We start from the raw sequence: 51,829 nt of genomic DNA, 5'->3' as shown, positions 1-51,829 counted from the left end.
TCTCCTGCTGGTACCTCTGAGATACATTGTAAATCTAAAATATCTCCTGGTGCTGTTCCTGTTGGTGCCGTGGTATCTTCTACTCTGATTGTTTGTACCAAATCAGTTATACTTCCACACTCATCTGTTAAAGTATAAGTTCTTGTGACAATATATGGTGAGCCTTTACATCCACTTCCACCATTGTTTGTGTCTTCAAAACTTACGGTTACTAATCCACCACAATTATCTGCCTTATCTGTAATTAATTCTATATCTCCTGCTGGCACCTCTGAAATACATTGTAAATCTAAAATATCTCCTGGTGCTGTTCCTGTTGGTGGTGTGGTGTCCTCTACCGTAATCGTTTGAAATGCTATAACAACATCACATGGAGTTGGTGTTGATGGATCCTTAACTCTTAATGCTACGTCATAACTTTCACATGTATCAAAATCATTCTGCACATTAACTCCTATAGCATCAATATTAAATGTATTTCCATCATAACTAAAATCCCATTCATAAGTCAAGTCATTACCTCCTGTAGGATCAATAGATATACTCGCGTCAAAAGCAAATGAATAACCACACGATGCATCAGCAGAGTATGTAAATTTTGGCTGTGGTGCACTAAAAACACAAACTTCTTGAGTTGTTATGTCAGTACACCCATATTTATCAGTAACTCGCAATGCTGTAGTTACAAAACCTGGTGTTGTATAGGTATAGTTACTAGTTACTCCAGTTGCATCTGTAGAAAAAATTCCTGTATATTCAAAATCCCATTCATATAGAACAATAGCGTCATTAAAATCTGGAGCCGTCATAAGTGTATAAGGTGGATCTGCATAGAAAGTAGAATTTGATCCATCAAGAGTTACTGTAGCGCCAGTACAAACGTGCCCTTGAGTAAACTTTGCTGTAGGAACTGAATTAATTCCTATTAAAGAAGGCACTTCAAATTCATCTTTTAGTGATGAATTTGGTGATCCTCCTGCTAAAGAAGCTCCTACTTCAATTGTTAGATTATTACAAGTACTTGTTGGATTACAAACATCAAAAATATCTGTAATTTTAATTCTAATTTCAAAAAACAACCCTAAGCTACCATTACAACTTTCTTCTCCTAATTTTGCCTCAAAACTAACTCCAGTATCCACAAACATGCTTCCATCCCATGTATAAAGCGTATTATCTGTTATAACAGGATTACTACCAGGGCTAATTGAGAAAAATGCAGCAACATCTGAACCTCCTTTAGAAGTGTCTCCAGTAGAAGAATTACAATCAGTATTAATAAAAAACGAAAAAGAAGAGTTTCCTGTTGCTTCTCTATCAAAAGCCATGTAAACATATTCGTTATCTTGATCAAACCAAAAATTTAATATATCTGCAGTTCCAGTTGGAGTATCATCACCATCAACAACATCTGGGGTTCCCCATTCATCTCCCGAAGGTGGAACGCAATTATTTCCATCAAAATTTACTATTTGTCCAAAACCAATAAAGGAATTAAATAATAAAAATGTAAATAAAATTCTTTTTAAATGAGTAATTTTTAATCCCATACCTTAATACTTTAAAATTATTTATGCTTTGGAAAAACCAAAACTTTCATAAGGGGTTTGGGGTAACAATAAGGGTATAAATATTCATAGTATGACTTTTTAAGTCGCACTTATGCACACAAGAAATCCATTAAAATTTAGTGGGAAATAAAATTAACAACAATTGGGAGTAGTGTTAATTTTGAGAGGTTAACGTTTTTATAGGTTTTAATAAACGGTTATACCAAATGTAACATATATTTTTAGTTTTAAAAAATGTAAATCTAAAAAAGGGGAATTTCCCCTAAGAAGTTACAGTTAAAAAAATATCTCGAAAATATTTTATAAAAAGTGTTTCTTAATAGGTAATTTTGCTACATGATACAAAACGATACTATTATTGCTTTGGCTACACCTGCAGGGGTTGGGGCTATTTCTGTGATTAGACTTTCTGGTGAAAATTCTATTACTCTTGTTGATACTTTCTTTAAGTCTGTAACTAATAAAAAATCTCTAAAAAGTCAAAAAACACATACTATTCATTTAGGACATATTGTACATAATGAAATTGTTTTAGATGAAGTTTTAGTATCTGTTTTTAAGAATCCTCGCTCTTATACTGGTGAAAATGTAGTTGAAATTTCTTGTCACGGCTCTAGTTTTATTCAACAAGAAATTATTCAATTATTCTTACAAAATGGTTGTAGAATGGCTGATAATGGTGAGTTTACCATGCGAGCATTTTTAAACGGAAAGATGGATTTAGCTCAAGCTGAAGCGGTTGCAGATGTAATAGCATCAAATTCGGCGGCTTCTCATCAAGTTGCTATTCAGCAAATGCGTGGCGGTATTACTAATGAATTAAAAGAACTACGAGCACAATTATTAGATTTTGCTGCTTTAATAGAATTGGAATTAGATTTTTCAGGTGAAGATGTTGAGTTTGCTGACAGAACAAAATTTAAAAAATTAGTTTCTAAAATCACATTAGTTTTAAAGCGTTTAATTGATTCTTTTGCTTTTGGAAACGCAATGAAAAATGGAATTCCAGTTGCTATTATAGGTGAGCCTAATGTTGGTAAATCTACATTATTAAACGCTCTATTAAATGAAGAAAAAGCAATTGTATCTGATATTGCAGGTACCACTCGTGATGCTATTGAAGATGAATTAATTATAGATGGTGTTGCATTTCGTTTTATAGATACTGCTGGAATAAGAGAAACAGAAGATATCGTTGAAAATATTGGAATTAAAAAGGCATACGAAAAAGCAGAAAATGCGCAATTAATCATCTTTTTAATTGATTCTAATAAATATTTACATTCTAAAGAGGATTTCTTAGAAGAAATTAAAATTATAAAAAATCGTTTTCCAAATAAACGTTTATTAGTAATAGCTAATAAGATTGATACTCTTTCTTGTCATGATTCTTCTATTTTACAGTCAGAAATAGAAAACCTTATTCTACTTTCTGCTAAACAAAAAACAGGAATTGACGAATTAAAGCAAGAATTAACATCTCTAGTAAATACCGGAGCTTTAAGTAATAATGAAACAATTGTTACCAATTCTCGTCATTTTGAAGCCTTAAACAATGCTTTAATGGCTATAACTTCTGTACAACAAGGAATTGATTTAGAAATTTCTACCGACTTATTTTCTATTGATATCAGAGAATGTCTGCGTCATTTAGGAAATATTACTGGTGAGTATGATGTTGATAAAGATATTTTGGGGCATATTTTTGGTAATTTTTGTATCGGCAAATAGATTTCTTTCCCTTTTGTTTTCTTTGATTATATTTTATTTAATTTTAATAAAAAAAATAGAAAAAACCTAACCAGGTAATCTGATTAGGTTATAGTAGATAAATAACATTTATATTTTAAAATTATAAATTCTTTCCAAACTTTTCTAGTTCATTTAATACTGAAAAAAGTTTTTTACCTAAAGGAGCAATTGTGTATTCGGTTTTTTTAGGGTACTCATTAAAATCCTTTTTCTTAATAACCTGAGCATCAATCATTTCTTTTAACTGCTGTGTTAAAGTTCTTTTTGAAGCTGTTGGTAAACCTTTTTGAATATCTTTTAATCTTAATTTTGTTTTGAAAAGTTCCTTCAATATTGCAGCTTTCCATTTACCAGAAATTATATTAAGCGCTTTCTCAATAGCTTGATTATTTTCAAATTTAACTTCTTGACCTTCTAACATTTCATTCTGCTTAAATTGAATAGCAATGATACATGAGCTATATAGGGTATGAATATCCAATAGTACAGAGGTTTTGACATTCTAAAATCCTTTAGTTAGTTTTAAAATGTTCTTCTAAAAATTGAAAAACTTTATCAAAGTGCTTTAATGGTTCTGTATGTCCACCTTCAATTGGAATATGCTCATAATAATTATTAAAATTATTAACTTTCAGCCTATTTATAATTTTATTAGACATTAATGTAGATGGCCATAATTCGTCTTGAGTAGCTGATATTAGTAATAAATTACCATTAATTTTTTCTACAGCAATACTTGCCTTATCTTCTGCTACTTTATTTTCAAGCATAATCTTATAAGCATTACTCATTTCTCTTTTTAAAACAGAAGGGACAGCTTTCCAAGGCATTGGAATAAAAGGAAGTTCTTTGTCTTTAAGGCTCCAAGAAGATGTTGAAGCATTTACTGTGGTTGATGGAAAATTAGCATGACTAGGTACAATAGCTATTACAGCATCTATATCATTATAATGACTTGCAAGGTTTAAGACTAATTCACCACCTTTAGACCCTCCTATGACTGCTATTTTTGTGTTATTTATTTTTGGATTGTTATTAGCAATATTAATAATAGAATCATGTATTGCATTTAATGATATTCTATCTAGATACTTAGGTGTATTTTCCATCCCAAAATAGCCCACTGCTAAAAAGGCATAACCTTCGTTAATAAATTTATCTCGTGTGCTTTTCCAATAATCACTAGCCCAAGCATTGCCTCATTCTCCTCCTCCAAAACCTACAATTAGAGGTTGATTTTCTGACTCTCCTAAATATAATTTGGATTGTATTTTTCCATGATACTCTGACAAAGAAGGTCTGTGAAATTCTAAAAATAAAAATAATCCTATGATTAAAACAACTATAACTGAGGTAATAATCTTAACTATTTTTTTTAACATAAGTCTCTTTTTAAATTATATTGCAATGTAAAGAGAGTCTCTGAAAATAAAAATTGACCTATATCAATTAATTAAGCTTGCTTTCTTATTCTGCTTAATGTTTCAGGAGTAATACCTAAATAAGAGGCAATCATTTTTAAGGGTATTCTGTGGTAGGTAGTCGTGTATGTTTTACAAAAGTGATCATATTTTTCTTTTGCAGATGTAAATCTCATAGAAGTAATACGCTCCATTAAAAGACCAAAAGAATTCCCCATATCCATGCGAGCATATTTCTCCATCGCAGGAAAATTTTCGAACAAATAAACTAAATCTTCCACAGCCAATATGACAACTTCACAGTCTTCAATAATATCTATGTAATAGTGATCTATTTTTTGCTGCATGAAACTTCTTGGGGAATTAATCCACTCACCAGAACTACAAAAAAATTCGCTAATCTCCTTTTCATCTTTTACAAAATATAGCCGAAGTATCCCTTTTTCTATAAAATAGCTATGTTGACAAATTTCATTAGCATCGTGAATAATAGTTCCTTTCTTAAAGGTTTTTATTTTTGTTCTATTAGTTAGCTCTAAACTTAACGCTTTTGTAAGAGAGGTATATTTGGATATGTTTTCAAATAATTTTGTCATTTTCAACTATTAAATAATTCTTACTGTAAATGGGAAATATAGTTTTATTCAGAGAAAAGAACAATAAAAACATAAGAATATTCTATTGTACTGTAGCTATAAGAGTATTAAACTTATAATAAAGTTTAATTTAAATGATACTAATATTTTGGTAAAAAAGAGTTGTAGAAACAAAAGCCACTACTTTATTTCTATTACATTTCTGTTTTCCTATATAATACTGTTTTCTTTATTTTATCATTAGGGAAATTGAATTGTTCTTTAAATTCTGGAAAGGATTTTTTCAATCTTTTTATTAGGGTTTCCCATCCTTTAGTACTTTCAATAATTTCATAACGCGATTTATTTTCTAATTCTATTAATAGCGTTAATATATCTTCTTCTAGATATATAAAAGGAATACCATATGCTTCAATTTTAATAATATCTCTTAAATACACATTCTTACAATGACTATCTATTTTTAGTGAAAAAAAATTATTATAACATGATATTTTTGATATTTGATCGAAGTGAACAGTCATACCTCTACAATAATTTTAGAAACTTTTTTGTAAATTAATACTCAAAAAAGATGTCTTTTAGTTTTTAATCTCATTTGTACAATAGCAATATAACTAACTATTAATCAATTTTGAATTTTTAACAAACTCTCTTTGGATATATTCATTTGATCTTCCTTTTGGAATAGACAAAGAGTGCCATTTATCATTTAAAATCATTTTTCCAATAAAAGTAATTTGTCCTATATGGTACGGATAATGTGCAATTTGTCGTGTAAGACTCTCTATTAATTTCACTTCCTTATTCCGTATCAAAATTGGTTTTTCAAAATTATCTTGATTTAAAGTATCTAATGCTTTAAAAAGACAATTCCATCCATTCTCCCATCTTTTAATTAATTCTGTATAACTCAAATTTTGCTTTTCAAATTCATCATCTCTATTTCTCCATTTCTTTTCTCCGTCACTTTCAAAAAAATCAGTCCATCTCGATAGCATATTTTCAGACAAATGAATCATTAAACATGCAATATCATTGCTCTCTTTATTAAACTTGAAATACAAATCTTGTTCTGATAACTGAGATATTGTTTTATCTGCTACTTCTTTATACGATCTAAATTGTTTTTTTATATTTCTTAAATATTCTTCTATCATATTACTATTTGTAATTATTTTTAATTAATTCTACCAATTTAGTACAGTTTTTTTCGATTGCTTTATTAACTAAATGAGTAAACTCTGGAAACTTCTTATGAGCTCTTATTTCCTCTGTATTAATAGTAAGTGTTCTAGAATGGTATTCTTTACCATCAATCTGAATATCTATTACAACTATTAGAGGGTCACCCTTACTTTCCTTTGGTATTTCTTTTAATAAATATCCTCCATAGAGATCATCTCCAGAACAACCTACAATAAGTTTCTTCTTTTTTTCACTAACTTCTAAAGTCCTTTTAATTGATTCTATTAAACTTCTTGCTGAGTTTAGATGTATTGTAAAGTTCTTTACAATTATCGTGTTACTTTCAAGGCTATAATTTATTTTTTCAGAAAAATGTCTTTCAAATATATTCATCCTAGTATCAATCAATTGTTTATCTCCAATTTGATATGAACCATATTTACAGCTTGAAATAAATAATGACATTATCTTTTTTTTAGTTTGTTTTTTAGGAATCTTATTAACAAAAACAATCTTCTTTTTATCTGAAATTTTATAATTAATAGATAATTTATAATCTTCAAACTTAGGTGTAAGTTTATGTAAGGTATTTGATTTCCATTTAGGGATTTTTTTCACTAATTCGACTGATGCGCTATCAATAGTTTTATGTACTCCTTTAAGCACTATAATATCATTAACATTACCGAATTTATCGATTGAAAAACTTACTTCAACATCTCCTTCTATTCTTGCTTTTTTTGCTTTTTCTGGATACAGAAAATTCTCACTTAAAAAAGCCTTTAATTCTTTTTCACCTCCAGGAAAAATAGATTCTATTTCCTTACCTATTAATTGTAAAGTATTTTTTTCTTGAATTTTCTTAATAGAATCTTGTACCTGAGCTAACATTGTTAATTTAACAACTGTTAGCATTAAAAAAAATATATTTTTCTTCATTTTTATTAAATACTTAATTCGATGTCATAAGATTAAACCCCAATAGTTTCCACTCCCCATTTTCTATAATGTACTTTTGCTCAAAAATAATTTTGTTGATTCCCCCTTGTCCATTTATTGGATAGTACCCATTTAACAATAAAAAACCTTCTTTTGTTATTTTAGATTTGTGTTCGATTAAGGTTAATGGGGCATTTACAAGTGTTATCAAATCTACATTAGCATTTATAATTCCGTTATAATTTGAGTTAAAATTCTCTAATGTATGTTGCGACTGCCATACTTTAGAAGTGCAGTCTCTAAACCTCTTCATATTCTTTTCATTAACAGATTGACCAAAAACTGCTAATGACGTTTTAAAAAGTTTTTCGACTTCATCTTTTGATGGCATTTTTATAGCTTTATTTGCAATTACCATAAACGGAAATGTAATAATGATTGAGTTATCCTTATTATTTTTATCCCATACTTTAGAAGTAAGTATATACTCTTTATTTTCTTTAAAATTAGTGCCTGTATAAATGTTTAACTCAACGGTTTCTAAGAACTCAAAAGAACCATTATTAGTAAACAAATCTGGTTCGTCCATAATTATATTATTCTCTTTGTCTTTGATGATCATTTCTGCACCAACACTTACTTTCCCTTCTTTTTTAGTTAAAAAATCTAATCCGAAAAGATTAAAATAAATATGAGAGAACTTTTCTATATTATTGTTTTGAAGAGGAATTGTATTGTCTTTTAAAATTTTAACTCCCTCTATAGATAACCCGTTGTAAGAATAAGATAACCCAGTTTTTAAATCTTTGTATGTACCTTGAGAAAAGTTACATGACGTAAAGACTAATAAAATGATACAGGTTATTGAAATTTGTTTTTTCATAATTAGTATATTTAATAATAAGTTTGATTTAATTGTGATATAAGTCGATTTGTTTTTCTAATAGAAAGCTCAAAAACTATGAGTGTAACGCCAAGTATTATTGTCATAATTATGTATAGTTGCTGCTCATAACCTGCTATAAAAGGAATATCTATTAAAACAGCATCTACAGTTTGGTCTCCTATTACAAAAACAAGGAAGTCCCAAATAAAATGAAACCCTACAACAGACCATATAGAGCCTGTATATCTATATAAATAGCATAACAAATATCCCATGAAAAATAGTCCTATAAACCAAACGCTATGAGTAATATCATAATAGTGTGAAAATGAAAATATTAGCGATGAAATAATAGCAGATATGTGAAAATTCACTTTATTTTTAAGTAATGTTATAAATAGAAGTCCTCTAAAAAAGAATTCTTCCCAACATGCAATAGCGAAACTAGTAAGTAATACCCCAATGATAGAATAAATTAAACTTTTTTCGATTAGTATAAATCTAAAATTACCTTCAGTAAAAAACTTAAAGGAAAGTAGAATAGAACACATAACTAAAAACCCCAATGTAATTCCTAATCCAATATTAAAGATATTTTTTTTAGTTCTAAATCCAAAATCACTTACTTCTAGTTTATTGATTTTTTTATTGGAGTATACTACTAAATAGTATATAAACAATGGAAACAAAATCCATAAAATATTTTTATATAATGTTAAATTATTTTCGTTACAGAATGTAATTAAAATTAAAAAAGTATAAAATACTAAAAGCCCTATTAAGGCTTCAAGTGTAATAACTCCAAAAATTCTGAAGGTTATTTTATTTTTTTGTTTCAATTTCTAATTCGTTTTGCTACAATTATCATAATAATCTAATAACATTATCAAATCTTCGTAAGTATTTTTATACTCACCATTAATCATTTTTTCTTTTAAATCATTACAGTCAGAAAAGATTTTAGCATACTTTTTACGTATACTTTTTTTCTTTTTTTTAGGATGCAACCAAAGAAAATGAGATTCAGCTTCATTATGCTTTTTAATTACATAAATTTTTCCATACACCGCTAAATGTGAATATAAAGAAACTGAATTGTTCTTATATTCTAATGCAACAAAACCGTGAATTTTAGGCATTTGCAATGTATGAAGAACTACTTTTTTATCTGATGAGCCCAATTCAACTTTAAAGATTTCTTCCGTAGGGTAAATAGCCCAAGTATTAGCATATTTATTACTTCCAGGGTCTTTAGTGAATTTTATACTTGTCATATTAGTACCATGTAAAGAACCATATCCATTAATAATACTATCGTTTGCTAAATAGATTTTTACAGGTGCAAAATATTTAGCTTCTACATCTATACCATAATAGGATTGTTCTTTTTTGTAAGCATTTTGCCCATATAATTTTGTAAAAAAAAAGATACTTAATAATAGTAGTGAAATATTTTTTTTCATCAATATTGTTTTATATTTTATAGGTCAACCCAAAATATAAATCGATACCGTCACCTTTTAATTTGTCGAAATCTGTATCATTTACAGGTTGTTTATTATCGTAAGTTGCATTGTAATACTTTATTCCAATAAGGGCACCAAGCTTTTTTGTCCCAACTAACTCATATTCTGTTAAAAATACAATTCCCGAAGCTTTTCTATAATTTAATATTTCTTTAAACCCTAGTTCTTCAGCATCAACTTTTAACCTTCCGCCTGTATAAAAACCATAGCCAATACCTAAGTTTAAAGTTTCATTCCCTTTAGAATCAAGTCCTATTAAATATTTAAAAGTCGGCTGGATAGAAATTCTATTAAAAGATGTAGATACGTTTGAAAGTTCTGGCCTAAGTGTACTTGAATTATAAGAAAATCCTGTACCAATTTCATATTTGTTATTAAAAATATATCTTAGGTTAATTCCTATTTTCAAGCCTCCTCCTGCACTTATTGATGAGGGTTTGTTATTTTCATCTACAAATAGATCGATACTATTAAAACCTACACCAACACCTAAATCTAGTCCGATTCTTAATTGATTTTTTAAAATTTTATTTGTATTTTTTTGTTGAGCTAATAAACATGTAGTTAGCATCAATATTATTAAAAAGGGAATTTGTTTTTGCATTAATTTTTTTTAACTTTATAAAAATTCATATAAGAATGCAAGTATATATTTTTATATGAAATAAAAAAATAAGGGGTAATTTTTGCTCTATCAAAATAATAACCTATTTCGCTGGAAAGTTTTTATCTAAAAAATCAAATACTAAATCAAAATGCTTTAATGGTTCTGAATGACTTCCTTTTATTGGAACATGATTATAATAATACTTAAAGTTATTTTCTTTTAATCTCTTTATAATTTTATTAGCCATCGTTGTTGTTGGTGCTACTTCATCTTCTGTTGCTGAAATAAGTAATATACTTCCTTTTATTTTCTCAACATTTATCAAAGCTTTTTTTTCTGCAACTGTATCTTTTAGCATAGCTGAAAAAGTTCCTCTCAAATCTCTTTTCTTTAAAAAAGGAATAGCAGCATTGTTTACTGGTATAAATGGAAGTTCTTTATTTTTAAATGTCCAAGAAGAAGTACTAAAATGATTAGTATTTCCAGGGAAAACGGCATGACTAGGAACTAATCCAATAATACAATTAATATCTTTAAAATAGCTCCCAACTAATAAAGCTAAATCAGCTCCTCTTGAACCTCCAATAATAGCTACTCTTTTTCTATCTATATTTTTATTTTTAGTAGCTTCTATAATTGAATTATAAATATCTTCAATTTCTATTTTTTCAAGTAGTTTAGGAGTGTTCTTTGAACCAAAATAACCAATTGCTAAAAACGCATACCCTTTTTCTAAAAATTTATTTCTAGTCTTTTCCCAATAATTACTAGCCCATGCATTGCCTCCTTCTGACCCTCCAAGACCAACTATCAATGGTTTACTGTTATTATTACTACTACCAACATATAAAATTGCTTCAGTATTTTTCGTTTTTAAAACTTCTTGTGCTGTTATCTTAAATGATAAAATAAAAATGAATGTAATAAAAAATGTTCTCATATTTTTTTTAATGTTTATATTTTTCGGTAAAGATGAGTAATAAATTAAGAAAAAGTACTTGACACAAATCAATTATTAATAAATAAAAAAGTAATAACTTTAAAAATATAATTAAACTTAATTATCTCAGATTAGTTTTTGGCTTTAAATCGACAAAATGAATATGAATTTATCATTACTATTTTTACCAGATATATCTGGTTTCACTAAATTTATTCAAACTACTGAGGCGGAACATAGTCAACATGTAATTGCAGAATTACTTGAAGTTTTAATTAATGCTAACACTGAAGGTTTACATTTAGCAGAAATTGAAGGTGATGCGTTATTTTTTTATAAGGAAAAAGAAATTCCTTCGTTAGAAAAATTATTAGCTCAAGTAGAGCAAATGTTTACGGCTTTTTATAGTCATTTAAAACTTTTAGAAAACAATAGAGTTTGTCCTTGTAATGCGTGTTCTACAGCACATAATTTACAATTAAAAATAATTGCCCATTGTGGAGATATACAGTTTATTAATGTGCAAAATAGTAGAAAACCTTTTGGAAAAGAAGTAATTGAAGTTCATAGGTTAATGAAAAACTCTGTAAATAGTGACAACTATGTTTTATTTAGTTCAGAATTAAGTGATATCATTCATTTATCAAATACCTATAAAACGAAGCTATATCATTTTAAGAGCGGTAGTAATACCTATGATGGCAAAGAGTTATCTTATTTATATTCAATTATTGATAAAAAGGAATTAAAGTTGAAGCCTTATCAACAAGCAAAAAAGATTGAATTTAAAAAAACATCAGCTTTTATAATTGAAAAAGAATTTCCCGTTGCCGCAAATGAACTATTAGAGTTTATCACAAATTTTAAGTACAGAAAATATTGGATTGCTGATGTAGATGATTTTGAGTTTAATATAAATGAAGTAAATAGGATTGGAACCGAACATATTTGTGTTATAAAAGATAAACACCTTAATTTTATTACGGTAACAAAAAAAGGGAAGCCAGGTCAATTAGTATATGGAGAGATGACTACTAGTCCTCCACCGGTTGATGCTTTATACCAATTTCATATTATTTCTCCACTTACTTCTAGTTCTTGTAAATTAGAAACAGAAGTTTATTTTGAAGCTAAATCACCTATTAAAAAATTATTGACTTTCTTATTTCTAAAAAAAGTTTTAAAAAAGAACACAACACATGCTATAATTAATCTATTTAATTTTGTAACAACTAAATATCATTAATCAAAATTCCAAAGATTATTTTTAATACTTTTTTACTATTTGCACAACTCTAATTATTATTTGACACAATTTTTTTTAATTAAAAAATATTAACCTCGTCTAAAAAGAAAACATGAAAGAACAACACCTAAATATTCCAGCTAAAGATGGTTATAATCTTTCAGCTATCTTAAGAGAACCAAAAACAAATAGAAAAGGAATTATACAGATTCATTGCGGAACAGGAATCCCTCAAAAATTATATTCTAATTTTGCTATTTACCTTACAAAAAAAGGATATACAACGTTGACCTTTGATTACAGAGGAATTGGGGATTCAAAACCAAAAAAACTAAAAGGATTTGATGCAACAATTCGAGATTGGGGGCAAAAAGACATGACTGGTGTTTTTAATTGGATACTCGACAATTACCCTAATGATAAGAAAATAATTATAGGTCACAGTATGGGAGGTCAAATGATCGGTTTAATGGAGAATAATGATAAAATTGACCATCTTTTTTTAATAGCATCCTCTACAGGATATTGGCAAGATATGAGCAAACCATATAAATGGATGTTGCCACCAATTTGGTTTTTATTTATTCCTGTTAGTACTTTCTTTTTAGGATATGCACGAACTAAAAAAATAAATCTAGGAGAAAACTTGCCAAAAGGAGTAGCTCTAGAATGGAGAAAATGGTGTATTAACCCTAAATATTTTGAGAATGAATTCGGAAAAACATTAGATCCATTATATTTTGATCAAATTAAAGTACCATTAAAATCAATACAAATAACAGACGATCCAATTGCAAATCATGTAACAACCAATAAATTATTGAAGTATTATAAAAATGCTAAAATATCTATTGATAAAATTTCACCTAGTGACTTTGATATGGAAAAAATTGGGCATTTTGGTTATTTTTCGCGTAAGTTCAAAAATACTCTTTGGAATAAACTTGTATTAGAAATGAACTAAAGTTGAATATTCTCTTTTACTTCTTCATTTAAGCTGTTTACAAAAAGTATTTGTTTCATGCTATAATAATCGAGTTAGATTTTATTACGCCTTATCTTCTCTATTTGTTTTTGATAATAAACTAACAATTAAATCATTCATTGGAGTGTTAACATTATAATGTTTTCCTAAGTCTGAAATAACTCCATTTTTCGCTCCAAGCTCAATTGGGTTACCATTTAGTCGATCTATCAACATTGAGCTGCTTTTTGTATCTGGGTATGTCATTAATTTTATTAGCATCTCATTTATAAAACTACTTTCTATTTTAGCGCCATCTGCTTGTGCTACTAACACTGCTTCTGTGATTATATTTCTATATAGATCTCTCATTTTTTTATCTTGAAAAACCCAACAAGTTTCTCCGCTTAAACAGAGAATGGCACCAAGCGTAGCACTTTCGCATAACTTTCTCCAGTTTGCAGTTTTAAAATCTTTTGTTTGATTGACCTCAATACTTTGTGCATCAAAAAGCAATTTAAAATTGTTTGCTATAGGGCTCTTATTAACTGTAAGTATAGGTTTGCGAATTACTTTATAAGAGCCTTCATTTTGAAGTTGAATAGGGCAATCTATCATGCATTCTAAAATATTTTTTTCTGCTGCAAAATCTAATAAAGGAGCTTTTAGATTAATACCATTTCTTATAACTGCTATTTGTGTTTTTGGGCTTATTAGCTTTTTAAACCAATACTTAGCTTTAGAATATTGGTGCTCTTTAAGACATATTATTAGCCAATCTAATTTTGGACTACCAGTAATTGATGTTTCTATATTTATAGGAATTTCACATTCACTATTCTCTGAAATTAATTTTAGGCAATCCTTTTTAGTTCTATTATAGTAAAACAAAACATGCGAATCACTTTTTTGTAGTTCATAGGAAATTACGGTGCCAATTGCACCTACGCCCAATATTCCTATTTTACTTTTTGGTTTCATGTTCTTAAAATACATAATAAGTGTTGTACAGCTTCCAAAATCCTATAAACTCATCATTATTTAGAACGAATAATTTTGGACACTAACTGTTTTTATATTTTTCCCAGTCCAATTCAACCGAAATTTCAAAATCTCCTTGTTTAATTATAGGTGTTTTAAGCACTAATTTGTTATCTACTATTTTAAAAATTCTAAAATGCTCTTTATCTTTCCAGTTAGGAAGAAGTGAAGTTATGACTTTTACATAAATTTTGTCGTCTACTAATCTCCAATATCCTGAATAAGAAAGATAGGTTTCTATTGCTTTTATTTTTTCACCTGGAGAAGACATTTGTAGTTATTCTATTGAAAAAGGGGCTTGATTATCTGCCATTATAGAAACAGGCATTAACTTTTCTTTACTAAATAATAGTATTCCTATAGGTTGTTCTCCATATGGGAAAATAGATTTATCAAGTGAATGATTTCTTACATTAAAAGTATTTAGTTTCCAAGCACCTATTAATTAGTCTTCGATTTTTTTCATTACATTTATCTGAATCCATGATTTTAATTTTTCCTTCCCATTTTTAAAGCTTTTAAGAAAAGGTCTATTATATCATCATTTGTTTATTTTCTTGTTTTCTGTACATAACATGATAAAAATGTAAATCATATAAATTAATAGTAATACAATACTACTCTCTTCAGGAAATAAATTTTAAAAATTAATTATACAAAACTGGGTTATTGCTGTAACCATCTATATTTAGTATAACTTCTTGTTCATTATTTGTACTTTTTAAATTACTAATATTAAATGAAATTTCTTTAGTAATTAATGCTTCACAATTTTCATTATTGTTTAAAAATAATCTTAGTCTTCTTTGTGGTGGTTTTGACTCCATAATACTACTTGAAATTAATTCTACTTCCATAGAATCATCATTACAACCAGCAGATGAAAAGTTTATTTTTAAACAATCATTTACAAGCTCAATTTTATTAATAACTAAATTATCATTTGTACTATTAATTAATAATTGATTGTTTATTATAGGCTCTTTATCACAAGTTATTATATTACTATCTTCTTTATTACAAGACAAAACAATGAACACTAAAATTAAAACTGTAAAAAAACATTTATAAAATGTCTTATTTTTTCTATTTTTTTCATAAGGTAAATATTCTTTTATATATTATTTAATTTTTATTGGTATACTAAAGTAATTGATTGAGGTAAACTTTCAAATAAGGGGCTTTTTTTGCACTATAACCTTATACATTTTTATCATTAGTTTTATCTTCCCATTCAGCTTTTAACATAGACATAACTATTTTATCGTGAAATTTATTATCTCTTAAACAAGCTTGTCGCAATTTCCCTTCCAATTTAAATCCAGTTTTTGTATACGCTTTAATTCCTCCAATATTAGGTTCAGAAACCGTTAAAAAAATCCGGTTTAAGTCATGTTTGGTAAATCCAATGTTCAATACTTCTTCTGTAACTTTTTTCCCAATTCCTTTCCCCCACATTTCTTTATTTCCAATAAAAATATAGTATTCAGCAGATTTGTTAGTTTTTGAAATATTACATAATCCTGAATATCCTATTAACTCTCTGTTTGTTTTTAAAAATATACCATAGTCTATATTTTCTTTATTTTCAATCAATTCTTCATACCACTTGTCAATTTCAATCTTCTTGCTTATTTTTAGAAATAATGGTAATGAGTATTTTATTACTTCATCGTCATTTACCCATTTATAAAAAGGTGTAACGTTTTTTTTTGAGAGAGGTCTTAATTCTATCATTTTTTTTCTTATTTAATAGTTTAACTTAATTACCTGTTATTTACTTGCTAGTTATTTTTAAGTTCTTCTCAAATTCTCTTTGTATATATTCTTCCGATTTCCCTTTTGGAATCGGTAAAGAGTTCCATTTTTCATTTAAAATCATTTTTACAATAAAGACAATTTGTTCTATGTGATATGGATAATGTGCAATTTGGCGTGTTATACTCTCTATTATTTTTACTTCTTTATTTCTTATTAAGATAGGCTTATTAAAATTATCATCATTAATAGCATCTAGTGCTTTAAAAAGACAATCCCAAACTTTTCCCCATTTTTGTATTAACTCTTCATTACTCAAATCTTGGATTTTAAATTCATTATCTCTATTCCTCTACTCTTTTTCTCCATCGCTTTCAAAAAAATCAGTCTATCTTGACAACATGTTTTCAGATAAGTGTACAATTATGCAAGCTATATTATTGCTCTCATTATTAAATTTCCAATACAAATCTTTCTCCGATAATTGAGATATTGTTTTATCTGCAACTTCTTTATAAGATTTAAACTGTTTCTTTATATTTTTCAAAAAATCATCTAACATATTTATTGCAAGTTTTATTTTGATTATCTTGTTTAAAATAAGATGTTTGATAATAATTATTTCTCTATAGATTCAAAAAAAAGCATTTTATTTTTTGAATCTATAGTTACTACAAAATGTTCTAAAAAGTTGTTTCCTATATTCGCTATTAATTTAAAAGGCAAACTCTTATAATTTTGTTTTTGGTCGAGTTTTTTAAATTTGATTTTATCAGATATCCCCGTTTTAAATCTACCAATTTTAAATTGAGAAATTTTATTTTTTACTTTTGTTTTTTCAACCCAAGTTAAAGGATACCCTGTATCTATATGAGCAAAACCTTCTTTATTATTTATTTTAACAGGTATCCATATATTATCTTGTTCGTTACGGTATTCAACTTTAATAGAAGTAAGTTTATCACCAAGTGTTCTCTTTTTATTATCAGCATTTTTTAAATAAATTTTTTCGTTAGATATATCTATAGATACCAAATAATTTCTAAACAAATTATATCCCATTAATCCAACTATTGGCTTACCTTTGAGTTTCTCAGGAATTTCAGATGTATATACATCATTATAGTATTTTATTCCTTCTGGAATACTAAACTCTCCAAAAACTGGATTATTTATTTTAAACCCATCAACTTTAATACTGTTAGTCGTTCCCAATGATTTCTTAAATTCATTATCGGTTATTATTAAAGGAACAAAAGTTCCTGTATCAAAAATTAACCAAGCTTCTTTATATAGTCCTTTTTCCGATTCAAACTTTACTGGAATTAAAATATGCTTATGATAAACAATTTTTAACTCAATAACTTCACCTAATTCTATCTGTTTTTCGGCCTTATTGTATTCTAATTTTTCATTACCATTTTCTTTAAGAGATTTTAGCCTAAAACCGATATGTACTCCAGATTCATTTTTTAAAGGAATCATTGTAAACTTTCCTGTGTCCATTTTTTCGACAAAGGAAGAATAGTCTATTTTTTTACCGTGTGTGTCTTCCAAATAAGAAGATTTTGTAATCATTTGCCCAAAACTAAATTGAACAATTAAAATAAATAATATTAGTATTATTTTTTTCATTTTTATTTGTTTTAATATTATTATAAATAATCTTATGTTAATCTATATTAATTAAGTTTATGTTTAATAATTAATAGTAACCATATACTTATAGCAATAAAGCATGTAATAATAAAGATGTAACTTGAGAATACGTTTAAATTATCCATATAATTCATCAAAAGGATATCTAAATTAACTTCGCTTATTTTACCACTATTTCTTTTTACAAAATGAGGAAAAATTAAGCCTGTAATTATTGAATTAAACATTTTAACCAAAAGTCCTAATACAATAATTATAAAAGCCAATAAAGAAAACCTTTTTTTATCCATTAACATTTTTGCAACTTCGTAGAATCCAAATATTAATAAAGGAATAGTTAAAATTATTTGAGAGTGTTTTAAAATTAACTCAATTGAAAAAATATTGACTTCGTCTAGTATTTTTGGTTTTGGAAGGGTTAAATGAGTATATAGTATTACTAATAATAAAAATATAATGGAACCAAAAATTTTTCTATTTAAACCTAATATCATTTATACGTCAGTAATTTTTATTAAATATTGGAGTAATAAACGTAGTACATTTAACCTAAAAATAAAATAAGGGGCAATTTTTACTCTATAAAAACTTTGATTATTATACTATTGTTATATTATTTTATCAATTAGTAATAAAAAATCTAAATAATTTATATGCTCATAACAAAAATTACTCTACTGTAAACTTATAAAAACCTTCACTACCTGTATTAACAATAGAAGTAAAGATTGTTACTTGTTCAAGATCTGGTTCAGTTAATGATGTTATAAAAACGTTCTGTTTTTTATTTTTATTATTAGAATAAATACCTTTTAAAAAATATGTTCCAGGCTCTGAAAGTTTTATTCCAATCTTACTTACTAAAGAATCAATATTTGTTTTATAATAGTTTTTTAAAAATAGTTTAGGATAGTTATCAAAAAAAACAGCATCTCCATCTATGATTTTTACATCCTCAATATTTGATTCTAAAATTTGACCTTTATCCGAAAATTTATATAATTTAACTTCATAACTAACAAAATGATCTTCAGTATTAGCTCCGAATGAATCTGTTATGTAAATATTTTCTCCATCATTAGTAGTTAATTTATTAGGTATAGAAGTATTTATAATAATATAATCTCCTACTAAAAATTTGGTTGTGTTTTTTTCTATTTTTACTAAGTTAGGTAACTCAATTGTATGTGTTTCTACTATCTCTTTTTTATCACATTGCATAGCCATTAATATTGACGATAATGTGAGCACTAATAATCCTTTTTTTATTATTCTCATTTTTAATTAAGGTTTATAAGTTAATCATATTAGTTTATTTCTTTTTTTAACAACTTTCCCCTTTTAACTACATATAATGTATTATTAAAAAAAGTAACTGTAGTAATTTCTCCTGGTTCTCCTAGATAAAATAACTCCCATGTTTTTCCACCATTAGCAGTATATAAACTACCTCCTTCTTCTGTCAAAAGGTGTCCTTTTAACTCATTGGAAAAAGCAATATTTATTATTTTCTCATAAGATGTAGGCTCTTGTATTTCTATTTTCCCCCAATTGTTGCTTGAATTCTTATTAAATAAACCTCCATCATTTCCAACTCTTGGAAGCATATTTAACCAAATATTATTTTCGCTCACAAAATGAAAAATAGGGTTATAAGTAATTTCTACACCTAAATTTTCTTCTTTCCATGTATTGCCCCCATCTGTGGTGCTTATAATACTATTTGCTTTCTCATTAAATAATTTAATTGTATCGTTTTTATGCTGTATTAGTTTAATATATGATGTAGATACATCTAACACTTTATTCACTCTCCATGTATTACCTCCATCTATTGTTTTAATAATGTTCGTTTTGCCTGATTTTCTAGCCAATAAAAAACCTTCCAATTCATTCTTAAAGAACATTTCTTCTATTAAATTACTAACATCAAAAGCTCCTACATCTTGCCAAGTAACACCAATATCAACTGTTTTTTTTATAGCTCCATTAGTAGTTTTAATGTAAAATACATTGCTCGAAACAGCCTCAAAATCAGAAATAGGAAATGATATTTCTATAGTAGACCATGTATTACCTCCATCTGTTGTTTTAACTATTACATAATTGTCAGGTTCTCCATGCTTTGCAAAACCAACTCTGTTTGATATAAATTCCATTTGAAAATAGTAAGCAGCATCATTAATAATACTCCAGTTTGTATCTAAAACTTTTAAATAATGTTGATGTTTATATTGAGATTCTTCAAATTCAATCTCTAATGCCCCACTTGAAGCTTTCTCAGGAATTCTTATTGTAACATTTGAATTAGTAACTTTAGAAGTTTCTAAAATTTCTCCATTAAAAATAAATACTGGATCATCATCCAAATCTTTTCCTGTTATAGTAATTTCACTTCCAGCTTCTACTAAATCTGGAGTTATTTTAGTAATACTTGGTCTTTTTAATTCTCCTATAATATCTTCATCATTTCCACATGAAAACATAATAAAAGTCAATAATAGAATAAGTAATGGTTTTTTCTTTTTCATTTTTATATATTTTGTTTTGTTAATACTAAAGTTAAAGTTTCGTTAACATCAATAATATTTCCATTTCTTTCTGATTCAATAACAAAATTATCAATAACAATAGTTATAGTAGAACCAGAAATTACTCCTTTTAATTTTATATCATCTTCTATAACTATATTATTATCAGTTTGTGACCAAGATATAAGTTCTGAATAAGGGTCATCTGTTACACACTCGAAACTGTATTCCAATTTATTTGTTGAAGAATTAATTAATAACTCAATCTTATCAAAATAACTTACTGAGTTAAACACGCCTGTTCCATTAGATAAAAATTCATAGGTTTGATTTTGCAAACAATTATTAGTTTCTAACATAAGGTCTTTTGTTGCAACCCCATCTCCGTTAATATCATATTTATTTTCAAGAAAAAGAGATTGAAACTTCCAAACACCTTCTATAGAATTCTCTGTAGGGTCTAATTCATTGTTTTTTTCACAGCTATAAAGCGCTATAACTGTAACAATCATTAATATTGTTTTTTTTGTTTTCATATTATTTTTTTATTATAGCTGATTATTCGCAAACATACTTTCATTATTTTTACTATCAAATAAGGGGTGGTTTTTGCTCTAAAAAATTAACTTTTAAATTGAAAGGCAAATGTTTAAACTTTAGCATTAATAAGTTTAACCGATTTCAGTGATTTTATTAATCACGGTTTTCCGTGACATGAGTACAATTCATTTTTATTTTCTTTGCAAGAAAATTATCTATAATAATGAAACCTTCATTAAATCTTTTATTTTTAATAATTATACTTTTATTTTCGAATTGCAGTAGAGAAAAAAAATCTGATTTAGAAATAAAACTAAAACCTGAAGATGAGAAAGAAGTTACCTCTTTAGGGAAAGCTCTGTATAAAAATATTAGTAGTAAAAACCATGACTCTGTTATTATTATTGGGAAACAATTCATTAAATACATGCAACAAAAACCATATTTAAAAAATGGTATTTATGCTGTAAATGATGAAATGGGAAAAGCTTATTTAGCTCTTAAAAAACATGATTCTGCTGTATTAGCTTACAAGAAATCTATTAAGTTTTTTGAGCAAGAACCAGGTGCAATAGAAGAACTCTCAAATCAATATATTAACACTATAATAGGACTTATAAATATTGATAAAAGAACAGAAAACTACGATAATGCAATAAAAGTGTTATATAGAGGATTAATAAATTTAAACGGAGAAAAACCTAAACTTAGAAGTAGATTATTTAATGAACTAGGCTATGTGTATTGGTATATGAAAGACATAAATTATGCTGAAAAAATGTTTAGAAAATCTCTTCTAATTCCTGAAAAAAGTGAGTTCACCAAAAATGCTAATTACATGGGACTTGGAGATGTATTTTTCTCTAAAAACCTAGACTCTGCTTACTTTTATTACAAAAAAGCAAGTTCATATTTTAAGAAAAAAATAGACAAAGGAAATTACTATACAAATATTATAAACATTTCTCAAGTTTTAATAAGAAAAGGGGAAGTAATTGAAGCTGAAAAATTATTATTAGAAGCAGAGAATCACTTTATAAAGAGTGGATCAAAATACGATATAGGGAGAGTTTATTTAGGTCTTGCTAAAGTTGCAATGTATAATAAAAATATTGATAATGAATTTAAATATTTAGAACAAGCTAGACCTTTTCTTGAAAAGAACGGAGGAATTGTTAATCTCCATAAATTATACCTTCAATTCTCTAAATTTTATACTAAAACAGGAGACTTAATTAAACAAAAACATTATGCAAATAAAGCAAATCAAATAAAAGATAGTATTTATAATCCTAATAAAAGAAGTTTAATAAATATTTATAAAATTAATCATTTATATGAGTTGAATGAGTTAAAAGTTCAAACTCAAAAGAAACAAATTTCTATCCAAAGCAAACAAAAAAAATGGTTAATTATTGGAGTATTGATATTATTGTTTTTAATTATTATTTTATATATTTTATACTTACAAAGGATTAAAACTCAAAAAGCATTACTTAAAAATCAAGAAGAACTATCTGCCCAAAAAGTAAGCACTTTATTACAAAATCAGAAAGTAAGATCGATGCAGTCTCATATAGAAGGCCAAAAAAAAGAACGAGAAAGAATTGCTAAAGATTTACATGATAGCATTAGCGGTAATTTAGCTGCCATAAAAATGAAACTAACTGATATTAAAGAAAATCAATCTAAAGACATTGATTTAATAATTAGTAATATCGATAAGACATACAATCAAGTTAGATCTATTTCTCATAATTTAACACCACAAGAAGTTGTTGAGTATAATTTTATAAATGTTTTAAATCAATTAATTTTATTATATCAATCGGAAAATTTAAAACTAACTATTGAGGTTTTTCCTGAAGAAGAATTAAATTTAGTTAATAATAGTATTCAAATAGAAATTTATAGGATATTACAAGAGTTAATTACAAATATAGTAAAACATGCAAATGCAACTAAAGGACTAATTAACATCACTTTACATGATGATTATTTAAATTTAATCATTGAAGATAATGGTATAGGAATAGACATAAGGAAGAAAGAAAAAGGTATTGGTTTAAAAAATATTTCTTCGAGAGTAAAATCATTAAACGGAACAATAGAGTTAGATTCAGGATTAAATAAAGGAGTAACTGTTAATATTAATATCCCAACCCCAACCTAGAAATGGAAGTAAATAAAGAAATAAAGATATTTATTGTTGATGATCATAAAATGTTTTTAGATGGTATCACTGTGATTCTAAATAATATTTCTGGTTTAATTATTCTAGGAGTCGCTGAAAATGGGAAAGAAGCATTAAAGCTTATTCCTAACTTAAAACCTGATATTTTAATTACAGATATTGATATGCCTATTATTGATGGTATTGAGTTAACAAATCAATTAAGGTTATCTTACCCAAATCTTAAGATACTAGCAGTAAGTTCTCATAATAATAGTACTACAATATCTAAAGCTATTAAAGCTGGTATAAATGGATATATTTTAAAAAACACCGGTAAGGTAGAATTACTTAAAGCCATTAACACCATTTTTAATGGTGAAAACTATTTTACAAAAGAAGTAAAGCAACTGATTAATGATAGTATTTTTAATAATAAAGAAGCTAAAAAAAATAAAGTAAAATTAAGCGATCGAGAAAAAGAAGTACTTTATTTAATTGCACATGAAAAAAGCACAAAAGAAATCGCAGAAAAATTATATGTATCTATAAATACAGTAGAAACTCATCGCAAAAACCTAATGCGCAAAGTTGGTACAAAAAATATGGTAGGGCTTGTTAAATATGCTATTCAACAAGGATTGATATAAATAAGTTTTTTGTTTTCTTCTAAAAAAATAAAAACCCGTTGTAAATTTATTAAATTAAAACAACGGATTTAAAATCAACCAAAACTAATTCTTTTACATAACCTCAATTTTATTCTTCTTTCATTTCTACTTCTTATTTTTATTGTAATTTATAATTAAAACCTTGAATAAGTGTAGAGCTTAGAGCACCTGAAACTATATTGAATTTATTTCTTATCATTTGAGACGGAAACCCCTCTTCATTATACTCATAATCAAAACTTAACCTTGTCTTTTTTAGATTAGTATTAAAATCAACAATCATTTCTTTAGATTTAGGATTATTAGTATTATACATAAATTCATAGTCCATACCTGTACCATCAGTTGCGTATGGTAATTGAATCTTTTTTATAGCTTCTCCAAAGTATGGCCTTTTATTATTATCAAAATTCCATTCTGAAACTTCTGAAATTTCTGCTCCAAAAATAGAAACTTGAATAAGTGTTTTACTAAAATAGTTTTTAGTATTTCCTATATAAGAAAACTGATAATATAAATTGCACTCTTTCTTATTATAATCATCTAGATTAGTATATAAGCATGCTCTAGAAATCCGATCTTTTGAATCATATTGATATGTAACATAAAATAGATTATTACTAAAATGATCGTCTCTTTTTACTTCTACAACTCTATTTGAAGAATCATAAATAAATTTTATAGTATAGTATGGTGTATTTGGTAGGGTAATACTTTCTATTTTAACGATATTATCTCCTTCATATGTAAACTCTCTATAGTATTTATCTACTCCATTTTGTGATGATTGATTTCTTATTAAGTTATTATTATCGTCATAGACAAAAAGCAATTCAGATGCTCCATTATTTGTCGTTGTTATAATTTTCTCTACATAATGTTTTAATTCTTGATCAGGGGTTTCAACAACTGTATTATTACTGCTACATGAAATAAGTACAAATATTAATAAAGTGTAAGAATAAACTAATCTTTTCATTTTAATTAAATTTTAATTAAATTTTAATTTAAAGGCGTAAATCTATTTTTATTATTTCTAATATAAAATAAGGGGCAATTTTTACCCTATAAATTTCTTTCAAACTCTTTCAGTTCTTCAAAGTGCTTGTGATAGTTTCTTTTCATTTACTTTTTAGTTAATTAATAGCATTAACTAATTTTATTAATATTTTTAGTATTTTATTACTTCTAAGATCTTCTGATAAATAAGTGTTTCATCTCCATTGACAAAGCCTTGTTTATCCCAAATTACTTCACCTTTCTTGTCAATTAAAAAAGAGTGCGGTGTACTATATGCATTCATAGCTTTCATTAAATTACGTTCAACATCTAGATAGACTTTAAAATTCCAGTTATTAGCTTCAATAAATGGCTTTACTTCATTAATATATTGGGGTAAATCTACAGAAACAGCTACAACTTCAATTCCTGTTTTATTTTTCCATTCTTTATAGACTTTAGATATGGATGATAACTCTTTTTTACATGGTGCGCAACAAGTTGCCCAAAAAACTAATAAAGTTGGTTTACTTGTAGAGCCAATATTGGCAGCATTAAACGGTTTACCTTCTAGAGTTTTAATTTCTACGGCAGGTATATTAATTTTTAATAGTTTCATATTAAATGGTTTAAATGATAATATTATAATTGAAAATAACAACCCTAATATTATATGAGCTACATATTTTTTCATTTTTAATTATATTATTTTGAATACTATTGAGGAGGAAAGTTAAAAACACCATGAATCATATCTATTCTTGTTAAAGAATTATTTAGTAAATATTCGTGTTTCTTAAATTCTGGATCAGCTATTAATCCGTAGTATGCATTTGTGTTATTCCATTCAACTATGCCCGTCATATGAGGATGTAATACATAGCTTTCCTTAGGTCCATTTTTTAAAGGTTTTAAGTTAGCAAGAAACGCAGGTGGACCATATTTCTTTTTTACTTCATCTGTGTTTTTAAAATATTTTGGCAAAGCAGTTTTAGATTCTGGAGTTAACCAAGCGTTGAAAAATTCATATGTTTTTCCCTCTTTAAAAGTAACGGTTACATCTTTATCAACTGTATAATAAGCTTGTTTAAAAAATGTCATTGCATCATCTCTTATCGGAAATAATTTTTTAGCGTCTTTATCTTTTAACAACTTTTCTCGCTCTTTTAAATTTGGCCATTCAAAAAAGGCAATCATTTGAGGGTGTATCTTACCATCAGTTACCGCTGTAACTTGTAAACTCCCTAACATTTTTCCACCGTATTTTGCAGCAATAGGTAGTATTTTAGGAAAATATTCCATCCCTATTTGTTTCTCTTTTCCTCCTTCAAGAGAAACAAAAGCAACTTCAATTATTGTATTTGCTTTAAAAGTAATGTTAGCTTCTTTTACATTATGATTATCGCTTACGTCAATAGTAGTAGAGTTATTTAATTCTGAGACAATTCTTTTTTCTTTAGAAGTATTAACTGATTCACAAGCATAAGTACTACTAACAAAAAAGAGTACTATTAGTAATAAAAATTTTGAATTCATTTTTTTCATGAGATAATGGTTTTATATTAAATATGTTTTATAAATCCAAAATTATAGTATATTTACATACTATTTATTGACATAAATCTATTAAACATATCCATTAGTCTAAATTTTAAAAAATGAAAAAACCATCGCAAAAAATTATTGATGTTTTATCTAATGTGTTGTCCATTTATAAAATGGGAAATTCCGTGATTTGTAATCCAACATTATCTGGTACTTGGGGAATGAATTTTGAACCAGACTCTAAAGCCATGTTTCATTTAATACAAAGGGGTAGTTGTGTTTTAAAAACAAAAACAATTAAAAAACCTATTCAATTAATGCAAGGAGATATTGTACTTATTCCAAGATGTAATGGTCATATATTAGCTGATAATATGGACTCTAAAACGGAACCATTTAAAAAAGTTATCAAACGTTATAAGGAGTTACATTTAAATAGCTCATTAATTAATAAAACTTCATTATTATGCGGTGTATACTCTTTTAGAAATTACTCATATAACCCTATACTTTCTATACTTCCAGAAGTTATTCATATACCTTCTAATGATGTACAGAATAATATGCAATTACAAGCTCTCATTCAATTAATTTCATTAGAATCAAAAAACAATGAGATTGGGTCAGAAATCGTAATTTCTAAATTAATTGACGCAATGTTTATTTATATAGTAAGAGCATGGTTACAAAAACAACCAAAAGGGACAACTGGTTGGTTAGGAGCTTTAAAAGATGAAAGAATTGGTTTAGCCATTGGTTTAATTCATAAAAAACCTTCTAATAAATGGACAGTAGGTTTATTAGCAAAAGAAGTACATATGTCAAGAGCATCTTTTGCACAAAAATTTAATGACCTTGTAGGTATTCCTCCTTTAACATATTTAACTAAATGGAGAATGGATTTATCATCTAAACTATTAACAGATTCAAAACATAAACTAATAATAGTAGCTTCAGAAGTAGGATATGAATCTGAGAATTCTTTTAGCAAAGCTTTTAAAAAAATAAAAGGTATTTCTCCTGGAGAGTATAGAAATAAACACAGTTAACGCTTAAATTTATCGATATATTATTAAAAGAGTAAAAAATCTTTTTTTCATAAAAGTAGAACAAAAGCAAACAAACTACTACACCTGCACTCCACCTCTATCGCCTATAAGTACTATTAAATAAAGGAAAGTTACATATTGTATCGGCAAATAGATTTTTTTATTTTAATTCTATTTTTTAAACTACGAGAATATAACACTTAACTATTCGTAAACTATTTCTATTTCTTCAGTTAAAGGAATACTCTGACAGCTTAACGCATAGCCTTCTTCAACTTCTTTATCTGTTAAAGCTAAATTGTTTTTCATATGAACTTTACCTTTATTAACCTTGCATAAACAAGTTGAACAAACTCCACCCTCACAAGAATACGGTGGTTCTTTTCCTTCATCTATTAAAGCTCTTAATATTGTTTTTCCTTTTATGATAGGAATCTCTATTTTTTCACCATTTAAGTGAGCTGTTAAATTTGCATTTTCAAAAGCTTCTGTAGTGTTTTTAGCTTCATCTCCTCCAAAGCTTTCAATAAAAATTCTATCAAAGGGAACATCAATATTCTCTAATGCTTTTACTGTATTATCTATCATCGTTCCAGGTCCACAAACATAATATTCAACATTTTGAGCATAAGGAGGATATTCATTAATAAACCATTCTATACAAGCAGTATCTACACGTCCCTTCCTAAATTCTTTGCTTGGAGTTTTCCATAAATCGCTCCAGTTACTTTTTGGTCTACTCAAAGTTTGAACTAAAACAAATCGATCTTTATATTCTTCTTGAAGTTGTTTTAATTCTTCATGAAACATAATGGTTTCTTGACTTCTGTTTCCAAAAATCATGTGTACATAACTATGTTGTTCAGTTAATAATACTGTTTTTAATATCGATAAAATTGGTGTAATTCCACTACCTGCCGCAAATAGATAATACGTTTTGTAGTTTTCTTTCTTTACATCAGCAAAAAAACGCCCATCTGGTGCTAAAACTTCAACTATATCTCCAACTTTTAAATTATCATTAATATGATTTGACATCAAACCTCCTTTTACTCTTTTTACGCCAATTCGTAAAGGTTCTTCAATAACTGGCGAACTACATAAAGAATAAGATCGACGAACTTGCTGTCCTTTTAAATTGAATTGCAACGTTAAATATTGCCCAGGTTTATATTTGAAAGTATCGTACAATTCAAACGGAACATCAAAGGCAACAGAAGTCGAATCTTTTGTTTCTTTTTTTACTTCTAAAACTTTAAGAGAATATAACTTACTCATTACTCTAGTTTGTGGATTTTTTTAACAAAAATTTGAGTTGGAAAACTATCAACATACTCCCCTTCTACTTTTAATCTATCACCAACTTTTAATCTAATATAATCTTTACCCAAATTAGGAATACTCACAATCATATTATAAGCTTTTTTTTCACTGTCAATAAGATGAATAGTTTCTCCATCTTTTTCTCCAATTACTTTGGTTACTGTAAGCTTAGGTAAGTTTTTTAAAGCCGTTCTTTCTATTACTTTTATTTTTTTAGCATAAATTTGTACAGGATCACTCTCTGCATATTCACCTGCAACTTTTACTTTATCTCGAACTTCTAATCGAACGTAATTGTCTTCTAAATTAGGAATACTTATTGTACTAGTATATAAACCTCCTTTACCGTCTTTTAGAGTTGCGGTATAACCATCTCTACCATTTTCAATTTTTGTTACAGTAAGTGTTTCAAAAGCTTGCAATTCTTTATCTGAAATAGGTTTTTCTTTCTTAATTACTTTTAATAGTTTAAAAAAAGTATCTCCTACATCTTGAGGTGGATTTTTCAGTACAATTTTCTCTACCTGTAGATTATAGACAAAACCAGGTACAAAGGTAAACCCTTCAATTCCTTCGTACTGATTTTGCCATTCTTCATCTACCCCTAATTCTTTAATCTGCAAACATTTTTGCTTTCCATGAGCACCAAAACAATCTACTTCTTCAGCATTTACTTTTAGTACAACTATAGTTTTACTTTTAATATTATCTTCATTCATTTCATCAGTTATAAAATGATTATTTTCTTTTTTGTTTTTTACAGAATTACAAGCTGTACTTACAATTAATAATAGTATAAATAATTTCTTCATCTTGTTTTGTTTTATTGATTAAAGACAAGCTTTGTACCAAAGTTTATTTTTTATCAAAAGCTCCATGCTTTTCCATCCATTTTTTTACTTCTTCTTGAAAACGCATTACAGCATACTCTCCTCTTTGCGCTCTTGCTCCTACGCTAAACATTGGCGAACTCAACGATTTTTGTTGTTGCTCACAAGCGTATACATCTTCTTCCATAAAATCTCCTGAAGCCATTGAATCGCTAGCATCCCCTTCATATTTTCCTTTATTTCCGTAATGCTGCCACACTTTACTCATAGATGATTTTGTGTATTGCTTCGTAAATTCCCATTCGCTAGCATTTTCCATTTTAGAACGAATAACTACTAAAGTTCTATCTGGAGCTAACGGAATTGCATGAAATGTGTTCCAAGCCGACTCCCCTTCAGTAATTCCTATATTTGGAAATAACCAAGGAACATACACGCGCATATCCTCACTTTTATTTGCTTTGATTAATGGTTGTGGCGATGCGTTTTCTACATCAGCCATATATTCTGGAACTAAAGGTTCATTGAACCAATAATGCTGTCCAGCCCAACCAAACTCGGCTTTTGCATGATCGTACATATTTAACGTACCTTCATGTAAATGTGCTAAATGGTAATGATCTATATAGTTTTCAACAATAATCTTCCAGTTGGCTTTGATTTCTTTTGTATAAAAAGGCTCACCTTCTTTTTCTTGATATTCTACTAATTCTTCTACAATGTGAGGTCCTAAACACGGTTCTACATCACCAAAAAACTCCATAATATTTGGTGCATCTTTATCTGGATGCACAAACAACATTCCTTTAAAAATATCAACTGAAGCTTCGTGTAGGTTTAGCCCACAATCATGTAGTTCTTTATTACATAAATTTGGAAACTCTTCTTCTTTTTTAGGAACACTAATAAGTTTCCCTTCTAAATTATACGTCCAATCGTGATATGGACAGGTAATTGCTTTTTGGTTTTTACCAACAGCACGTAATAGTTGTGTTCCTCGATGGCGACACATATTATGAAAGGCTCTCAAACGATTGTCGCGTCCTTTTACTATAAAAATATTGTTTAATCCTGCTTGTACAGAAATATAATCGCCTGCATTAGCAACGTCTTCTACCAAACCTGCAAATTGCCAAGTTGTACTAAAAATGGTTTTCATTTCTAAATCGAACCATTCTTGCGAGGTGTATGCTTCTACTGGCAATGCATGCATCATTCTTTTTGTATTCATAATCTCTTATTTATACTTTGTATTTCGTTTCCAAACTTCTTTATAAGGCTGCCCTTCAACAGTCATTAAAACCTCTAAGGTATTATCATTTTTTAAAGTAAAAATAACTTTATAAAAACTACCGTCTGGCAAATACATCTTTCCATTTATATATTTTTCTCCTTTCTTTTCAATATCAGTTAAAAAGTAATCCTCTTTTTTATTACTTCCTTTATATTCTGATGTTCCATCGTTGTAATAATGGATTTTACCAAAGAACTTCCCTTTATAATCTACTATTTCATAAATAGCTTGATAGTAATCAGTTTTAACATCCCATACACCTACAATTTTATCATTGTTTTGCGCAGAAGAAGTGAATATTGTTAGGCTAAATATTATTAATAATAATTGTTTCATTTTTTTAATTTTAAAATAATCCAAAATAATTATACTCTACTCCCATTTCTATTACTGATAAAACTATCGCAAGAATTATATAATCTTTCCAAGAAAACGGATTATTATAGGTTAAGTAATCTATTAATGTCCACAGAACAATCAAAACTATCCAAATTACTAAAGAACTTATTCCGTAATACGCCAATCCAAAATAGGCTAAAACTGATACTACTAATGTTAAAAATAATTTCATTTATATTTTATTGTTATGATTTATCATTTGGCATCCAATCTGGTGGTTTTACAAAAACCAAAAGTTTGTTTTTAACTCCAGAAACTTGCCCTAATTTTCTATTCAGCCTTGTTATTCCGTGAAAGAATACTTTAATTGGATTTACGCTATTTAAAGGTTCAGAAATTCCATACACGACCTTTTCTTCTTCAGGTTCAAACGTTCCTAACATTCTATCCCAAATAATTAAAATACCTGCATAATTTTTATCCCAATATTGTCTATTTGATCCATGGTGAACTCTATGGTGTGATGGTGTATTAAATAAGAATTCTATTGGCTTTAATAATTTACCAATAATTTCGGTATGCAATAAAGTTTGAAATACTTGCACAAACACTTCTGATAATAATACTAATATTGGATCGAAACCTAGCATTACAATTGGTAATGAAAAAATAATTGGCATAATAGCATCTAAAGGTCCAAAACGATATGCTACCGACATATTAAAATGTGGTGAGCTATGATGTACAGTATGTGTTGCCCAACCAATTCCTATTCTATGCATAGTTCTATGCTCCCAATAATAAGCAAAATCAGCCAGTAAAACACATGTTATAATTGTTGTCCAATTTATATCTAAATGTGGTAAACTTATATTGTTATATACCCAATAATATACTTTGGTAATTGCTAAAATACCTAGGATTATTTCTATTAAAAAGAAACCTCCAAACGTAAGTACATTAGCTACACTATCTAGAATTAAATCTTTATTTAGTTTTCGTAAATAAGCATACCTGATAAGCTCTATAACAAAGAAAGGAACGATTATATATACCAAACTTAAATCGTTGAATATATAAAACCAATATTCTACAATATCCCACTGTAATGTATCGGAAAAGAAAGAAATCACACTCGAGCTTCCATCTATATTATAGTTATAATAGAAGAAATGAGCGAAGCCAGTTAAAATTGCAATAATTAATACGCTTCTTATTAATAATGTTGAATTTTTCATGTTGAATAATTTTATACAAAATTGAAAAATATTGCACTGATATCTTTTGATTTAGGTCAAAATATTCAGGTAATTTAAAATAGAAAATAATGCTAACAGAGACCAAATAATAACCATTATCCAATATAATTTTGGAGATTCATCTAATGAAACTTCTTCAACAAAATGAATAGATTTGCTGTTTAGAACATTTAACAATCCCATAAGAATAAAAAATGCCCAGAACCAATTCCATTCAAAAATTACTGCAAGAATTAATAAGATTAATGCTAAAATAGTTTTCCACTTTTTCATACTAATAATAATATTGACTGTAATTAATAAATAATGTTGATAAGGAATAAACCGCCATTAAAATCCAACTAATAATTATTACCCAATATAAGATTGTATTTTCTTTTCTAGAAATTGGTTCTATAAAATAAGTGACTCCTGAAAAAATATCAGGAATTACCCAAAATAAAAACAAAATTCCCCAAGCCCATTCCCAATTCATTAGTATTGCTATATACATTAATACTAAAGCTATAATGGTTCTCCACTTTATCTTTTTTTTCATTCTTAAATATATAAAGAATATCTAAACAGTTATACCAAACCTTTTCAACATTTTCTTTTCCATATTCCAGAAAAAAGTAAACTGTCCAAAAAGCCAACCGTAGGTTACTAAAAGTACTTGATAGCAAATAAAACTTAAAGCTATAAAAAGAGGATAATACACAACCGAAGGTAAATTTTGCAATGTAATTCCTAAAGATTTTAATATCGGTCTTCCTACCATTATTGAAGAAGATCCTGTTATTGAAAACACAAAAAATATAATTATTAATTGCCATGGTTTCTCAATATTCCAACGTAACATTAATTTTTTCATCTCAAATAAATTTAAAATCCAAAACTACCTTACACTTTACTATTTCTATTTGACCTATATCAAAAACATGATTTCCTTATGATTTTGACATAGGTCAAAAATCTTTCTCATAAGTCTTCTCAATTTTGTCCGCATAATATTATTAGTTAAAGATGAAAAAAACTCTTTTAAGTTTAATAGTGCTACTTACAGCTTGTTCTACACAAATAGACAAACAAGTTCTTGGTACTTGGAATGTTCAAAGTAATTTTTACAAAGCAACTTATAAAATAGAGAAACAAGGCAAAAAGCTAATTGGTAAAGTTTTGTATTACAATGATGACACTACTGTTTTACACGAAACAAAAACTGATAAAGATATCTTTTTACATGACTTAAAATATAAAAATGAGGTTTATGTAGATGCTATTTCAGGTGCGACTAATACAGTTTCAGAAAAGCTAACAATTAAAGTTAAACATAAAGACACCCTAGAGGTTACTAGTTATATAAATAAGAAACCTTTAATAGAAAATTGGACTAGAAAACAATAATAAAAACTAAACAATGAAAAAACAAGTTATAATCTTAGGATTACTTTTATCATTCTCTTTAATAAGCTGTGAAGATGGCGTTAGAGATATTACAGGAGATGGTACAACCCCAACCCCACAACCTACACCTACAACAGAAGTTGTTCCTGTTGACATTAATACAGATGGTTTTGATTTCTTAGAAAAAATGCAAGGGAATTGGGTAGGTACTAATAGAGTAATTGCCGATGATTACCCTTGGTTTGCTTGGGATTATAGAGCTATCTCAAAATCACATATTCATGGAATTCACGAAGGTGGATCACTTGGTAATTTATTTACTTCATTTTTTGTAACTAATTATAAAAACAAAAGAACCTTAATGGCTCGTAATGGAGGTTTATTAAGTGGTATTTATAGAACTAGTTATTTTGTATTAGATAAAGTAGAAGATCGAGGTGCTGAAGGTAAATACTATCGTTTTGTTGATGCTATTGGCGGTGACGCGATTATGTATTTCGAATTACGTTTTGATGAAGACGAGTTGTTCTTCAACTCTTATACTAGTAATTTAGGAAATAGAGTTCCTTCACGTCATATGACTTTTAAAGGTAAAAAGATGCATATCGAATTAGCTCAAGCTGCTGCAACAGCAACTGATTATCCTAAAAACGAAATAGATACTGGTTTAGATTTTGCTAACGGATTTAATGCTGATAATTTATATGTTCCAGCTGGAGAAACGGCTCCCAAATCAGCTACTTTTTTAGCGCAACAAACTAATAACGATGTATATGAATTAGCTCCTCAATCTGGTGATCCTTATCAAATAACAGATCACCCAAGATTAGGAACATTAACTGCTAATATTACTCGTAATTCAGAAATTACTGACACTAATTTATTTGTATACCTATCAAAAGATGCTTTAACAGATGCTGATGGTTTTTTAACAACAAATGCTGAAGCTTATGATACCTTATTACACTTTCCAACGCTAGAAAATAAAGAAGATAGTTTCTTATTTACCTACTTGCATCCTGGAGATTACTACCTAACTGTCATTGCAGATAAAAGTAATGATGGAGCTCCATCAGAAGGAGATATATTAAGTATAAGTAAAAGAATCACAGTAGCTCCTTTAGAAAACAAAGTTGAAAACGTAACCAATGTTGATGTTCAAAATTAATAACATGAAAAAAATATTCTATATCTCAATTATAGCTTTAATCGCTAGTTGTACAACTGCCGAAATACCTTTTGCTGGTGCTCCTGTAGACAGAACTGTAACCTATTCTCAAGATATTCAGCCAATAATGTTTAATAACTGTTTAACCTGTCACAGTTCAGTAAACCCTAGAAATGGCTTGATCTTAGAAACATATAGTCAAGTAAAAAATTCTGCACAGAACGGAACTTTAATTGACAGAATGAATGATGTTGCTAACCCAATGCCACAAAGTGGATTATTAACTCCCGACAAAAGAGCTTTAGTAGATAAATGGAAAGCTGACGGTTATTTAGAATAATCGTTTTAGTAAGAAATATTAAAAACAATAGACATGAAAAAAATAATTATCATGGCAGTTATATTGATTAGTCAAACAATTGCTGCTCAAAAATACTTTACAAGAACAGGAACTACTCATTTTAAAGCTTCAGTTGAAGCATTTGAACCTGTAGAAGCTGTAAACAATAGCTCAACTGCTATAATTAAAAGTAGTACCGGAGACATTGCTGCCCAGTTATTTATTACTGCCTTTAAATTCGATGTTGCTTTAATGCAAGAACACTTTAATGAAAACTATATGGATAGTGATCAGTTTCCAAAAGCAACATTTAGAGGTAAATTAAAGGGATTTTCTTTAGAGAACTTAACTTCTGAAAAAGAATTCCCTTTAGAAGGAACCTTAACTGTTCGTGGTATTAAAAAAGAAATTAGTACTACAGCTTTAGTTTGTTTAAAGAATAATAAAATTGAATTAACAGCTAACTTTTCTGTACAACCTCAAGATTTTGGTATAAAAATACCAAGCATTGTACGTAAAAAAATAGCTGAACATATAAACATCTCTTTAGATTATGAATTGGTTGAAAAGAAATAAATTATTAGTAATACTACTTATTCTATTAGCAGGCGGATATTCAGCATATAAGTATTCTTATAAACCACATGAAACAATTGAAGAGTTAGCTATTGATTTCAACGGAAACGCAACAGAATTCTTACAAAAAGCAAGTCAAAATTTTGCTAACTGGAATACTAAAATTGTAGAAATATCTGGAGAAGTAACTGCTAAAGATGAAAACGGATTTACATTAAATAACCAAATCTATTGTCAACTTAAAAATATTGAAGATAACTCTTCAATAAAAGAAAATCAAACTATAAAAATTAAAGGTCGTGTTATAGGATACGATGATTTACTAGACGAATTAAAATTAGAACAATGCATACTAAAATAAAATACTTTTTCGCTTTTTTAATTGCTTTTACATCAATAAGCTCATTTGCTCAAGATGATTTATTAGATGAATTAGATAACGAAACAAAAAACGCAAAACAATTTGCTTTACCTGCTTTTAAAGCAATGCAAATAGGAAACTTACAATCTACCAAAATTGCTGATAAAGGTGATTTATATTTAATTGTATCCCACCGTTTTGGTTCATTAAAAGATGGCATTGATGAGTTTTTTGGATTAGACCAAGCCAATACTAAAATTCAATTAGCTTATAGCTTTTGGGACGGAGTTCAATTAAGTTTAAGTCGTGATAGTTTCGAAAAAACATATTCGGGTACTGCTAAAGTTCGTTTTACAAAACAATCTACCAAATTTCCTTTAAACTTAGTTGGATATGCGAGTGCAGATATTAATTCTGAAATTAAAAAAGCAAACTATCCTAATTTAAAGTTTGGTGACCGTATGAGCTACACAATGCAATTACTTGCTTCTCGTCGTGTATCTAAAAATTTCTCTTTAGAATTAGCACCTTCATTTGTACGTCAAAATTTACAAGATTTAAACTTTACTGGTGATAGAACACATAATCAATTTTTAATGGGATTAGGTGGTCGTTTAAAGGTAAGTAAACGTATGAGTCTTAATCTTGATTACGCATATAACTTTAACAAACATAAAGATTCAAAATATAACAATCCACTAACTCTTGGTATCGATATCGAAACTGGAGGACATGTATTTCAATTACTATTTTCAAATGCTAGAGGAAGTAACGATAGTGCTTTCTTAACTAAAGCGCAAGGAGATTGGGGTAAAGGAGATATCTCTTTTGGATTTAACGTTGTGAGAGTTTTTTAACCCCTCATTTTATTAAACTCTCCTTTTCATGTTGGGACTTTCTTTTAATTAAGAAAGTCCTTTTTTATTTACTTTCTAATTCTACTCAAGGTTTCTTGGCTAATACCTAACATAGAAGCAATATGACCCAAGTTTGCTATTTGAGTAATTTGTGGAAATACATTGGTTAGTAATTCATACTTTTCTTTAGCTGTTAAAAAGTAATAGCCTTTATAAAAATCATCAATCAAAGCTATTTGTTCTTCAATTAATAAACGACCAAATCTTTCCAATTCTGGGTAAGTTTGATATAACTCTTGCCAATCATCATAAGATACTGATACGATATCAGCGTCCGTAGTAACTTCAATATATTCAGACGATGGTTTTCTTAAAATATAACTGTGCCATGATGTAAAAACTGATTTCTCTGGATAAATCCAATTTGTGATGTCTTTTCCTTTTTGGAATAAATAAACCCTAACAATTCCATTTGAAGAAAAAAATAAATGATTACACGTTTTTCCTTCTTCAACAAGTAAATCACCTTTTTCGTAGTTTTTCTGTTTTGCTACTGCTTTAATAGCAATTATAGTTTCTTTAGAAAGAAATGCATATTGTTGTATAAATTCTATAAAATCTTCCATGCTGCTAATTTAATTAAATAGGTTTTATTGATAATTATTTTGTTCTAAAAAGATAATAAAACGGTAGGATTTAATTTCGTTCATTTTTTTAAACATGACCTTTATCATATTATTAGATATTCATTATATGGAAATTTGTCTAAATAATAAAAGACAGAAGACCATGAGAGCACAAAAGTTTCTTAGTATAGTATTAACATTAATCGCTACAATTTCTTATGCACAATTAACTATTGATGCAGAAATACGTCCAAGAGCAGAATATAGGCATGGATTTAAAACATTAATCCCAGATAATACAAATGCTGCATTATTTGTATCGCAAAGAACAAGGTTAAACACTAAATATTCGATTGATAAGTTGAACTTTTACATAAGCTTACAAGACGTTAGGGTTTGGGGAGATGTTCCTCAATTAAATGTTGTTGATGCTAACGGATTAAGTATACATCAAGCCTGGGCTGAAATCCTATTAGATTCTAATTTTGCTTTAAAATTAGGACGTCAAGAAGTTATATATGATGATCAAAGATTTTTTGGTAATGTAGGTTGGGCACAACAAGCACGTAGCCACGATATGGCTTTACTTAAATATAAGGATGGTACTTTTAAATTAGATGTTGGTTTAGCCTTTAACCAATCTAAAGAAAACTTAACAGGAACTAATCTTACAACTCCAAAAACATACAAATCAATGCAATATGCTTGGTTACATAAAGATTGGAGTAATTTCTCTGGAAGTTTCTTATTCTTAAACAACGGTATGCAAACACCAAATGGTTTAAAATACAGTCAAACCGTAGGAACACATTTAAAATCTAAAAAAGATAATTTAAGCCTTGTAGCAAACCTATATTATCAATTTGGTAACGACGCTGCAAACAGAGATTTAAGTGCATATTTATTAGGTTTAGAGGTAAACTATAAAACTTCAACTACTACAAAAGTAGGTTTAGGTGTAGAATTACAAAGTGGTAATAAAAACGGAGCTCCTGCCAATAATGAAAATAATGCATTTACTCCTTTCTATGGAACAAACCACAAGTTTAATGGATTAATGGACTACTTCTATGTAGGAAATCACATTAACAATGTAGGTTTATTAGATATCTATGCCAAAGCTAACTTTAAACTAAATGCTAAATCAGGATTAACAGCATTTATCCATAATTTCTCAGCTGCTGAAGAAATCAATAGCACTGTTTCAAAACAGTTAGGTACTGAATTAGATTTAGTGTATGGATACAAATTCACAAAAGAAATCGGATTTAAACTAGGATACTCACATATGTTCCCTACTGACGGTATGGAAGTATTAAAAGGAAATAGTGATAATAATACTAACAACTGGGCATGGGCCATGGTTACCATTAAACCAACATTATTCACTTCTAAAAAATAAGTACTATGGTAATGTCAAACGAAAAAACAGTTGCTGACTATGTAACTGAAAACATAAAAACAGCACATATATTCAAAAAACATGGAATAGATTTTTGCTGTGGAGGTGGAATTTCAATTGAAAAAGCTTGTGCTAAAAAAAATGTTGACCTAGCTGTTTTAGAAAAAGAACTTTCAGAGGTAGATGCAGTAAAAGATTTAATTGAAGATTATGATAAATGGGATTTAGATTTTTTAATGATTTACATAGAAAATGTTCATCATACTTATGTAAGAGAAAGCTTGCCTCTAATTTCTCAATATGCTAATAAAGTAGCTAAAGTTCACGGACATCATTATGAAGAAGTAGTAATTATTAATCAGTTATTTCATGAAGTAGCTAACGAGTTAACTTCTCATTTACAAAAAGAAGAACAAGTTTTATTTCCTTTAATAAAGCAATTAGTAACTGCAAAAAAAGAGGGTGCTAAAAACATCACTGCTCCTTTTGGCACCGTTAATAATCCTATTAAAATGATGGAGCATGAGCATGAAAATGCAGGAGATATTTTTAAAGAGATTTCAAGGTTAACCAACAATTACACTCCTCCAGCTGAAGCTTGTAATACATTTAAAGCATTGTATGCTAAATTAGAAGAGTTTGAACAAGACCTACATCAGCATATACATTTAGAAAATAATATTTTGCATCCTAAAGCAATTGAATTAGAACAAACATTTATATAATTAAATATAATTTAAACCATAAAAAGAAGCATCAAATTGATGCTTCTTTTTGTTAATTAAAAACTTATTTATTAAAAAACTCCATACACAATAAAGGGGAAATGTATGGAGTTCTTAAAAAATGAAGGGATCAATTAAAGTGAGAATCTTTTTGCTGCTTCTCTTTCTAGTTCTTCTCTAAAATTAGGATGCGCAATAGATATTAATGCTTTTGCTCTTTGTTTTAAACTTTTACCAAATAAGTTTACAACACCATATTCGGTTGCTACATAATGTACATGAGCTCTTGTAGTAGTAACCCCTGCCCCTTCTTTTAAAAACGGAGTGATTTTAGAAATTCCTTTTGGTGTCATTGATGGCATTGCTATAATTGCTTTTCCTTCTTTTGATAAGGATGCGCCACGAATAAAATCCATCTGACCACCAACACCAGAATACTGATATTTACCAATCGTATCAGCACAAACTTGACCTGTAAAATCAATTTCTATAGCACTATTAATCGCTGTCACTTTCGGATTTAGTTTTATAAGTGATGTATCGTTTGTATAACCTGCTTCCTTAAAATGTACTAGCGGATTATCATCAATAAAGTCATATAACTTTTGTGAACCGACTGCAAAACATGTTACAATTTTACCTGTTTTAATTTCTTTTTCTTCCCCAGTAATAATTCCTTTTTCTACTAAAGGAAGAATTCCGTCAGAAAACATTTCTGTATGAATACCTAATCGTTTATGATTAGTTAAATTGTGTAAAACTGCATTGGGTATATTACCAATTCCCATTTGCAAGGTTGCCCCATCATCAATTAATCCAGCTACGTGTTTTCCTATTTGAGATTCAGTTACTGAAGGAGTCCCAGTAATCGATGCATGGATTGGCTCATTGGTTTCTACAGCAAAATCAATATTTTTAATATGAATAATTCCATCTCCATGAGTTCTTGGTACATTCGGATTTATCTGTGCAATTACAATTTTTGCGGTTTGTATAGCTGGTAAGGTAATATCAACCGAAACACCTAAAGAACAATACCCATGTTTGTCTGGGGGAGAAACTTGAATAAATGCTACATCTAACGGATAAATATTACGTCGAAACATCCAATGTATTTCACTTAAAAATATTGGAATATAATCGCCATTATTAGTGTTTACACCTTTTCTAACATTATCTCCAACAAAACAACTCACTAACTTAAAAGAATCACTATACGGAGCTTCTAAATATTTTGCTTTACCATGCGTATGAATTTGAATTATTTCTACATTTTTTAAATCTTGATGTCTTTCACATAAACTATCAATCAATAAATTAGGAGTCATTGCAGCTCCTTGAAAAAACACTTTATCATTTGATTTTACAATTGACACAGCTTCTTGAGCTGTTACAATTTTTATATTTTTTGTCATTTATTCTATTCTAATTTTAATACAAATTTCTGAACTTAATTAGTGCTATTCCATGATAAAAATCATTCTTAAAAATATTTATTTAATTGTTTGTCTAAATACTTCCAACAATTAGCGTTTATAGTTTCAAAAATTGCTATTAACTCTTTACCGTAACTTGTTAATTTTGTTCCTCCGCCTCCACTTCCACCAATTGTTTTAATTACAACAGGATTTTCATAACTTTTATTCATAGAGTCAACTAAATTCCATGCTTTTTTATACGACATCCCTAATTCTTTGGCTGATTTAGATAAAGAATTTGTCCGATTAATCGATTTTAATAGCTTAACTCTTCCTTCTCCTAGAAATACCTTATCATCAGCTTCAATCCATATTCTACTCTTAATTTTATAAGTCATATTTCACGTTTTAATATGCTTCAAAATTAAATTGAACTTAAAAAGTTTGCTATGATTTTTATCATGTTCAAAAATTATTTAGAAAGAAAATAAACTGTTTAATTTTCATCAATCTTAATATCTTTCAAACCCTTATTCTTTAAACACCTAACTAAAAAACGCTATTTCCCTCAAAATATAACGATTTGATTTTTCGCTACTTATGACATATATCATGTTTTTTAAACTGATATATTTCTTAATTTGTTAAAGATTAAACAAACCATTTCAAATGCCAATAAAAAGTTATCTCGCCCATCCACTTGAAGGTAAAAAAGAAGAACTACAACAAGCTATTTCTTTACTAGATGGATGTGAAATAATTCCTGCAGAAAACAAAGATGTTTTAGTTGTTGTAACAGAAACAAAAGATGATGCGGAAGATAAAAGTTTAAAAGAAAGTATTGAAACCATAAAAAGTTTAAAACTACTAGCTCTGGTTTCAGGATTTAATACACCAAAAAAATAACATAAGATATGAGCGCCTCTTTATCAAGTAGACGAAGTTTTATTAAAAAAATGGCTGCTACAGCAGCAATGACAGCTGCAGCAACTATGTTTCCAGGAATCGTTTTTGCTAGCGAACAACTAGCAGGAGTACCTGAAGGAAGTTTAGATTGGAAAAAAGGACCTTGTCGTTTTTGCGGTGTGGGTTGCGGTATTTTAGTTGGTGTAGAAAACGGTAAAGCTGTTGCTGTAAAAGGTGATCCTAATTCTTCAGTCAACAAAGGGTTACTTTGTGTAAAAGGTTACCATCAAATAATGTGTATTCAAGCTAAAGACAGATTAGAACATGCACTGGTAAAAAAGAACGGTACCTATGTAAAAACACCAATCAATGAAGCTTTAGACATTGTTGCTAACAAAATGAAGGAAACCATTGAGAAACACGGTAAAGATTCTGTTGCAATGTACACATCTGGTCAGTCAACAATTCCAGAAGGCTATGTTGCTTCTAAATTCATGAAAGGCGCTATTGGAACCAATAATTTAGATTGTAATGCTCGTTTATGTATGGCTAGTGCTGTGGCAGGTTTCTTAACCACCTTCGGAGCAGATGAACCAATGGGTTGTTATGAAGATTTTGATTACGCAGATTACTATATTACTTGGGGAAATAATATGGCTGAAATGCACCCAGTATTATTTTCTAGAATGTTAGAAGAGAAAAATAGAAGAGGTGCTAAAATTATCGATTTTGCAACTAGAACAACACGTTCTAGTATGGCAGCCGATAGATCTATCTTATTCGAGCCTCAAACAGATTTGGCTGTTGGTAACGCTATCTGTTATGAAATAATTAATAATGGTTGGGTAAACAAATCGTTTGTAGAGAAGTACTGTAATTTTAGTAAGGGACTTACTAAAATGGGTTATGGTTTAGAAGACAAGTATAAGTTTAAAGATAAGCCTACAAAAATAAACTTTGAGGATTACAAAGCTTTTTTAGAAGATTATTCTCCAGAAAAAGTTTCTAAGTTAACAAAGGTTTCTGTAAAAGACATCAAATATTTAGCCGCTATATATGGTGATCCAAACAAAAAAGTAATGTCACTTTGGTGTATGGGCGTTAACCAACATACTAGAGGTACATGGATGAATAATATTATTTACAATATTCACTTATTAACGGGTAAAATATCAGAACCTGGTAATAGTCCATTCTCATTAACAGGACAACCATCTGCTTGTGGTACTGCTCGTGAAGTTGGAACGTTTACACACAAGTTACCAAAAGGAGTGGTAATGAATCCTAAGCATAGAGCTAAGGCTGCAAAAATTTGGAAAGTTCCAGTGGAAAAAATTCCATCAAAACCAACCTATCATGCTACCGAAATGTTTAGAGCTGTAGACAGAGGTGATATTAAATTTATATGGACACAAGCTGTAAACCCATTAGTGTCTTTACCAAGAACGAGTAGATTCCGTCCAGGAATGGAAAAAGAATCATGTTTTGTAGTTGTTTCAGATGTATTCCCTACCCCAACTTCGGATGTTGCTGATGTTATTTTACCAGCATCATGGCATATTGAAAAATCTGGATTATATGGTAATTCAGAAAGAAGAACACAACACTGGGATCAAATGGTTGAAGGACCGGGAGAAACAACTCCAGACGCTTGGATGTTTATAGAAGTTGCAAAACGTATGGGATACGGAGATTTATTCCCATATTCAAAAGAAAATCACGTAGAAGAGATTTATAATGAGTACCGTCAATTCCATGCTGGTAAGAAACACGAAATGGCGCCTCTTGAAGTTCTTAAAAAAGAATCTGGAGCTATATGGCCGTATGTAGATGGAAAATCAACACAATGGCGTTTTAATGCTAAATATGATCCAGCATGTAGTAACGGAGAAGAATTCCATTTTTATGGAAAACCAGATGGAAAAGCTGTCATATGGCAACGACCATACGAACCAGCACCAGAAATGCCAGATAATGAATATCCGTTTTGGTTAAATACAGGTCGTGTAATCGAGCATTGGCACACTGGCTCTATGACACGTAGAATACCTGTTTTACACAAAGCAATGCCACACGCCTATGTTGAATTTCATCCAGACGATGCAGCAGCATTAGGCATTAGAAATGGAGCAAAAGTAAAAGTCTCATCTCGTAGAGGTTCTTGTATTTTACCTGCATCTATTAACGAAAGAGGTTTACCAACAAAAGGACAAATATTTGTACCATTTTTTGATGAAAACATGCTAATTAACGACGTTACATTAGATGCTTTTTGTCCGATCTCTAAAGAACCAGATTACAAAAAGTGTGCAGTTAAAGTAGAAAAAGTATAGAATCATGAGAAAACGACTCGGTATTATATTTTTATTTGTTATGCTGTTTATCTCTTTTATAACACTGTGGAATTACAGTTACTATAAAGGGAAAGAAGAAGCATACGTACCAATAGATAAGACATCTAAAGCACCAATAATTCCAAATGAAAAAGGTGTTTTTAAACGATCAGAGCATGCTTTAGATTATGTTAATATGCCAATTGATGAAAACCATCAGCGAAGCATAAATACCTATTATAAGAATAGGGAATTTTATGGAGGACCACCTAGCATTCCTCACAAGGTACAAAGTGAGCGAAACATGGGAGATAATAGTTGCTTAAAATGTCATGAAAATGGCGGATATGTTGAAAAGTTTAAAGCCTACACACCTGTTACTCCACATCCTGAATTGGTAAACTGTCGTCAGTGTCATGTACCTGAAAAAAGTAAAACACTATTTGTTGCCAATAACTTTAAGAAAGGAACTATTCCTAGTGTTGGAACTAATAACGCTTTATTAGGAAGCCCTCCTGCAATTCCGCATCAATTACAAATGAGAGAAAATTGTTTGTCATGCCATGCAGGACCTAGTGCTCCTAAAGAAATTAGAGTTACACATCCTGAAAGAGTTAACTGTCGTCAATGTCATGTTCCTAACAATAAAGTAACCGTAGATATTGGTTCTTTTATCAGAAAATTTGAAAACTAATGAAAATACATCGCTATATATATAACTTAACCTATTGCTTATTAATAGTTATTTTAATGACTTCTTGTAAGCACGATAAAGAACACGAATACCATAGTGTTACTGATAAAATTGAAGCTGAAAGTAAAAACTATAAAGGAATTAAAACTAGTTCAGAAACTTTTATAGATGGTATGAACTTATTTGAAGTTACTGAAAATGAAATCACTTTTTTAATTCCAACTAGAAAAGATAAGATTAAATCTTATAAGTGTACAGAATGCCACACACAGCCATTGGCTAAAATGCAAACTAACGATATAAAGAAAGCACACTGGAATATTAAAATAAATCATGCTGATGCCAATACAATGAACTGTGTTACTTGCCATAATAGCGATAATATGAATGATTTAAAAAGCATTACAGGTCATAGTATCGATCTTAACAAAAGTTACAAATTATGTAGCCAGTGTCATCAAAAACAATACAAAGATTGGACAGGTGGCGCACATGGTAAAAGAATAGAAAGTTGGGCGAACCCTAGAGCATCTATGACATGTGTAAATTGCCATAACCCTCACTCTCCAGGTTTCGATACCAAGTGGCCAGCAAGATTTAATACTCAAAAAGTAAAAGAACGTAAATAACTTAGGCATGAGCGATAACAAAAAGAAATGGTTTACTCTAAACCTAAATAGCAAGCACAAACAAACATCGAGCTCTTGTGGTTGCGGTAAAACTTCTGGTGGATGTAATTCTCATCAACCTAAAAAAGAAGAATTAAGTAATGATGCCTTTTTTGAAGCTGCAGTAGATGCTTCTATTGGAGATGAAAGACATAAAGATGGTTTTGATCAAGTTTTTGATGTAAAAATGGATCGTAGATCTGCCTTTAAAAAACTAACGGCTAGTTTATTAATCGGTGCAGGAGCAGCTGCTTCATGTACAAGTGTAACATCTAGTAGCGAATCTAAAGAAAAAGCACAAATAGATTGGGAGGAGCAATTTAAAGGAAACTATAAATTGATGGACGATAAAGAGAAGTCTGCTACTGTGGATAGATTGGTTCGTTCATATCAGTTAAGAACTGGTAAAAATATTAACATGTCTTCTAAAAATGCAGAAGAAGATGTGTTATTTGGATATGCTTTCAATATTTCAAAATGTCAAGGGTATATGGATTGTGTGAGTGCTTGTGTTGAAGAAAATAACCAAGATAGAAACTCAGAAATGCAGTATATCCGTATTCATGAAATGAAAGATGGTAAAGGCTTCAATTTTAATGAAGCTGACGACAATTACTATCATGAAGTTCCAGCTGAAGGGCACTTTTATATGGGTACACAGTGTTTTCATTGTGATAATCCACCATGTGTAGAAGTATGTCCAGTACAAGCAACATGGCGAGAAGAAGATGGTTTAGTTGTAGTTGATTATGATTGGTGTGTAGGTTGTAGATACTGTATGGCAGCTTGCCCTTACGATGGTCGTCGTTTTAACTGGAGCAAACCAGAAGTTCCTGAAGAAGAAATCAATAAAAATCAACATTATCTAGGGAACAGAATGCGTAAGAAAGGGGTTATGGAAAAATGTACTTTTTGTGTACAACGATCTAGAGCTGGTAAAAACCCTGCTTGCGTTGAGGCTTGTCCTACTGGCGCACGTATTTTTGGAAACTTATTAGATCCTAATAGTACCATTAGATGGGTGTTGGAAAACAAGAAAGTATTCAGATTAAAAGAAGATTTAGGTACCGAGCCAAAGTTCTGGTACTTCATGGACTAAAAAATATAGAATGAAAACATTGAAAGTTTTTGGAAGCTTAATAAAAGATAGTTTAGATACAATAACAAAAGGCTCTAAAACATACCATTTATGGATGGGCTTTTTAACCTTAATAATGTTAATTGGTATGTATTGTTACTCGATCCAATTAGATCAAGGATTGAGTGTTACCGGTATGACTGATCGAGTAAGTTGGGGATTGTATATTTCTAATTTTACATTTTTAGTCGGTGTGGCAGCAGCAGCAGTAATGCTAGTAATGCCAACTTATGTTTTAAAGGATATTGATTTTAAACAAGCTGTTTTAATCGGTGAAGGATTGGCTGTTGCTGCATTAATAATGTGTTTAGCTTTTGTAGTTGCCGATATGGGAGGACCATCAGTTTTATGGCATATGCTACCAGGAATTGGCGTTTTTAATTTTCCTAATTCTATGCTTACTTGGGATGTTATTGCTTTAAACGGATATTTATTTATCAATATTAGCATTCCGTTGTATATCTTATTCAGGCATTATCAAGGAAAAGAATCTAAAAAAAGTGTGTATTTACCAGGAGCCTTAATCTCTGTATTTTGGGCTGTGGGAATTCATTTAGTTACTGCTTTTTTATACCAAGGATTACAAGCAAGACCCTTTTGGAACAATGCTTTATTAGGGCCTCGTTTTTTAGCATCAGCTTTTGCAGCAGGACCTGCTTTAATTATTTTAGTACTGGCAATTATTAGAGGTTTTACTGATTTTAAAATTGAAGATAAAACCATAAAAAAAATAGCTTTAGTTGTTACTGTTGCCGCACAGGTAAACATCATCATGTTAGTTTCTGAGCTGTTTAAAGAATTCTATGCCCCTACGCACCATAGTGAAAGCGCTTACTATTTATTCTTTGGTTTAGACGGAAAAACAGCTTTATTACCTTGGATTTGGACAGCAATATCAATGAATGTATTAGCTACAGTTATTCTTACATTCCATAAGTTACGTAACAATTTAAATGTACTTTATTTTGCTTGTATCCTTTTATTTGTTGCTATTTGGATTGAAAAAGGTTTCGGACTAATTGTTCCTGGCTTTATCCCTGGACCATATGGCAAAATTGCTGAATATACTCCTACAGGAATAGAAATTGGTGTAACTTTAGGTATTTGGGCAATGGGAGCTTTAATATTTACCGTATTAGCCAGAACTGCTATTGGTATAGAAACGGGTAAGTTGAGATATAAAAAGTAGCTAATTAATAATTAGCTACTTTTTATAAAACTTCAAAGACTTTATTAACATGAACAACAATCAGTATTCGATTCTGTTTCATTAAAAGAACAATCTAAACCTTCATCTATTGCTTTTTTTAACTGATGAAAAGCTTGTTGAATTTTAGATAATGGTGAAGCTACATTCATACGCATAAATTGTGTATGCGAGCCTTCAAACCAATCACCAGGGGTTAAAGCTAATTTTGCTTGGTTTACAACCAAATACTTTAAAGCGGCATCAGATAGATTAAGCTTACTAAAATCTAACCAGATTTGGTAAGTTCCTTCAGGTTTAAAAAGTGTTACTTCTGGTAATTCATTTTTAACAAAATCTTCAATCCAATCCATTGTTTTTTCAAGGTAGATTAGTAAATCATTTAACCACTCCTCTCCTTTTGTATAAGCAGCTATTGTAGCATTAGCAGAATGTATGCTTCCATGATCTAAATATAAAGAACCAATGGTGTGTTTTACTTGTTTTAGTGTTTTTTGATTTGAGATATATAAATAACCATTAGAAATACTCTGCATACCAAATGTCTTTGCTGGTGAACCTAAAACAGCAATATGCTTCTCACTATTATTTAAAGAAACTATACTATTAAATTTAGAGCCAGAATACACAATATCTGAATGAATTTCATCACTAATAATCGTAACATCATATAGGTTTGCAAGGTTTACTAGTTTTTGTAATTCTTCTTTTGTCCAAACACGACCAATTGGATTGTGTGGATTACAAAGTAAGATGGCTTTAATATTAAGTGTTTTAAGTTTGCGTTCAATATCTTCAAAATCCATTTGATAGTGACCATCATCAACTTTTAATTTATTATGAATCACTTTTCGACCAGAGGATTCAATAACTTTAAAAAATTGATGATACACTGGTGTTTGTACTAGTATGCCATCTCCTTCTTTAGATAGTTCTCTAATTAATATACCTATTCCTGTAAGAACACCTGAAACTTGTACAAACGATTTAGGATTTAACTGTAATTGATGACGCTTTAAATTCCAATCTGAAATAGATTTAAAAACTTCTCCAGTATTAAATTCATAGGCATATATATTACGTGTTACCAATTTTTGTAACGCTTCTTGTATAGGCTTTGCTATTTCAAAATCCATATCTGCAATCCATAAAGGCATCACATCAGTTGCACCAAACATACCTTTTAAATAATTTGGATTGCTTTTTGCAAAATTATTCTTTACTGTTTGTATTTTATCAAATTGACTCATTCTTTAATATTTTAATATTTATATCCAACCTAATAACAAACCAAAACCAAACGTAATTAGGGCTACACCCGATATTTGACTTATAAGTTGTTTGTTTTGTAATAGTTTATCTGAAAATTTATTGAAGCCAAAACCAAAACCAACTAATAAAGCTCCTAAAGGAATACTATAACCTATAGCAAATACAAATAAAGTAAACCAACTCATTAATAAACTTCCTTGAAGATAAGAAGTTCCTAAAATTATTGGGAAAATTGGGCTACAACCAACAGAACATGCCGTTGCAAAGCCTCCTAATATTAATCCAAAAAGAAAACTTTTATTAGCTAATTTTGATACTTTAGAAGACAAATTTAGACCAACTTTTAAGCTAAAAGGAAGCATATTTAAACTTGAAAGTCCTAAATAAACAACTAAAACGCCAGCAATTATAGTCCAATATTGACCAACTATTTGACCAATTGAAGCACTAATTAAACCTGTTAAAGCTCCTACAAGTGATAATGAGATAATGTTTCCTAATAAAAATGAAAATCCTGTTTTTAAATGAGAAGCTTTGTTTTTAGAACTAGTTTCTGAGCCAGCATAACTCGTAATTGCTGCCAAAACACCAACATTACAAGCAGAACCAACTGCAGCAACCAGACCTAACACAAAAATAGCTATAAAAAAAAGTGGTGAGTTTAGTTGACCTTCAATAACACCATTAGTCCACTGTTGAATATTTTCTAACATCCTTATTAATTTGTTTTTTTAGAACCAGAACAAGCTGCTTTTTGTTGAGGTGTGCAAGAGACTTTAGCTTTTAAGTCATACGATGTGTTGTTTTTTTCTGCACAAGCTGCTTTCTCTGCTGGTGAGCATGAAGCTTTTGGAGTTAAGACAACATCATATGCTCTAATTAATTTAGCTGAATTCACCTCAGATCCATTAATAATTAAAGCACTCTTTCCTAGAACAACAATTGATGGCGTTTCTTCAATTTTTAATTTTGAAACAACGTCTTGGTAATTTGGATTATTAGCCTCTAAAGCAAGAAAATGAGCTGAGCCATCTGTTTCATTTAATTCGTTAATAATACTTTCTACTTTCAAAGTGATTTCTTGATTCTGATTAGTATTATTACCTTTTAAAACTACATAAGCTACCTTTTTATCTGTTTTTATCCATTCAAAATCAGCAATAGATAGTGTTGGAGTATTTGCAGCTGTAATACAAGATATTTCGGCTTTAGACGAACCTTTAAAAGCTGTCATAAAAGCAAAAATTAATGCTAGCCCTAAAATGCCTAATCCAATTTTTTTCTTCATTCTTCCATTCTTGTTTTTTGAATTAGTATTTGATGTACAACAATCAGTATTATTTTTTGATTCTTGATTAGGTGTACAGCCATTTGCGTTGTTTGAATTATCCATTCTGTTTATTTATAAGTTATTTTCAATCTATAGACGCAACATCTTAAAAAAGACGCAAAAAAAATTGCCTCACAATTAAGTAAAGTAATTTTTACTATATGTCAATCTGCTAAAACTATTTTTCAGCATACACACCAAGGCTAACAACAGCATTATCACTTGCCTTGAATTTTTCTAATTCTTCAGGACAACATACATATTCTAGTAATACATCATCTGGTATATTTATTATTCGTTCTTTAGTGATTGTAATATTTTTAAATCCAGCTTCTTTTATCGCATTTATATAATCTTCTTGCTCAAGTGCTCCGGAAATACAACCAGCATACATTTCTGCAGCTTCCTTAATCCCTTTTGGCAAATTACCTCTCAATACAATATCTGACATACTAAAGTGTCCCCCAGGTTTTAATATACGATAAACTTCTTCGTAGGCTTTCTTTTTATCTGGAACCAAGTTCAATACACAGTTACTTACAGAAACATCAATTGAATTATCATTTAAAGGAAGTGCTTCTATTTCGCCTAAAACAAAATCTACATTAGTATACCCTAGTTTTTGTTTATTTTCATTGGCTTTTTCAATCATAGCTTCTGTCATATCTACACCGATTACATGACCAGATTCTCCAACAATTCTTCTTGCTACGAAGACATCATTACCAGCACCAGAACCTAAATCTAGAACAGTATCTCCTTCTTTAATTTTTGC

The 51,829-nt window shown here is 28.9% G+C and carries 60 protein-coding genes and 3 pseudogenes (1 of these 63 cut by a window edge); 20 read left to right on the top strand and 43 right to left on the bottom strand.

The genetic code is table 11. The features are described from left to right. Positions 1 to 1,550: pseudogene (locus H3Z83_RS12645) on the bottom strand (PKD domain-containing protein); the annotation flags it as partial. Between the two features lie 357 nt (positions 1,551 to 1,907). On the opposite strand from H3Z83_RS12645, the gene mnmE reads away from it, so the two are divergent. Then, complete coding sequence (gene mnmE / locus H3Z83_RS12640) at positions 1,908 to 3,302, top strand: tRNA uridine-5-carboxymethylaminomethyl(34) synthesis GTPase MnmE (protein ID WP_182125858.1); 1,395 nt, start codon at positions 1,908 to 1,910, stop codon at positions 3,300 to 3,302. Between the two features lie 121 nt (positions 3,303 to 3,423). Here the strand turns inward: mnmE and H3Z83_RS12635 are convergent, their stop codons facing one another. The 12 genes and pseudogenes from H3Z83_RS12635 to H3Z83_RS12580 form a co-directional block, all read right to left on the bottom strand. Further along, positions 3,424 to 3,804, bottom strand: a complete 381-nt coding sequence (locus tag H3Z83_RS12635; RefSeq protein WP_182125857.1) for a winged helix-turn-helix transcriptional regulator — start codon at positions 3,802 to 3,804, stop codon at positions 3,424 to 3,426. A 31-nt stretch (positions 3,805 to 3,835) separates the two neighbouring features. Beyond that, positions 3,836 to 4,483 (bottom strand): annotated as a pseudogene (locus tag H3Z83_RS12630) (acyl-CoA thioester hydrolase/BAAT C-terminal domain-containing protein); the annotation flags it as partial. Positions 4,484 to 4,522: 39 nt separating this feature from the next. Beyond that, positions 4,523 to 4,705 carry a hypothetical protein gene (locus tag H3Z83_RS12625; protein WP_182125855.1) on the bottom strand — a complete coding sequence of 61 codons (183 nt, stop codon included), beginning with the start codon at positions 4,703 to 4,705 and terminating at the stop codon, positions 4,523 to 4,525. A gap of 71 nt (positions 4,706 to 4,776) precedes the next feature. Beyond that, positions 4,777 to 5,340: a Crp/Fnr family transcriptional regulator gene (locus tag H3Z83_RS12620; protein ID WP_182125854.1), complete on the bottom strand. Its 564-nt coding sequence runs from the start codon at positions 5,338 to 5,340 to the stop codon at positions 4,777 to 4,779. A gap of 194 nt (positions 5,341 to 5,534) precedes the next feature. Beyond that, complete coding sequence (locus tag H3Z83_RS12615) at positions 5,535 to 5,864, bottom strand: hypothetical protein (RefSeq protein WP_182125853.1); 330 nt, start codon at positions 5,862 to 5,864, stop codon at positions 5,535 to 5,537. Positions 5,865 to 5,957: 93 nt separating this feature from the next. After that, the gene (locus H3Z83_RS12610; RefSeq protein ID WP_182125852.1) at positions 5,958 to 6,500 is read right to left on the bottom strand and encodes a DUF1572 family protein; all 543 of its coding nucleotides are present in this window, start codon (positions 6,498 to 6,500) and stop codon (positions 5,958 to 5,960) included. A gap of 4 nt (positions 6,501 to 6,504) precedes the next feature. Continuing rightward, positions 6,505 to 7,467 (bottom strand): energy transducer TonB, encoded by a 963-nt coding sequence (locus tag H3Z83_RS12605; RefSeq protein WP_182125851.1) that lies wholly within the window; start codon positions 7,465 to 7,467, stop codon positions 6,505 to 6,507. 13 nt (positions 7,468 to 7,480) lie between these two features. After that, complete coding sequence (locus H3Z83_RS12600) at positions 7,481 to 8,350, bottom strand: hypothetical protein (RefSeq protein ID WP_182125850.1); 870 nt, start codon at positions 8,348 to 8,350, stop codon at positions 7,481 to 7,483. 11 nt (positions 8,351 to 8,361) lie between these two features. Further along, on the bottom strand, positions 8,362 to 9,192 hold the full coding sequence (locus H3Z83_RS12595) for a CPBP family intramembrane glutamic endopeptidase (RefSeq protein WP_182125849.1): 831 nt from the start codon (positions 9,190 to 9,192) through the stop codon (positions 8,362 to 8,364). 3 nt (positions 9,193 to 9,195) lie between these two features. Beyond that, a complete protein-coding gene (locus H3Z83_RS12590) occupies positions 9,196 to 9,816 on the bottom strand; it encodes a hypothetical protein (RefSeq protein WP_182125848.1) in 621 nt (206 codons plus the stop codon). Positions 9,817 to 9,826: 10 nt separating this feature from the next. Next, entirely contained in the window at positions 9,827 to 10,483 is a 657-nt protein-coding gene (locus H3Z83_RS12585; RefSeq protein ID WP_182125847.1) for a hypothetical protein, read from the bottom strand. A gap of 103 nt (positions 10,484 to 10,586) precedes the next feature. Beyond that, a complete protein-coding gene (locus H3Z83_RS12580) occupies positions 10,587 to 11,426 on the bottom strand; it encodes an acyl-CoA thioester hydrolase/BAAT C-terminal domain-containing protein (protein WP_182125846.1) in 840 nt (279 codons plus the stop codon). Positions 11,427 to 11,583: 157 nt separating this feature from the next. Between H3Z83_RS12580 and H3Z83_RS12575 the strand changes: the two genes are divergently transcribed. Further along, entirely contained in the window at positions 11,584 to 12,672 is a 1,089-nt protein-coding gene (locus H3Z83_RS12575) for a DUF2652 domain-containing protein (protein ID WP_246337579.1), read from the top strand. Between the two features lie 112 nt (positions 12,673 to 12,784). Beyond that, positions 12,785 to 13,636 carry an alpha/beta hydrolase family protein gene (locus H3Z83_RS12570; RefSeq protein WP_182125845.1) on the top strand — a complete coding sequence of 284 codons (852 nt, stop codon included), beginning with the start codon at positions 12,785 to 12,787 and terminating at the stop codon, positions 13,634 to 13,636. An 84-nt stretch (positions 13,637 to 13,720) separates the two neighbouring features. Here the strand turns inward: H3Z83_RS12570 and H3Z83_RS12565 are convergent, their stop codons facing one another. From H3Z83_RS12565 to H3Z83_RS12515, 11 genes and pseudogenes are all read right to left on the bottom strand, one after another. Next, positions 13,721 to 14,632 carry a 2-dehydropantoate 2-reductase gene (locus H3Z83_RS12565; RefSeq protein WP_182125844.1) on the bottom strand — a complete coding sequence of 304 codons (912 nt, stop codon included), beginning with the start codon at positions 14,630 to 14,632 and terminating at the stop codon, positions 13,721 to 13,723. Between the two features lie 67 nt (positions 14,633 to 14,699). Beyond that, positions 14,700 to 14,948 (bottom strand): lipocalin-like domain-containing protein, encoded by a 249-nt coding sequence (locus H3Z83_RS13035; protein WP_182125843.1) that lies wholly within the window; start codon positions 14,946 to 14,948, stop codon positions 14,700 to 14,702. A 6-nt stretch (positions 14,949 to 14,954) separates the two neighbouring features. Further along, the gene (locus tag H3Z83_RS13030; RefSeq protein ID WP_182125862.1) at positions 14,955 to 15,119 is read right to left on the bottom strand and encodes a lipocalin-like domain-containing protein; all 165 of its coding nucleotides are present in this window, start codon (positions 15,117 to 15,119) and stop codon (positions 14,955 to 14,957) included. Positions 15,120 to 15,324: 205 nt separating this feature from the next. Beyond that, positions 15,325 to 15,705 carry a hypothetical protein gene (locus H3Z83_RS12550; RefSeq protein ID WP_182125842.1) on the bottom strand — a complete coding sequence of 127 codons (381 nt, stop codon included), beginning with the start codon at positions 15,703 to 15,705 and terminating at the stop codon, positions 15,325 to 15,327. A 172-nt stretch (positions 15,706 to 15,877) separates the two neighbouring features. Next, positions 15,878 to 16,414, bottom strand: coding sequence for a GNAT family N-acetyltransferase (locus tag H3Z83_RS12545; RefSeq protein WP_182125841.1), 537 nt, complete (start codon positions 16,412 to 16,414; stop codon positions 15,878 to 15,880). Positions 16,415 to 16,454: 40 nt separating this feature from the next. Next, positions 16,455 to 16,997: pseudogene (locus tag H3Z83_RS12540) on the bottom strand (DUF1572 family protein). 56 nt (positions 16,998 to 17,053) lie between these two features. Next, positions 17,054 to 18,070, bottom strand: a complete 1,017-nt coding sequence (locus tag H3Z83_RS12535; protein ID WP_182125840.1) for a hypothetical protein — start codon at positions 18,068 to 18,070, stop codon at positions 17,054 to 17,056. Positions 18,071 to 18,117: 47 nt separating this feature from the next. After that, positions 18,118 to 18,588, bottom strand: coding sequence for a hypothetical protein (locus H3Z83_RS12530; protein WP_182125839.1), 471 nt, complete (start codon positions 18,586 to 18,588; stop codon positions 18,118 to 18,120). Between the two features lie 175 nt (positions 18,589 to 18,763). Then, positions 18,764 to 19,372 (bottom strand): hypothetical protein, encoded by a 609-nt coding sequence (locus H3Z83_RS12525; RefSeq protein WP_182125838.1) that lies wholly within the window; start codon positions 19,370 to 19,372, stop codon positions 18,764 to 18,766. 29 nt (positions 19,373 to 19,401) lie between these two features. Next, positions 19,402 to 20,625 (bottom strand): IPT/TIG domain-containing protein, encoded by a 1,224-nt coding sequence (locus H3Z83_RS12520; protein ID WP_182125837.1) that lies wholly within the window; start codon positions 20,623 to 20,625, stop codon positions 19,402 to 19,404. 2 nt (positions 20,626 to 20,627) lie between these two features. Beyond that, positions 20,628 to 21,161, bottom strand: coding sequence for a hypothetical protein (locus tag H3Z83_RS12515; RefSeq protein ID WP_182125836.1), 534 nt, complete (start codon positions 21,159 to 21,161; stop codon positions 20,628 to 20,630). 227 nt (positions 21,162 to 21,388) lie between these two features. Here H3Z83_RS12515 and H3Z83_RS12510 point away from each other — a divergent pair, with 227 nt between their 5' ends. Both H3Z83_RS12510 and H3Z83_RS12505 read left to right on the top strand, forming a co-directional pair. Next, positions 21,389 to 23,338, top strand: coding sequence for a tetratricopeptide repeat-containing sensor histidine kinase (locus H3Z83_RS12510; RefSeq protein WP_182125835.1), 1,950 nt, complete (start codon positions 21,389 to 21,391; stop codon positions 23,336 to 23,338). Between the two features lie 2 nt (positions 23,339 to 23,340). Beyond that, the gene (locus H3Z83_RS12505) at positions 23,341 to 23,988 is read left to right on the top strand and encodes a response regulator (protein WP_182125834.1); all 648 of its coding nucleotides are present in this window, start codon (positions 23,341 to 23,343) and stop codon (positions 23,986 to 23,988) included. Positions 23,989 to 24,127: 139 nt separating this feature from the next. Here H3Z83_RS12505 and H3Z83_RS12500 read toward each other — a convergent pair whose 3' ends face one another. The 3 genes from H3Z83_RS12500 to H3Z83_RS12490 all read right to left on the bottom strand — a co-directional run bounded on the left by H3Z83_RS12500 (position 24,128) and on the right by H3Z83_RS12490 (position 26,544). Next, the gene (locus H3Z83_RS12500) at positions 24,128 to 24,988 is read right to left on the bottom strand and encodes a hypothetical protein (protein ID WP_182125833.1); all 861 of its coding nucleotides are present in this window, start codon (positions 24,986 to 24,988) and stop codon (positions 24,128 to 24,130) included. A 192-nt stretch (positions 24,989 to 25,180) separates the two neighbouring features. Continuing rightward, positions 25,181 to 25,627 (bottom strand): TlpA family protein disulfide reductase, encoded by a 447-nt coding sequence (locus tag H3Z83_RS12495; protein ID WP_182125832.1) that lies wholly within the window; start codon positions 25,625 to 25,627, stop codon positions 25,181 to 25,183. A gap of 98 nt (positions 25,628 to 25,725) precedes the next feature. Further along, positions 25,726 to 26,544 carry a hypothetical protein gene (locus tag H3Z83_RS12490; protein WP_182125831.1) on the bottom strand — a complete coding sequence of 273 codons (819 nt, stop codon included), beginning with the start codon at positions 26,542 to 26,544 and terminating at the stop codon, positions 25,726 to 25,728. Positions 26,545 to 26,666: 122 nt separating this feature from the next. Here H3Z83_RS12490 and H3Z83_RS12485 point away from each other — a divergent pair, with 122 nt between their 5' ends. Further along, positions 26,667 to 27,602, top strand: coding sequence for an AraC family transcriptional regulator (locus tag H3Z83_RS12485; protein WP_182125830.1), 936 nt, complete (start codon positions 26,667 to 26,669; stop codon positions 27,600 to 27,602). Positions 27,603 to 27,806: 204 nt separating this feature from the next. Here the strand turns inward: H3Z83_RS12485 and H3Z83_RS12480 are convergent, their stop codons facing one another. Genes H3Z83_RS12480 through H3Z83_RS12440 form a run of 9 tightly spaced genes read right to left on the bottom strand, consistent with a single transcriptional unit; the run spans position 27,807 to position 33,500 of the window. Next, positions 27,807 to 28,880, bottom strand: coding sequence for a ferredoxin--NADP reductase (locus tag H3Z83_RS12480; protein ID WP_182125829.1), 1,074 nt, complete (start codon positions 28,878 to 28,880; stop codon positions 27,807 to 27,809). Beyond that, the gene (locus H3Z83_RS12475) at positions 28,880 to 29,737 is read right to left on the bottom strand and encodes a DUF4377 domain-containing protein (protein ID WP_182125828.1); all 858 of its coding nucleotides are present in this window, start codon (positions 29,735 to 29,737) and stop codon (positions 28,880 to 28,882) included. Before H3Z83_RS12475 ends, H3Z83_RS12480 begins: the two co-directional genes overlap by 1 nt. Positions 29,738 to 29,780: 43 nt before the next feature. Continuing rightward, positions 29,781 to 30,986, bottom strand: coding sequence for an aromatic ring-hydroxylating oxygenase subunit alpha (locus H3Z83_RS12470; protein WP_220455476.1), 1,206 nt, complete (start codon positions 30,984 to 30,986; stop codon positions 29,781 to 29,783). A 6-nt stretch (positions 30,987 to 30,992) separates the two neighbouring features. After that, the gene (locus tag H3Z83_RS12465; protein ID WP_182125827.1) at positions 30,993 to 31,385 is read right to left on the bottom strand and encodes a DUF2147 domain-containing protein; all 393 of its coding nucleotides are present in this window, start codon (positions 31,383 to 31,385) and stop codon (positions 30,993 to 30,995) included. A gap of 10 nt (positions 31,386 to 31,395) precedes the next feature. Beyond that, positions 31,396 to 31,620 carry a hypothetical protein gene (locus H3Z83_RS12460; protein WP_182125826.1) on the bottom strand — a complete coding sequence of 75 codons (225 nt, stop codon included), beginning with the start codon at positions 31,618 to 31,620 and terminating at the stop codon, positions 31,396 to 31,398. A 13-nt stretch (positions 31,621 to 31,633) separates the two neighbouring features. After that, positions 31,634 to 32,626: a sterol desaturase family protein gene (locus H3Z83_RS12455; protein WP_182125825.1), complete on the bottom strand. Its 993-nt coding sequence runs from the start codon at positions 32,624 to 32,626 to the stop codon at positions 31,634 to 31,636. Positions 32,627 to 32,677: 51 nt separating this feature from the next. Next, a complete protein-coding gene (locus H3Z83_RS12450) occupies positions 32,678 to 32,920 on the bottom strand; it encodes a hypothetical protein (RefSeq protein WP_182125824.1) in 243 nt (80 codons plus the stop codon). A 1-nt stretch (position 32,921) separates the two neighbouring features. Beyond that, positions 32,922 to 33,185 carry a hypothetical protein gene (locus H3Z83_RS12445; protein ID WP_182125823.1) on the bottom strand — a complete coding sequence of 88 codons (264 nt, stop codon included), beginning with the start codon at positions 33,183 to 33,185 and terminating at the stop codon, positions 32,922 to 32,924. Between the two features lie 21 nt (positions 33,186 to 33,206). Further along, positions 33,207 to 33,500: a DUF6787 family protein gene (locus H3Z83_RS12440; protein WP_182125822.1), complete on the bottom strand. Its 294-nt coding sequence runs from the start codon at positions 33,498 to 33,500 to the stop codon at positions 33,207 to 33,209. A 152-nt stretch (positions 33,501 to 33,652) separates the two neighbouring features. On the opposite strand from H3Z83_RS12440, the gene H3Z83_RS12435 reads away from it, so the two are divergent. The 6 genes from H3Z83_RS12435 to H3Z83_RS12410 are packed head-to-tail and all read left to right on the top strand — an operon-like array spanning position 33,653 to position 37,335. Beyond that, entirely contained in the window at positions 33,653 to 34,033 is a 381-nt protein-coding gene (locus H3Z83_RS12435) for a DUF2147 domain-containing protein (protein ID WP_182125821.1), read from the top strand. 13 nt (positions 34,034 to 34,046) lie between these two features. Further along, positions 34,047 to 35,201, top strand: coding sequence for a hypothetical protein (locus H3Z83_RS12430; RefSeq protein WP_182125820.1), 1,155 nt, complete (start codon positions 34,047 to 34,049; stop codon positions 35,199 to 35,201). A gap of 4 nt (positions 35,202 to 35,205) precedes the next feature. Further along, positions 35,206 to 35,541 (top strand): hypothetical protein, encoded by a 336-nt coding sequence (locus H3Z83_RS12425; RefSeq protein ID WP_182125819.1) that lies wholly within the window; start codon positions 35,206 to 35,208, stop codon positions 35,539 to 35,541. Between the two features lie 33 nt (positions 35,542 to 35,574). Continuing rightward, on the top strand, positions 35,575 to 36,117 hold the full coding sequence (locus H3Z83_RS12420) for a YceI family protein (RefSeq protein ID WP_182125818.1): 543 nt from the start codon (positions 35,575 to 35,577) through the stop codon (positions 36,115 to 36,117). After that, entirely contained in the window at positions 36,095 to 36,478 is a 384-nt protein-coding gene (locus H3Z83_RS12415; protein WP_182125817.1) for a hypothetical protein, read from the top strand. Before H3Z83_RS12420 ends, H3Z83_RS12415 begins: the two co-directional genes overlap by 23 nt. Next, positions 36,463 to 37,335: a DUF5777 family beta-barrel protein gene (locus H3Z83_RS12410; RefSeq protein ID WP_182125816.1), complete on the top strand. Its 873-nt coding sequence runs from the start codon at positions 36,463 to 36,465 to the stop codon at positions 37,333 to 37,335. Before H3Z83_RS12415 ends, H3Z83_RS12410 begins: the two co-directional genes overlap by 16 nt. Before the next feature lie 68 nt (positions 37,336 to 37,403). On the opposite strand, the gene H3Z83_RS12405 is transcribed toward H3Z83_RS12410, so the two are convergent. Further along, positions 37,404 to 37,961: a Crp/Fnr family transcriptional regulator gene (locus H3Z83_RS12405; protein ID WP_182125815.1), complete on the bottom strand. Its 558-nt coding sequence runs from the start codon at positions 37,959 to 37,961 to the stop codon at positions 37,404 to 37,406. A gap of 163 nt (positions 37,962 to 38,124) precedes the next feature. On the opposite strand from H3Z83_RS12405, the gene H3Z83_RS12400 reads away from it, so the two are divergent. Next, positions 38,125 to 39,363 carry an alginate export family protein gene (locus tag H3Z83_RS12400; protein ID WP_182125814.1) on the top strand — a complete coding sequence of 413 codons (1,239 nt, stop codon included), beginning with the start codon at positions 38,125 to 38,127 and terminating at the stop codon, positions 39,361 to 39,363. Between the two features lie 5 nt (positions 39,364 to 39,368). Further along, complete coding sequence (gene ric / locus H3Z83_RS12395; RefSeq protein ID WP_182125813.1) at positions 39,369 to 40,088, top strand: iron-sulfur cluster repair di-iron protein; 720 nt, start codon at positions 39,369 to 39,371, stop codon at positions 40,086 to 40,088. 134 nt (positions 40,089 to 40,222) lie between these two features. On the opposite strand, the gene H3Z83_RS12390 is transcribed toward ric, so the two are convergent. Then, complete coding sequence (locus tag H3Z83_RS12390) at positions 40,223 to 41,503, bottom strand: acetyl-CoA hydrolase/transferase family protein (protein ID WP_182125812.1); 1,281 nt, start codon at positions 41,501 to 41,503, stop codon at positions 40,223 to 40,225. Positions 41,504 to 41,571: 68 nt separating this feature from the next. Beyond that, positions 41,572 to 41,904 carry a winged helix-turn-helix domain-containing protein gene (locus tag H3Z83_RS12385; protein WP_182125811.1) on the bottom strand — a complete coding sequence of 111 codons (333 nt, stop codon included), beginning with the start codon at positions 41,902 to 41,904 and terminating at the stop codon, positions 41,572 to 41,574. A 271-nt stretch (positions 41,905 to 42,175) separates the two neighbouring features. Here H3Z83_RS12385 and H3Z83_RS12380 point away from each other — a divergent pair, with 271 nt between their 5' ends. Genes H3Z83_RS12380 through dsrP form a run of 6 tightly spaced genes read left to right on the top strand, consistent with a single transcriptional unit; the run spans position 42,176 to position 48,434 of the window. Then, positions 42,176 to 42,412 carry a hypothetical protein gene (locus H3Z83_RS12380; protein WP_182125810.1) on the top strand — a complete coding sequence of 79 codons (237 nt, stop codon included), beginning with the start codon at positions 42,176 to 42,178 and terminating at the stop codon, positions 42,410 to 42,412. Positions 42,413 to 42,420: 8 nt separating this feature from the next. Continuing rightward, a complete protein-coding gene (locus H3Z83_RS12375) occupies positions 42,421 to 44,745 on the top strand; it encodes a molybdopterin-dependent oxidoreductase (RefSeq protein ID WP_182125809.1) in 2,325 nt (774 codons plus the stop codon). 4 nt (positions 44,746 to 44,749) lie between these two features. Continuing rightward, a complete protein-coding gene (locus H3Z83_RS12370) occupies positions 44,750 to 45,439 on the top strand; it encodes a nitrate reductase cytochrome c-type subunit (RefSeq protein WP_246337577.1) in 690 nt (229 codons plus the stop codon). Continuing rightward, entirely contained in the window at positions 45,439 to 46,068 is a 630-nt protein-coding gene (locus tag H3Z83_RS12365) for a multiheme c-type cytochrome (protein WP_182125808.1), read from the top strand. The genes H3Z83_RS12370 and H3Z83_RS12365 overlap by 1 nt, the downstream gene beginning before the upstream one ends. A gap of 7 nt (positions 46,069 to 46,075) precedes the next feature. Then, the gene (locus tag H3Z83_RS12360; protein ID WP_182125807.1) at positions 46,076 to 47,206 is read left to right on the top strand and encodes a 4Fe-4S dicluster domain-containing protein; all 1,131 of its coding nucleotides are present in this window, start codon (positions 46,076 to 46,078) and stop codon (positions 47,204 to 47,206) included. Positions 47,207 to 47,216: 10 nt separating this feature from the next. After that, entirely contained in the window at positions 47,217 to 48,434 is a 1,218-nt protein-coding gene (gene dsrP / locus H3Z83_RS12355; protein WP_182125806.1) for a sulfate reduction electron transfer complex DsrMKJOP subunit DsrP, read from the top strand. Between the two features lie 44 nt (positions 48,435 to 48,478). Here dsrP and H3Z83_RS12350 read toward each other — a convergent pair whose 3' ends face one another. The 4 genes from H3Z83_RS12350 to arsM form a co-directional block, all read right to left on the bottom strand. Continuing rightward, a complete protein-coding gene (locus tag H3Z83_RS12350; RefSeq protein ID WP_182125805.1) occupies positions 48,479 to 49,702 on the bottom strand; it encodes a MalY/PatB family protein in 1,224 nt (407 codons plus the stop codon). Positions 49,703 to 49,720: 18 nt separating this feature from the next. Next, positions 49,721 to 50,437 carry a cytochrome c biogenesis CcdA family protein gene (locus tag H3Z83_RS12345; RefSeq protein WP_182125804.1) on the bottom strand — a complete coding sequence of 239 codons (717 nt, stop codon included), beginning with the start codon at positions 50,435 to 50,437 and terminating at the stop codon, positions 49,721 to 49,723. Positions 50,438 to 50,442: 5 nt separating this feature from the next. Beyond that, positions 50,443 to 51,117, bottom strand: coding sequence for a hypothetical protein (locus tag H3Z83_RS12340; protein WP_182125803.1), 675 nt, complete (start codon positions 51,115 to 51,117; stop codon positions 50,443 to 50,445). A gap of 115 nt (positions 51,118 to 51,232) precedes the next feature. Further along, positions 51,233 to 51,829: the 3' portion of an arsenite methyltransferase gene (arsM, locus tag H3Z83_RS12335; protein WP_182125802.1), read on the bottom strand. 195 nt of this gene lie beyond the right edge of the window; 597 of the gene's 792 nt are visible here — the last part of the coding sequence; its start codon lies beyond the right edge, outside the window; the stop codon is at positions 51,233 to 51,235.

Source organism: Tenacibaculum pelagium, from assembly GCF_014062345.1.
Classification (GTDB): domain Bacteria; phylum Bacteroidota; class Bacteroidia; order Flavobacteriales; family Flavobacteriaceae; genus Polaribacter; species Polaribacter pelagius.
Note: the sequence above shows the minus strand (reverse complement) of the source record. Positions and strands in the feature narration are given on the sequence as shown.

What these genes read in the sequence shown, in the direction of transcription:
- mnmE (WP_182125858.1), top strand. Translation starts at nt 1,908, where the DNA reads ATGATACAAAACGATACTATTATTGCTTTGGCTACACCTGCAGGGGTT.
- H3Z83_RS12625 (WP_182125855.1), bottom strand. Translation starts at nt 4,705, where the DNA reads ATGTTAAAAAAAATAGTTAAGATTATTACCTCAGTTATAGTTGTTTTA.
- H3Z83_RS12620 (WP_182125854.1), bottom strand. Translation starts at nt 5,340, where the DNA reads ATGACAAAATTATTTGAAAACATATCCAAATATACCTCTCTTACAAAA.
- H3Z83_RS12615 (WP_182125853.1), bottom strand. Translation starts at nt 5,864, where the DNA reads ATGACTGTTCACTTCGATCAAATATCAAAAATATCATGTTATAATAAT.
- H3Z83_RS12610 (WP_182125852.1), bottom strand. Translation starts at nt 6,500, where the DNA reads ATGATAGAAGAATATTTAAGAAATATAAAAAAACAATTTAGATCGTAT.
- H3Z83_RS12605 (WP_182125851.1), bottom strand. Translation starts at nt 7,467, where the DNA reads ATGAAGAAAAATATATTTTTTTTAATGCTAACAGTTGTTAAATTAACA.
- H3Z83_RS12600 (WP_182125850.1), bottom strand. Translation starts at nt 8,350, where the DNA reads ATGAAAAAACAAATTTCAATAACCTGTATCATTTTATTAGTCTTTACG.
- H3Z83_RS12590 (WP_182125848.1), bottom strand. Translation starts at nt 9,816, where the DNA reads ATGAAAAAAAATATTTCACTACTATTATTAAGTATCTTTTTTTTTACA.
- H3Z83_RS12585 (WP_182125847.1), bottom strand. Translation starts at nt 10,483, where the DNA reads ATGCAAAAACAAATTCCCTTTTTAATAATATTGATGCTAACTACATGT.
- H3Z83_RS12580 (WP_182125846.1), bottom strand. Translation starts at nt 11,426, where the DNA reads ATGAGAACATTTTTTATTACATTCATTTTTATTTTATCATTTAAGATA.
- H3Z83_RS12575 (WP_246337579.1), top strand. Translation starts at nt 11,584, where the DNA reads ATGAATATGAATTTATCATTACTATTTTTACCAGATATATCTGGTTTC.
- H3Z83_RS12570 (WP_182125845.1), top strand. Translation starts at nt 12,785, where the DNA reads ATGAAAGAACAACACCTAAATATTCCAGCTAAAGATGGTTATAATCTT.
- H3Z83_RS12565 (WP_182125844.1), bottom strand. Translation starts at nt 14,632, where the DNA reads ATGTATTTTAAGAACATGAAACCAAAAAGTAAAATAGGAATATTGGGC.
- H3Z83_RS13035 (WP_182125843.1), bottom strand. Translation starts at nt 14,948, where the DNA reads ATGTCTTCTCCAGGTGAAAAAATAAAAGCAATAGAAACCTATCTTTCT.
- H3Z83_RS12545 (WP_182125841.1), bottom strand. Translation starts at nt 16,414, where the DNA reads ATGATAGAATTAAGACCTCTCTCAAAAAAAAACGTTACACCTTTTTAT.
- H3Z83_RS12535 (WP_182125840.1), bottom strand. Translation starts at nt 18,070, where the DNA reads ATGAAAAAAATAATACTAATATTATTTATTTTAATTGTTCAATTTAGT.
- H3Z83_RS12530 (WP_182125839.1), bottom strand. Translation starts at nt 18,588, where the DNA reads ATGATATTAGGTTTAAATAGAAAAATTTTTGGTTCCATTATATTTTTA.
- H3Z83_RS12525 (WP_182125838.1), bottom strand. Translation starts at nt 19,372, where the DNA reads ATGAGAATAATAAAAAAAGGATTATTAGTGCTCACATTATCGTCAATA.
- H3Z83_RS12520 (WP_182125837.1), bottom strand. Translation starts at nt 20,625, where the DNA reads ATGAAAAAGAAAAAACCATTACTTATTCTATTATTGACTTTTATTATG.
- H3Z83_RS12515 (WP_182125836.1), bottom strand. Translation starts at nt 21,161, where the DNA reads ATGAAAACAAAAAAAACAATATTAATGATTGTTACAGTTATAGCGCTT.
- H3Z83_RS12510 (WP_182125835.1), top strand. Translation starts at nt 21,389, where the DNA reads ATGAAACCTTCATTAAATCTTTTATTTTTAATAATTATACTTTTATTT.
- H3Z83_RS12505 (WP_182125834.1), top strand. Translation starts at nt 23,341, where the DNA reads ATGGAAGTAAATAAAGAAATAAAGATATTTATTGTTGATGATCATAAA.
- H3Z83_RS12500 (WP_182125833.1), bottom strand. Translation starts at nt 24,988, where the DNA reads ATGAAAAGATTAGTTTATTCTTACACTTTATTAATATTTGTACTTATT.
- H3Z83_RS12495 (WP_182125832.1), bottom strand. Translation starts at nt 25,627, where the DNA reads ATGAAACTATTAAAAATTAATATACCTGCCGTAGAAATTAAAACTCTA.
- H3Z83_RS12490 (WP_182125831.1), bottom strand. Translation starts at nt 26,544, where the DNA reads ATGAATTCAAAATTTTTATTACTAATAGTACTCTTTTTTGTTAGTAGT.
- H3Z83_RS12485 (WP_182125830.1), top strand. Translation starts at nt 26,667, where the DNA reads ATGAAAAAACCATCGCAAAAAATTATTGATGTTTTATCTAATGTGTTG.
- H3Z83_RS12480 (WP_182125829.1), bottom strand. Translation starts at nt 28,880, where the DNA reads ATGAGTAAGTTATATTCTCTTAAAGTTTTAGAAGTAAAAAAAGAAACA.
- H3Z83_RS12475 (WP_182125828.1), bottom strand. Translation starts at nt 29,737, where the DNA reads ATGAAGAAATTATTTATACTATTATTAATTGTAAGTACAGCTTGTAAT.
- H3Z83_RS12470 (WP_220455476.1), bottom strand. Translation starts at nt 30,986, where the DNA reads ATGAATACAAAAAGAATGATGCATGCATTGCCAGTAGAAGCATACACC.
- H3Z83_RS12465 (WP_182125827.1), bottom strand. Translation starts at nt 31,385, where the DNA reads ATGAAACAATTATTATTAATAATATTTAGCCTAACAATATTCACTTCT.
- H3Z83_RS12460 (WP_182125826.1), bottom strand. Translation starts at nt 31,620, where the DNA reads ATGAAATTATTTTTAACATTAGTAGTATCAGTTTTAGCCTATTTTGGA.
- H3Z83_RS12455 (WP_182125825.1), bottom strand. Translation starts at nt 32,626, where the DNA reads ATGAAAAATTCAACATTATTAATAAGAAGCGTATTAATTATTGCAATT.
- H3Z83_RS12450 (WP_182125824.1), bottom strand. Translation starts at nt 32,920, where the DNA reads ATGAAAAAGTGGAAAACTATTTTAGCATTAATCTTATTAATTCTTGCA.
- H3Z83_RS12445 (WP_182125823.1), bottom strand. Translation starts at nt 33,185, where the DNA reads ATGAAAAAAAAGATAAAGTGGAGAACCATTATAGCTTTAGTATTAATG.
- H3Z83_RS12440 (WP_182125822.1), bottom strand. Translation starts at nt 33,500, where the DNA reads ATGAAAAAATTAATGTTACGTTGGAATATTGAGAAACCATGGCAATTA.
- H3Z83_RS12435 (WP_182125821.1), top strand. Translation starts at nt 33,653, where the DNA reads ATGAAAAAAACTCTTTTAAGTTTAATAGTGCTACTTACAGCTTGTTCT.
- H3Z83_RS12430 (WP_182125820.1), top strand. Translation starts at nt 34,047, where the DNA reads ATGAAAAAACAAGTTATAATCTTAGGATTACTTTTATCATTCTCTTTA.
- H3Z83_RS12425 (WP_182125819.1), top strand. Translation starts at nt 35,206, where the DNA reads ATGAAAAAAATATTCTATATCTCAATTATAGCTTTAATCGCTAGTTGT.
- H3Z83_RS12420 (WP_182125818.1), top strand. Translation starts at nt 35,575, where the DNA reads ATGAAAAAAATAATTATCATGGCAGTTATATTGATTAGTCAAACAATT.
- H3Z83_RS12415 (WP_182125817.1), top strand. Translation starts at nt 36,095, where the DNA reads ATGAATTGGTTGAAAAGAAATAAATTATTAGTAATACTACTTATTCTA.
- H3Z83_RS12410 (WP_182125816.1), top strand. Translation starts at nt 36,463, where the DNA reads ATGCATACTAAAATAAAATACTTTTTCGCTTTTTTAATTGCTTTTACA.
- H3Z83_RS12405 (WP_182125815.1), bottom strand. Translation starts at nt 37,961, where the DNA reads ATGGAAGATTTTATAGAATTTATACAACAATATGCATTTCTTTCTAAA.
- H3Z83_RS12400 (WP_182125814.1), top strand. Translation starts at nt 38,125, where the DNA reads ATGAGAGCACAAAAGTTTCTTAGTATAGTATTAACATTAATCGCTACA.
- ric (WP_182125813.1), top strand. Translation starts at nt 39,369, where the DNA reads ATGGTAATGTCAAACGAAAAAACAGTTGCTGACTATGTAACTGAAAAC.
- H3Z83_RS12390 (WP_182125812.1), bottom strand. Translation starts at nt 41,503, where the DNA reads ATGACAAAAAATATAAAAATTGTAACAGCTCAAGAAGCTGTGTCAATT.
- H3Z83_RS12385 (WP_182125811.1), bottom strand. Translation starts at nt 41,904, where the DNA reads ATGACTTATAAAATTAAGAGTAGAATATGGATTGAAGCTGATGATAAG.
- H3Z83_RS12380 (WP_182125810.1), top strand. Translation starts at nt 42,176, where the DNA reads ATGCCAATAAAAAGTTATCTCGCCCATCCACTTGAAGGTAAAAAAGAA.
- H3Z83_RS12375 (WP_182125809.1), top strand. Translation starts at nt 42,421, where the DNA reads ATGAGCGCCTCTTTATCAAGTAGACGAAGTTTTATTAAAAAAATGGCT.
- H3Z83_RS12370 (WP_246337577.1), top strand. Translation starts at nt 44,750, where the DNA reads ATGAGAAAACGACTCGGTATTATATTTTTATTTGTTATGCTGTTTATC.
- H3Z83_RS12365 (WP_182125808.1), top strand. Translation starts at nt 45,439, where the DNA reads ATGAAAATACATCGCTATATATATAACTTAACCTATTGCTTATTAATA.
- H3Z83_RS12360 (WP_182125807.1), top strand. Translation starts at nt 46,076, where the DNA reads ATGAGCGATAACAAAAAGAAATGGTTTACTCTAAACCTAAATAGCAAG.
- dsrP (WP_182125806.1), top strand. Translation starts at nt 47,217, where the DNA reads ATGAAAACATTGAAAGTTTTTGGAAGCTTAATAAAAGATAGTTTAGAT.
- H3Z83_RS12350 (WP_182125805.1), bottom strand. Translation starts at nt 49,702, where the DNA reads ATGAGTCAATTTGATAAAATACAAACAGTAAAGAATAATTTTGCAAAA.
- H3Z83_RS12345 (WP_182125804.1), bottom strand. Translation starts at nt 50,437, where the DNA reads ATGTTAGAAAATATTCAACAGTGGACTAATGGTGTTATTGAAGGTCAA.
- H3Z83_RS12340 (WP_182125803.1), bottom strand. Translation starts at nt 51,117, where the DNA reads ATGGATAATTCAAACAACGCAAATGGCTGTACACCTAATCAAGAATCA.